At 35.2% G+C, this 56,088-nt stretch carries 68 protein-coding genes and 6 pseudogenes (1 of these 74 only partly in view); 9 read left to right on the top strand and 65 right to left on the bottom strand.

All coding sequences use genetic code 11. The annotated features are described in order from the left end of the window. Positions 1–458: the 3' portion of a hypothetical protein gene (locus tag DT250_RS24825; RefSeq protein WP_149213869.1), read on the top strand. The gene continues 190 nt to the left of window position 1, outside the view; only the last 458 of its 648 coding nucleotides appear in the window; the start codon falls outside the window, past its left edge; the stop codon is at positions 456–458. Between the two features lie 287 nt (positions 459–745). Here DT250_RS24825 and DT250_RS24820 read toward each other — a convergent pair whose 3' ends face one another. The 28 genes from DT250_RS24820 to DT250_RS24680 form a co-directional block, all read right to left on the bottom strand. Further along, positions 746–1,942, bottom strand: a complete 1,197-nt coding sequence (locus DT250_RS24820; RefSeq protein WP_255450437.1) for an abortive infection system toxin AbiGii family protein — start codon at positions 1,940–1,942, stop codon at positions 746–748. 5 nt (positions 1,943–1,947) lie between these two features. Beyond that, on the bottom strand, positions 1,948–2,808 hold the full coding sequence (locus DT250_RS24815) for an abortive infection system antitoxin AbiGi family protein (protein WP_149213867.1): 861 nt from the start codon (positions 2,806–2,808) through the stop codon (positions 1,948–1,950). 132 nt (positions 2,809–2,940) lie between these two features. Further along, positions 2,941–3,747: a GH25 family lysozyme gene (locus tag DT250_RS24810; protein WP_149213866.1), complete on the bottom strand. Its 807-nt coding sequence runs from the start codon at positions 3,745–3,747 to the stop codon at positions 2,941–2,943. Further along, positions 3,747–4,172 (bottom strand): phage holin family protein, encoded by a 426-nt coding sequence (locus tag DT250_RS24805; protein WP_149213865.1) that lies wholly within the window; start codon positions 4,170–4,172, stop codon positions 3,747–3,749. The genes DT250_RS24810 and DT250_RS24805 overlap by 1 nt, the downstream gene beginning before the upstream one ends. Before the next feature lie 38 nt (positions 4,173–4,210). Further along, the gene (locus DT250_RS24800; protein ID WP_149213864.1) at positions 4,211–8,278 is read right to left on the bottom strand and encodes a phage tail spike protein; all 4,068 of its coding nucleotides are present in this window, start codon (positions 8,276–8,278) and stop codon (positions 4,211–4,213) included. Further along, a complete protein-coding gene (locus DT250_RS24795; protein WP_149213863.1) occupies positions 8,275–9,777 on the bottom strand; it encodes a distal tail protein Dit in 1,503 nt (500 codons plus the stop codon). The genes DT250_RS24800 and DT250_RS24795 overlap by 4 nt, the downstream gene beginning before the upstream one ends. Before the next feature lie 12 nt (positions 9,778–9,789). Next, complete coding sequence (locus tag DT250_RS24790; RefSeq protein WP_370513130.1) at positions 9,790–9,954, bottom strand: hypothetical protein; 165 nt, start codon at positions 9,952–9,954, stop codon at positions 9,790–9,792. Positions 9,955–10,257: 303 nt separating this feature from the next. Next, a complete protein-coding gene (locus DT250_RS24785) occupies positions 10,258–12,657 on the bottom strand; it encodes a phage tail tape measure protein (protein WP_255450430.1) in 2,400 nt (799 codons plus the stop codon). Then, on the bottom strand, positions 12,658–12,915 hold the full coding sequence (locus DT250_RS24780; RefSeq protein ID WP_000338487.1) for a hypothetical protein: 258 nt from the start codon (positions 12,913–12,915) through the stop codon (positions 12,658–12,660). Positions 12,916–12,968: 53 nt separating this feature from the next. Then, on the bottom strand, positions 12,969–13,397 hold the full coding sequence (locus DT250_RS24775; protein WP_149213862.1) for a hypothetical protein: 429 nt from the start codon (positions 13,395–13,397) through the stop codon (positions 12,969–12,971). Between the two features lie 46 nt (positions 13,398–13,443). Beyond that, the gene (locus DT250_RS24770; RefSeq protein ID WP_000729986.1) at positions 13,444–14,037 is read right to left on the bottom strand and encodes a hypothetical protein; all 594 of its coding nucleotides are present in this window, start codon (positions 14,035–14,037) and stop codon (positions 13,444–13,446) included. A gap of 14 nt (positions 14,038–14,051) precedes the next feature. Continuing rightward, a complete protein-coding gene (locus tag DT250_RS24765; protein ID WP_149213861.1) occupies positions 14,052–14,414 on the bottom strand; it encodes a hypothetical protein in 363 nt (120 codons plus the stop codon). 5 nt (positions 14,415–14,419) lie between these two features. After that, positions 14,420–14,827: an HK97-gp10 family putative phage morphogenesis protein gene (locus DT250_RS24760; RefSeq protein WP_149213860.1), complete on the bottom strand. Its 408-nt coding sequence runs from the start codon at positions 14,825–14,827 to the stop codon at positions 14,420–14,422. Continuing rightward, complete coding sequence (locus DT250_RS24755) at positions 14,802–15,146, bottom strand: head-tail adaptor protein (RefSeq protein WP_149213859.1); 345 nt, start codon at positions 15,144–15,146, stop codon at positions 14,802–14,804. The genes DT250_RS24760 and DT250_RS24755 overlap by 26 nt, the downstream gene beginning before the upstream one ends. Next, positions 15,143–15,451: a head-tail connector protein gene (locus DT250_RS24750; RefSeq protein WP_149213858.1), complete on the bottom strand. Its 309-nt coding sequence runs from the start codon at positions 15,449–15,451 to the stop codon at positions 15,143–15,145. The genes DT250_RS24755 and DT250_RS24750 overlap by 4 nt, the downstream gene beginning before the upstream one ends. A gap of 43 nt (positions 15,452–15,494) precedes the next feature. Then, positions 15,495–16,340: a phage major capsid protein gene (locus DT250_RS24745; RefSeq protein WP_000116908.1), complete on the bottom strand. Its 846-nt coding sequence runs from the start codon at positions 16,338–16,340 to the stop codon at positions 15,495–15,497. A gap of 117 nt (positions 16,341–16,457) precedes the next feature. After that, positions 16,458–17,189 (bottom strand): DUF4355 domain-containing protein, encoded by a 732-nt coding sequence (locus tag DT250_RS24740; protein WP_149213857.1) that lies wholly within the window; start codon positions 17,187–17,189, stop codon positions 16,458–16,460. A gap of 74 nt (positions 17,190–17,263) precedes the next feature. After that, complete coding sequence (locus DT250_RS24735) at positions 17,264–18,031, bottom strand: phage head morphogenesis protein (protein WP_149213856.1); 768 nt, start codon at positions 18,029–18,031, stop codon at positions 17,264–17,266. A 73-nt stretch (positions 18,032–18,104) separates the two neighbouring features. Next, complete coding sequence (locus DT250_RS24730; protein ID WP_149213855.1) at positions 18,105–19,529, bottom strand: phage portal protein; 1,425 nt, start codon at positions 19,527–19,529, stop codon at positions 18,105–18,107. 12 nt (positions 19,530–19,541) lie between these two features. After that, positions 19,542–20,813 (bottom strand): PBSX family phage terminase large subunit, encoded by a 1,272-nt coding sequence (locus DT250_RS24725; RefSeq protein WP_149213854.1) that lies wholly within the window; start codon positions 20,811–20,813, stop codon positions 19,542–19,544. Continuing rightward, positions 20,800–21,738, bottom strand: coding sequence for a terminase small subunit (locus tag DT250_RS24720; protein ID WP_149213853.1), 939 nt, complete (start codon positions 21,736–21,738; stop codon positions 20,800–20,802). The genes DT250_RS24725 and DT250_RS24720 overlap by 14 nt, the downstream gene beginning before the upstream one ends. A gap of 148 nt (positions 21,739–21,886) precedes the next feature. Continuing rightward, positions 21,887–22,099, bottom strand: a complete 213-nt coding sequence (locus DT250_RS24715; protein ID WP_149213852.1) for a hypothetical protein — start codon at positions 22,097–22,099, stop codon at positions 21,887–21,889. A gap of 58 nt (positions 22,100–22,157) precedes the next feature. Further along, positions 22,158–22,328: a hypothetical protein gene (locus tag DT250_RS24710; protein ID WP_255450415.1), complete on the bottom strand. Its 171-nt coding sequence runs from the start codon at positions 22,326–22,328 to the stop codon at positions 22,158–22,160. Positions 22,329–22,634: 306 nt separating this feature from the next. Further along, entirely contained in the window at positions 22,635–22,838 is a 204-nt protein-coding gene (locus DT250_RS24705) for a hypothetical protein (RefSeq protein ID WP_098289260.1), read from the bottom strand. A 1,647-nt stretch (positions 22,839–24,485) separates the two neighbouring features. Continuing rightward, on the bottom strand, positions 24,486–25,247 hold the full coding sequence (locus DT250_RS24695) for a hypothetical protein (protein WP_149213850.1): 762 nt from the start codon (positions 25,245–25,247) through the stop codon (positions 24,486–24,488). Positions 25,248–25,431: 184 nt separating this feature from the next. Beyond that, positions 25,432–26,574: an SEC-C domain-containing protein gene (locus tag DT250_RS24690; protein ID WP_255450414.1), complete on the bottom strand. Its 1,143-nt coding sequence runs from the start codon at positions 26,572–26,574 to the stop codon at positions 25,432–25,434. A gap of 417 nt (positions 26,575–26,991) precedes the next feature. Next, positions 26,992–27,360 carry an ArpU family phage packaging/lysis transcriptional regulator gene (locus DT250_RS24685; RefSeq protein ID WP_149213849.1) on the bottom strand — a complete coding sequence of 123 codons (369 nt, stop codon included), beginning with the start codon at positions 27,358–27,360 and terminating at the stop codon, positions 26,992–26,994. 36 nt (positions 27,361–27,396) lie between these two features. Next, positions 27,397–28,107, bottom strand: coding sequence for a hypothetical protein (locus DT250_RS24680; protein WP_149213848.1), 711 nt, complete (start codon positions 28,105–28,107; stop codon positions 27,397–27,399). A gap of 437 nt (positions 28,108–28,544) precedes the next feature. On the opposite strand from DT250_RS24680, the gene DT250_RS24675 reads away from it, so the two are divergent. Then, positions 28,545–29,531: an S-layer homology domain-containing protein gene (locus DT250_RS24675; RefSeq protein ID WP_149213847.1), complete on the top strand. Its 987-nt coding sequence runs from the start codon at positions 28,545–28,547 to the stop codon at positions 29,529–29,531. Positions 29,532–29,585: 54 nt separating this feature from the next. Here DT250_RS24675 and DT250_RS31825 read toward each other — a convergent pair whose 3' ends face one another. Further along, positions 29,586–29,762, bottom strand: a complete 177-nt coding sequence (locus tag DT250_RS31825) for a hypothetical protein (RefSeq protein ID WP_179952862.1) — start codon at positions 29,760–29,762, stop codon at positions 29,586–29,588. Between the two features lie 145 nt (positions 29,763–29,907). On the opposite strand from DT250_RS31825, the gene DT250_RS24670 reads away from it, so the two are divergent. Continuing rightward, the gene (locus DT250_RS24670; protein WP_130777566.1) at positions 29,908–30,123 is read left to right on the top strand and encodes a spore germination protein; all 216 of its coding nucleotides are present in this window, start codon (positions 29,908–29,910) and stop codon (positions 30,121–30,123) included. 655 nt (positions 30,124–30,778) lie between these two features. Here DT250_RS24670 and DT250_RS24665 read toward each other — a convergent pair. Beyond that, on the bottom strand, positions 30,779–31,147 hold the full coding sequence (locus DT250_RS24665; protein WP_149213846.1) for a DUF3888 domain-containing protein: 369 nt from the start codon (positions 31,145–31,147) through the stop codon (positions 30,779–30,781). Positions 31,148–32,607: 1,460 nt separating this feature from the next. Between DT250_RS24665 and DT250_RS24660 the strand changes: the two genes are divergently transcribed. Further along, positions 32,608–33,072: a hypothetical protein gene (locus tag DT250_RS24660; protein ID WP_149213845.1), complete on the top strand. Its 465-nt coding sequence runs from the start codon at positions 32,608–32,610 to the stop codon at positions 33,070–33,072. 183 nt (positions 33,073–33,255) lie between these two features. Here the strand turns inward: DT250_RS24660 and DT250_RS24655 are convergent, their stop codons facing one another. The 22 genes and pseudogenes from DT250_RS24655 to DT250_RS24565 all read right to left on the bottom strand — a co-directional run bounded on the left by DT250_RS24655 (position 33,256) and on the right by DT250_RS24565 (position 45,225). Then, the gene (locus DT250_RS24655) at positions 33,256–33,441 is read right to left on the bottom strand and encodes a hypothetical protein (RefSeq protein WP_149213844.1); all 186 of its coding nucleotides are present in this window, start codon (positions 33,439–33,441) and stop codon (positions 33,256–33,258) included. Positions 33,442–33,480: 39 nt separating this feature from the next. Continuing rightward, complete coding sequence (locus DT250_RS24650; RefSeq protein ID WP_179952861.1) at positions 33,481–34,209, bottom strand: sigma-70 family RNA polymerase sigma factor; 729 nt, start codon at positions 34,207–34,209, stop codon at positions 33,481–33,483. Continuing rightward, a complete protein-coding gene (locus DT250_RS24645) occupies positions 34,202–34,603 on the bottom strand; it encodes a hypothetical protein (protein ID WP_149213843.1) in 402 nt (133 codons plus the stop codon). Before DT250_RS24645 ends, DT250_RS24650 begins: the two co-directional genes overlap by 8 nt. Before the next feature lie 9 nt (positions 34,604–34,612). Further along, positions 34,613–35,311, bottom strand: coding sequence for a hypothetical protein (locus DT250_RS24640; RefSeq protein WP_255450436.1), 699 nt, complete (start codon positions 35,309–35,311; stop codon positions 34,613–34,615). A 33-nt stretch (positions 35,312–35,344) separates the two neighbouring features. Next, positions 35,345–35,560: pseudogene (locus DT250_RS32390) on the bottom strand (hypothetical protein); the annotation flags it as partial. Positions 35,561–35,578: 18 nt separating this feature from the next. Further along, positions 35,579–36,310 carry a 2-methylcitrate dehydratase gene (locus DT250_RS24635; RefSeq protein WP_149213841.1) on the bottom strand — a complete coding sequence of 244 codons (732 nt, stop codon included), beginning with the start codon at positions 36,308–36,310 and terminating at the stop codon, positions 35,579–35,581. A gap of 14 nt (positions 36,311–36,324) precedes the next feature. After that, positions 36,325–36,741, bottom strand: a complete 417-nt coding sequence (locus DT250_RS24630) for a DUF1064 domain-containing protein (protein ID WP_149213840.1) — start codon at positions 36,739–36,741, stop codon at positions 36,325–36,327. Beyond that, on the bottom strand, positions 36,738–37,253 hold the full coding sequence (locus tag DT250_RS24625) for a dUTP diphosphatase (protein ID WP_149213839.1): 516 nt from the start codon (positions 37,251–37,253) through the stop codon (positions 36,738–36,740). The genes DT250_RS24630 and DT250_RS24625 overlap by 4 nt, the downstream gene beginning before the upstream one ends. Positions 37,254–37,815: 562 nt before the next feature. Beyond that, positions 37,816–38,265, bottom strand: a complete 450-nt coding sequence (locus tag DT250_RS24620) for an MFS transporter (protein WP_255450412.1) — start codon at positions 38,263–38,265, stop codon at positions 37,816–37,818. Next, complete coding sequence (locus tag DT250_RS24615) at positions 38,262–38,549, bottom strand: AbrB/MazE/SpoVT family DNA-binding domain-containing protein (RefSeq protein WP_149213838.1); 288 nt, start codon at positions 38,547–38,549, stop codon at positions 38,262–38,264. Before DT250_RS24615 ends, DT250_RS24620 begins: the two co-directional genes overlap by 4 nt. Before the next feature lie 15 nt (positions 38,550–38,564). Beyond that, positions 38,565–39,047, bottom strand: a complete 483-nt coding sequence (locus tag DT250_RS24610) for a YpiB family protein (RefSeq protein ID WP_149213837.1) — start codon at positions 39,045–39,047, stop codon at positions 38,565–38,567. Then, positions 39,028–39,216 carry a hypothetical protein gene (locus DT250_RS24605; protein WP_149213836.1) on the bottom strand — a complete coding sequence of 63 codons (189 nt, stop codon included), beginning with the start codon at positions 39,214–39,216 and terminating at the stop codon, positions 39,028–39,030. Before DT250_RS24605 ends, DT250_RS24610 begins: the two co-directional genes overlap by 20 nt. A 5-nt stretch (positions 39,217–39,221) precedes the next feature. Further along, complete coding sequence (locus DT250_RS24600) at positions 39,222–39,950, bottom strand: ATP-binding protein (protein WP_098116432.1); 729 nt, start codon at positions 39,948–39,950, stop codon at positions 39,222–39,224. A gap of 97 nt (positions 39,951–40,047) precedes the next feature. After that, on the bottom strand, positions 40,048–40,989 hold the full coding sequence (locus tag DT250_RS24595; protein WP_149213835.1) for a DnaD domain-containing protein: 942 nt from the start codon (positions 40,987–40,989) through the stop codon (positions 40,048–40,050). Positions 40,990–41,174: 185 nt separating this feature from the next. After that, positions 41,175–42,098 carry a RecT family recombinase gene (locus tag DT250_RS24590; RefSeq protein WP_149213834.1) on the bottom strand — a complete coding sequence of 308 codons (924 nt, stop codon included), beginning with the start codon at positions 42,096–42,098 and terminating at the stop codon, positions 41,175–41,177. After that, positions 42,091–43,626 carry an AAA family ATPase gene (locus DT250_RS24585; protein ID WP_149213833.1) on the bottom strand — a complete coding sequence of 512 codons (1,536 nt, stop codon included), beginning with the start codon at positions 43,624–43,626 and terminating at the stop codon, positions 42,091–42,093. The genes DT250_RS24590 and DT250_RS24585 overlap by 8 nt, the downstream gene beginning before the upstream one ends. A gap of 74 nt (positions 43,627–43,700) precedes the next feature. Further along, positions 43,701–43,916 carry a YqaI family protein gene (locus tag DT250_RS24580; RefSeq protein ID WP_149213832.1) on the bottom strand — a complete coding sequence of 72 codons (216 nt, stop codon included), beginning with the start codon at positions 43,914–43,916 and terminating at the stop codon, positions 43,701–43,703. A 61-nt stretch (positions 43,917–43,977) separates the two neighbouring features. Beyond that, positions 43,978–44,151 (bottom strand): hypothetical protein, encoded by a 174-nt coding sequence (locus tag DT250_RS31820; RefSeq protein WP_179952860.1) that lies wholly within the window; start codon positions 44,149–44,151, stop codon positions 43,978–43,980. Beyond that, complete coding sequence (locus DT250_RS24575; protein ID WP_149213831.1) at positions 44,152–44,472, bottom strand: hypothetical protein; 321 nt, start codon at positions 44,470–44,472, stop codon at positions 44,152–44,154. It abuts the gene before it with no gap. Beyond that, the gene (locus tag DT250_RS31815) at positions 44,469–44,624 is read right to left on the bottom strand and encodes a hypothetical protein (RefSeq protein WP_179952859.1); all 156 of its coding nucleotides are present in this window, start codon (positions 44,622–44,624) and stop codon (positions 44,469–44,471) included. Before DT250_RS31815 ends, DT250_RS24575 begins: the two co-directional genes overlap by 4 nt. Next, positions 44,617–44,892: a helix-turn-helix domain-containing protein gene (locus DT250_RS24570; protein ID WP_098116389.1), complete on the bottom strand. Its 276-nt coding sequence runs from the start codon at positions 44,890–44,892 to the stop codon at positions 44,617–44,619. The genes DT250_RS31815 and DT250_RS24570 overlap by 8 nt, the downstream gene beginning before the upstream one ends. A 123-nt stretch (positions 44,893–45,015) precedes the next feature. Continuing rightward, on the bottom strand, positions 45,016–45,225 hold the full coding sequence (locus tag DT250_RS24565; RefSeq protein WP_088046585.1) for a helix-turn-helix domain-containing protein: 210 nt from the start codon (positions 45,223–45,225) through the stop codon (positions 45,016–45,018). Between the two features lie 169 nt (positions 45,226–45,394). Between DT250_RS24565 and DT250_RS24560 the strand changes: the two genes are divergently transcribed. Further along, positions 45,395–45,733, top strand: coding sequence for a helix-turn-helix domain-containing protein (locus tag DT250_RS24560; RefSeq protein ID WP_098102670.1), 339 nt, complete (start codon positions 45,395–45,397; stop codon positions 45,731–45,733). 19 nt (positions 45,734–45,752) lie between these two features. Here the strand turns inward: DT250_RS24560 and DT250_RS31810 are convergent, their stop codons facing one another. The 6 genes from DT250_RS31810 to DT250_RS31800 form a co-directional block, all read right to left on the bottom strand. Continuing rightward, positions 45,753–45,893, bottom strand: a complete 141-nt coding sequence (locus DT250_RS31810; RefSeq protein WP_176373009.1) for a hypothetical protein — start codon at positions 45,891–45,893, stop codon at positions 45,753–45,755. Between the two features lie 121 nt (positions 45,894–46,014). Next, positions 46,015–46,164 (bottom strand): hypothetical protein, encoded by a 150-nt coding sequence (locus DT250_RS31805; protein WP_088046583.1) that lies wholly within the window; start codon positions 46,162–46,164, stop codon positions 46,015–46,017. Positions 46,165–46,176: 12 nt separating this feature from the next. Continuing rightward, positions 46,177–47,274 (bottom strand): AimR family lysis-lysogeny pheromone receptor, encoded by a 1,098-nt coding sequence (locus DT250_RS24555; RefSeq protein ID WP_149213830.1) that lies wholly within the window; start codon positions 47,272–47,274, stop codon positions 46,177–46,179. Positions 47,275–47,728: 454 nt separating this feature from the next. After that, positions 47,729–47,917, bottom strand: coding sequence for a hypothetical protein (locus DT250_RS24550; RefSeq protein WP_098115603.1), 189 nt, complete (start codon positions 47,915–47,917; stop codon positions 47,729–47,731). A 2-nt stretch (positions 47,918–47,919) separates the two neighbouring features. Then, positions 47,920–48,108 (bottom strand): hypothetical protein, encoded by a 189-nt coding sequence (locus DT250_RS24545; protein ID WP_106383200.1) that lies wholly within the window; start codon positions 48,106–48,108, stop codon positions 47,920–47,922. A gap of 21 nt (positions 48,109–48,129) precedes the next feature. Continuing rightward, the gene (locus DT250_RS31800) at positions 48,130–48,279 is read right to left on the bottom strand and encodes a hypothetical protein (RefSeq protein ID WP_179952858.1); all 150 of its coding nucleotides are present in this window, start codon (positions 48,277–48,279) and stop codon (positions 48,130–48,132) included. A 202-nt stretch (positions 48,280–48,481) separates the two neighbouring features. Between DT250_RS31800 and DT250_RS24540 the strand changes: the two genes are divergently transcribed. Next, positions 48,482–49,591 (top strand): tyrosine-type recombinase/integrase, encoded by a 1,110-nt coding sequence (locus tag DT250_RS24540; RefSeq protein WP_149213829.1) that lies wholly within the window; start codon positions 48,482–48,484, stop codon positions 49,589–49,591. A 38-nt stretch (positions 49,592–49,629) separates the two neighbouring features. On the opposite strand, the gene DT250_RS24535 is transcribed toward DT250_RS24540, so the two are convergent. Continuing rightward, positions 49,630–50,331 carry a pPIWI_RE module domain-containing protein gene (locus DT250_RS24535; RefSeq protein ID WP_149213828.1) on the bottom strand — a complete coding sequence of 234 codons (702 nt, stop codon included), beginning with the start codon at positions 50,329–50,331 and terminating at the stop codon, positions 49,630–49,632. Between the two features lie 297 nt (positions 50,332–50,628). After that, positions 50,629–50,883 (bottom strand): annotated as a pseudogene (locus tag DT250_RS24530) (thiaminase II/PqqC family protein); the annotation flags it as partial. A gap of 376 nt (positions 50,884–51,259) precedes the next feature. Here DT250_RS24530 and DT250_RS24520 point away from each other — a divergent pair. Beyond that, positions 51,260–51,760, top strand: coding sequence for a YxiF family protein (locus DT250_RS24520; RefSeq protein ID WP_088063582.1), 501 nt, complete (start codon positions 51,260–51,262; stop codon positions 51,758–51,760). A 366-nt stretch (positions 51,761–52,126) separates the two neighbouring features. On the opposite strand, the pseudogene DT250_RS24515 reads toward DT250_RS24520, so the two are convergent. From DT250_RS24515 to DT250_RS24500, 4 genes and pseudogenes are all read right to left on the bottom strand, one after another. Further along, positions 52,127–52,580: pseudogene (locus DT250_RS24515) on the bottom strand (replication-relaxation family protein). A gap of 109 nt (positions 52,581–52,689) precedes the next feature. Beyond that, positions 52,690–53,881, bottom strand: a pseudogene (locus DT250_RS32720) (FtsK/SpoIIIE domain-containing protein). Positions 53,882–53,999: 118 nt separating this feature from the next. After that, complete coding sequence (locus DT250_RS24505; protein ID WP_061674231.1) at positions 54,000–54,182, bottom strand: hypothetical protein; 183 nt, start codon at positions 54,180–54,182, stop codon at positions 54,000–54,002. Next, complete coding sequence (locus DT250_RS24500; protein WP_088122225.1) at positions 54,179–54,481, bottom strand: hypothetical protein; 303 nt, start codon at positions 54,479–54,481, stop codon at positions 54,179–54,181. The genes DT250_RS24505 and DT250_RS24500 overlap by 4 nt, the downstream gene beginning before the upstream one ends. Before the next feature lie 139 nt (positions 54,482–54,620). On the opposite strand from DT250_RS24500, the gene DT250_RS24495 reads away from it, so the two are divergent. Together DT250_RS24495 and DT250_RS24490 are read left to right on the top strand one after the other, a co-directional pair. After that, positions 54,621–54,821: a helix-turn-helix domain-containing protein gene (locus DT250_RS24495; RefSeq protein WP_000445877.1), complete on the top strand. Its 201-nt coding sequence runs from the start codon at positions 54,621–54,623 to the stop codon at positions 54,819–54,821. Positions 54,822–54,857: 36 nt separating this feature from the next. Next, a pseudogene (locus DT250_RS24490) lies at positions 54,858–55,322 on the top strand (restriction endonuclease). A gap of 297 nt (positions 55,323–55,619) precedes the next feature. Here DT250_RS24490 and DT250_RS24485 read toward each other — a convergent pair. Then, positions 55,620–56,088: pseudogene (locus DT250_RS24485) on the bottom strand (hypothetical protein); the annotation flags it as partial.

The following is a 56,088-nucleotide window of genomic DNA, read 5'->3' as shown; positions in this document are numbered from 1 at the left end:
CTGTAGCTATGGGGCAATCAGCAACTTTTGAAGACAAAATTTTTGATCAAGCAACTTCAAAAGCTTATAAGGCAAAAGTTGAGGTTTCTATTCAAGAGGTTCTCCGAGGGGAACAAGCATGGCAATTAATTCAACAGGAAAATCAATTCAATAAAGCTCCTGCTGATGATATGGAATATGTTCTAGTAAAAGTAAAAACTAAAGTAGTTGATGCGGATACAGCTGATTTCGCGTATAATTCTACTGATATTATGAATACAGAATATGTTTCTGCAGATGGAAAAGTATATCAAATGGATACAGAACATCATCCGGTTATTCCGACACCATTACAAAGTGAAGTATTTAAAGGTGCTGAAGCCGAAGGTTATTCTGTACAATACATAAAAAAGAATGATGATTTCAAATTTGTTTATAAAACATTAGGTATGCAAAAAGTTTATTTTAATACTAAATAGAAAAAAGCCGTCCTGATGGGCGGATTTTTTCTATTTACGTCTTATTTTCCTCTTTAACAACTATACTCTATTGTCCAATCCTTCTTCATACTCTTCTACTAAAAAGAGGTGCTTGATTTTTATAGGTAGCTTTTGTTAATCAAGAAGTATAATCCCCTAACTGTAATCACAAGCGTAGGATTTCTAAAGGAATCGATTATTTGGGTTGGGGGAATTATTAGAAACGTACTATAAGTAGAGTAGAAAATTAAATAAGTCGATACCTCACTTAGGTATCGACTTATTCCCTAAAGTTCTTCAGCTGTTGATAGCATTTTTATTACCTCTTCAGGTGAGTCCGTATTTTTTTCTAATTCTTCGTTACTTATAAAATGCATCGTAGATTGATAGAGCCCCTGATCACTCGCTGCCTCTACCTTAAATGCATACTTGTATTTTTCACCTTCTAATAATCTAAAATCTACAAATTTACAATTTATATACGCTTCTGCGCTATGAACTTCTATTTTAACGCCGTATATTTTTATAATTTCTTTTTGTGTATATTGGAAAACCATCGGTTGATCTGAAGGGAATTCTTTAGAATCAATCGGATTACTAAATTCAGTAAAAAACTCCCCTTCTCTCACTCGAATTTTATAAGGTTTTTTCTCAATTAACGTTCGGTATAACTTACTAATCCAAAATATTTCTTCATCATCAATCTCTTCTTTAGGATTAAACACAACATTTAACTCATTACTAATTGCTAATACCTTCCCCCAATATTCTAATGCTTTTGTAACCGCTGTTTGTTCAGCTTCATTTGAAATTGGTGGAATTAATGAATCTGAAAATTTTATATCACCTTCTAAAAAACCTTTGTATAACTTGGCCGCTTCTACTATCTCTAATATAGTCTGCGCTTTTGAAATACTAATTTTAATATTGAAAGTAAGAGACATGTCTGTTTCGTCAAGTATAAAGGAAATTTCTAAAGGCCCTGTTTCCTTAGATTTAAATAAAATTTTGCTCATATGTGCAAAAGGCTGCCTCTGCATGTTAAATACTTTCTGAATCAGTTCCCTTTCATGCGAGAAAGTTACAGGAAAAGGTGCTGGAAAAGGTGCTGGAACAATTACAAATTCAGACTGATCTGAGCTATTGAAAGGTGCTTTTAAAAGATCTGTTACTGGCCTTTTTTCCCCATTTATGTATATAATTTCATCAGTAACTTTTACTTCCTGCTGTGTTCGATACAAAAAGTCATGCAATTTGTCAACAGAATTTATTTTTATTCCTTCTGGTATATCGATATTCAAGTTTGAGAAACCTAGTTTAATCTCGCCATTCTCTTCTGGAACAAGTCTACATAAATGCTCATTGATTTGTTCATATTTTAACCCTTTTGGTAGATCGTCACTTAAAGCATCTAATATAGCTTGTGGTATTTTATAAACTTTACTTTCATCTTTTTCAAATGCTTTCTTAAAATTAGTAAACATTCTTTTCACCAATCCTTCTTAATATCGTTCCAAACAACTATCTTTGAAATTAACAACATTTTTTCATACATTTCTACATCTAACTTATCTGTTATAAACCGAATAAGTTGCTCTCTGAAACTTTCATCCATAACAAATAAATATTTTACGTTACAGTAATCAAAGTTCAACCAAAGCTCATTTCGTTTACTAATTGCAAGGGAATATGAACGCGGTGCTTCAGGTGACAATAAGTGTCCTCCTGGTATAATCAAAGGTAATTCATCTTGGTCTTGAGACTTAATATGCGGCACATATCTCCATTCTCTTTCATCATGAAAATTACGCTCAGCATATTCATCATCAGAAACCCTCATTGATCCTGCCAAAGGTTTTAAATATAATAGTTTATCTAATAAGAAATTTTGATACTCAGCTATCAAACTATTTTCTTCAGAAATGTTGTCTAATGCTTTTGTAAAAACCTTTGAAAAATCGTTAGCTAAACTTGAGTAGACGTTCAAATATTGAATAGGTTGTACTCCCGATTGTATCCCCCATTCCTTGTCCAAACCAATCCCGAATCCGCCATATTTATACATATGATCCCCTAATCTTTTTAAATGAATATCACAAAAACATGTCATCGGAAATACCACTTCAGTTATATCACCTAATTTTAAAATATCAACTTTTTCCTCGTTATATCTTGGTATAAATGCTTTATTTTCCAAAATATTAGTCAAATATTCAAATTTCCTTGTAAAATTGAAAAGTGCGTTAGCGCTTTGTTTAGATGACATATCATTTTCAGGTTCATCTTTAGCTGAATGATATAACATATTGCCAGCATCTATCTGTTTAATTTCGGTAATTTGCTCAGTCATTTCCAGTCCTCCTTTTTAAAAATAATCATACAATAAAAATTAAAGTTTATAAAATCAAAAGTGCACCGCCAATTGTAGTTAAACGTGAACAACAATTGGCGGTATACATCAAATAGGACGGCTTTTTTATTTTCATTTAACTTCATACCACCAACCTTTACGGTCAAGGTATTCTTTCATCGCCTTAAGTTGTACATCACTAGTTGGATCAGAGACAAAATACGTTAATCCATCAGGCTTTAAAATAAATTCAGCTGTCATTTTAACAGACGTTAATGCTTGCATAGCATCCTGAACCTCATACGGTGAAAAAGCACCTGATTGAATGATGTTTTGTTTAGGTACTTCCGCTTGTACTTGCTCCTGTTTCTGTTCTGCTCCAGTAAACCATGATAAAGACTTACTACCGATTAATTCATTTAAATCACATTTACCAATACCAGGTACATTTCCTGTTTCCGTGTACTGCCAAATATCACAAGGATATGCTGGCTTATTACCGCCATAACGAGGAATCCACACAAAATCACTTTTTACATTCGCCATGCCGAAAGGTGCATACATATGATGCCCGACATATAAACCGACTTTCTTAGCTCCTAATCGGTATAACTCATCGATAAACGCCTGTGTACCTGCTCTCATATCATTCATTGTTTTTACTTCTACATCAGCCACCCATACAGTAGCATTCTTGTCACCACGACTCCAGAAGTCTTGTGCTTCTTTCTTTGCATCAGCAATGGAAACAAAGCGGCAAAATGAATAGTTACCAAAAGGGATGTTATGCTGCTTCATCGCTTGTACATATCCTTTATATAATGGATCTACATAGTTTGAGCCATCTTGCACACGAGCAATTACAAAATCCAAATACTGTTTTGCGACTGGCCAGTTGATATTACCGTTCCATTTTGAAATATCTACGATTTGTCCCATTATTGATTCGCTCCTTTTTTCTCTTCCTGTTTTTTCTTACCACCTAAAATTTCCACCGCATTCGTTAAAGCTTGTGGGAGCGGAACTCCCATTCGTCCTGCATTTTCTAAAAGAGACAGCAACTCATTTCCGATAAAGAAAAAGATCGTTGCTTCACGAATTGCGCTATTTGTTCCCATAATTGCATCGGCTTGGGTAACAGCTACAACCAAAAGAAAAAGCACCACCTTTTTGGCGATACCTTTAAACCCAACTTTACTTTTCAACTCTCCGTTATAACCTGCCGCGAGTACTCCTGTGATATAATCGATAGCTGCCATGATAACTAGAACTTTCAATGTTGTATCCCATCCTCCCCAAAAATACCCACAGAAGCCACCAAACGTAGCTATAAATGCTTTCAGTAACACATCAATACGATCCATCTTTTCACTCCTTTTTTAGATAATAAAAAAAGACCAGCTTATGGCTGCTCTGGTTTCTCGTTTATTAATTTTTGAACTAAATCAGTTAATGTGGACACGTTAATTGTAAGTATATTAACCTGCTCTTTTAATTGTTTATTTTCTTCTTTAACTACATTTAACTCCTCGGTATTCTTTTTAACCTGTTCAGTTAGCTGTATAAATTCACCATACTGTTGTTGAAAAGCTACAATAAAAATAGAAACAGTATTATATAAATTAATGGCCCGTTTCTCTTTATCTGTAAATACATCGTCCGTATCGTCTGCAATCATACCGAAATACGTTTCAATTTCTTTTGTTGTATATGGTTCTGTTTGTTCCTCTGGTTTGTTGACACGCAATTGATATAAATCAAACATATCATCTTTAAAGTTGTATTGTTTGATGGCCAAATTCATGATTTTCTCCAGAGCTGAGAAAGAAATGTCTTTTATGTTCTCTTTCATATTTCTAGCTGATGTAGGATTAAAGGCTTTCGCCCACATTTGACCGTTAGCACCTATATTCTCTTGTGCTCTTAGCGATCTTAATTCTATATCTCGCCATGCATTTCCAAACGTATCTTTAATCTGTAATCCGTTATCATAATTTGATACAAGACTTGCTCTTATCATTACTCTTCCAATGACTAAATCATGATCATTGACGCCATTGGCAAAGTATATACTGTTACCAGTACTTTTTCTAGCGAAATGAAACTCACCATAGTTATTTTTAAAATAATGTGGTTCCGTTGTAGTCACCATAAATTTCCCGTATCCTGGTGCATATCCTACTGAGTTAAAAACAATGTCATTCAAATTATCAAAGTAAAACTTTCCGTCTGAATACATATACATATGTCCGCCATCGTTCATCATTTGAATATAATTTGCCCAAACATTATTTCCTTCAGCGTTATTCCCTTTAGATACCCCTAGGGTAGCCCAAGCTTTAGAAGGTTGTTCGGTACCATTTATTCGTGGCGTTGTCTGGAAAATATATAATGAACCAGCACCATTAAATTTTCTATTATCAGAACCAAGAACCAATGTAGGGTGAATGCTTCCGCTTCCGTCTGATGCTTCTGCAAACCCCATATAAGCACGCGGTTTGATTGTATCGCAAACTTTAAAGTCTTGATTGTTAATTTCAACGAATTTACTTCCAGTAGTTTTAAGTGTTACCCCTTCTAAAACTTGCCCTTTGATATGATCCGCTGTAATAAAACCTCTTAAGTTAATCCTGTTCGCATTCAAAGTAATGTTTTCTTTACTCATATTGAATGCTGCGATTACATCATTTTCTTTTACTGATATGCTAACACCCTTTTCGGTTAACTGAAGACGCGTTTCCATATCTCTTACGTAAGAGTCTTTTGCAAATTGTCCATCCGCTTGCATCCTCGTATACACTTCTGTCTTTTTCGCTGCTGCATTGATACCCTGTTCATTGATAGTGAAACGGTTATCGATTAAGGTCATCTTCTGATCAAATTGTTCAGTTGCAAGCTTGTTAGCTAATTCATCTAATAAATCTTGTTTATTCTGATTAACTGTTTGCTTCAACTCTGGAATCTTAAACTCCGCAACGTAATCCTCTACTTGTTTAAGCTCAACTTTTGCATTGATTGCTGTTGCCTGTTGTTCGAGTTTTGTATTTGCTTCAGTAAGTTTCTTGCCTTGATCTGATACTACATTATTTAAATCACTTACTGTGGAAGATAATCCATTTGCGGTTTGTTCTACTGTAGTCATGCGCTTTTCAAATCCAGCTTGGCTGTTTTGAACATTTGTTACAGTAGTTTTTACACCATCCACACTTTTTTCAATCTCATTTGTTTTCTTGGTAAAATCATCAGTTGTTACCTGCTCTTCAGGTGGTGGCGTCCAATCCTGCGGCTTATTTCCTTTATACAAGGCAACCCATTCCACAATAGATTTCGTACTACTACTCGGATAGTTATATAAGCTTAACTTTCGTTCATTTCCACTTGTAGCCGCAACAGCTTTGAAGGTTACGTAAGTTATTCCGTTAGCGTAAACACTTGTTGCATATCCAACATTGCTAGACCCACCATTCTGCCAAATTCCAAATTTCTGCCCTTGTGGAACACTCCCTTTAATTACAAAGGTATATTCCTCACCCGGAAAGAAATTTTCAGTTAGAGAATATTGATTGATTAGATAGTCTGTATTTTCATATTTAACATTTGATTTTAATAAAATGTTACGTCCACCAGCTTTATTACTATTAACCTTTGTTTCTACACTCTTTAACTTCTCACTGATTTTCCCAGCTTCTTCTTTAATTTCAGTTGTTGTTTTCTTAAGCTCACTTGTTGTTTGCTGCACATCAGAAATAGTCTTCTTTGTACCTTCTACAGTTAATTCAACTGTATTTAATTTATTGCTAATTTCACTATCTTTTTTCGTTAACGATTCAATTGAGGTTTTGAATCCATCTGAAGTTTGCTCTATTTGAGTTACTTTTTTATTAATATTACCTTGTTCGTTTTGTACATCAGAAATTGTACGGCTGACACCTTGTAAACCTTCCTGTACTTTATTGAATTGTCCTGTAGCTTGATTTTGCGCTTCTTGTACCTTTTGGTTTAATTCTGTTGTCGTGGACTCAATATCTTTATTAACCTGCTCAAGTGTTTCTTTCTTAACTAATTCAACATCTGGTACGACCGATTCCCAAGCTGTACCTGTCCATATTTTTAAAATGCCGGGCTTTCCGTTACTAATATCACGCCAAAGCGTTTTATTAGGTTTAAGCCCTGTTGTTGGTGGATTCTTAGCTTCTATAATTTCAACAGTATTGTTTTTAATATTATCTTGTACCTTTTCAGCAAGTGTTTTCGCTGCTTCTGATTCTTTCTTAGCGTTACTTGCTGTTTCATTAGCTTCTTTCACCAATTTATCTAGCTGATCCAGCATTTCTTGTTTCTCACCGAATTTACTAAGGATTCGATTGTAAATCTTTCGTAATTCCTCGTTTGGGTCTACTATCTCTCGATAATCCCCGAATTCATATTTATCCTGTGCAGGATCAGTGAAGGATTCGTCACCAGCAATCACACGCGCTTCAAGATATAGCTTAGGTGTGAAGCCTGTATCTTTGATTCGGATTGTATCTCCTTCATTGATTAGTTCATGTGCTAGCCCGAAAATGCGACCGATCGATTGTGCCTCTACTTCATACGAAACGGAAGAATTAATACGTTTTTTCAGTTCCATTTCCATTAACGTCATTAAACGTTGTGGCGTCATATTTAACTCTTCTGTTTCTGGTGTATAAAAACCAAACTTATGCTCGCCTCGTTCGTTCCAGCGTTGAAATGCATCATTATCAACAATATATGGAAGCCCATTGTTAATACTTTCAATAGTAATTACATTATCGCCTTCACCTTTTACAAATCCGACTAACGCTGTACAAATATCTCTTGAATGTTCAATACGTGTAACACCTATCAAATCTTTACCCAACTCTATTTCTTTCCCAGTGTCTCGGCCGCGCCTTTGAATCATATCAACATACCATCCAACTATTTGTGACCCTTGAACCTCAACGCGGTATTGAATTTCTAATTTGAATAAAGAAGCTATTTTCTTTAAAAAAGTTAGCGGATCCATAAATTCATCAATGGTCATAGTGTGAAAACTTGCATAATCTGTTTTTCCACGTTTCCATTTCATGCCTACAAGAGCCATATCAATAAATTCGTTTACTGTTTTACCTTCTATCCTTTGTGGTTTTATAATGCCTGATTTAGCGATTTGAACCCAAGCTCCTGAAGCATATGTGGTAATGGATCGTTTATCTGAATTCTTCTCTGTTTCTGTAATGACATATGGTACAATTCTTCCATCGCGAACTTCTTTTAGAACAAGATTTTGTTGTTGTAATGTAGCTGAATGAGTAGTTCCATCAAAAACAGTGAAATCAAACATATCAACATTGTTTTTAATTTCCCAATGCCTTTTATCGTTCCAATAGTCCTCTGGCTGGATAGCTGCGACGATTTGATCCGTTTTAAAATCCACAACATGCAAAATCCCGCTTGGTGTTCTCATCTATATCTCTCCCTATAACTGATTGTTGCATTTACATCAGGTGGCATTATATCGATACGATTTTCACCACGTATTACGATAGGAAAGTTACTAAATATTTCTTTTAAATTGATTGCATTTTTCCCGTTAATCGTGACAATGCTTTTCTCAGTATCAATTACAACTTTGTCGCCAGTATCTACTAAGTATGGCTTACTTTGGTCAGATACCTTATTAATCTTCCAAACCTTCAGATCATCAATCCTCATTAAGTTAGTAGGATCACTAGTCCCCCATCGTTGAATACCGATAGCTATTTGTGCAACCCTTCTACCTGTTACTGTCATTGGATTTTTTTCATCGTCTGTAAAGAATTCAACCGCCTTATAGTCGTCTATTTCTGTTCCGTCTCGGAATCGAGCAAAGTAAACAGACCACTTTTTACCACGACGAGCAATTGCCATACGACCGTAGAAATCATTAAACGCTGTATTACCACTACCTCCAGAGTCAAACAGCTTTCTTGTATTATTTGGTTGCGAAACGTCTCCGATGCGTGCAAATGCGTGTGTCTGTTTAGCTGTCCAATAAAGATCATTCATGTTAACATCGGCTACTATATCGCCTTGTTCATCCAACAAGAACATACTAACTCTTCCCATTTCCCAATAGTTCTTAGCTATCAGAGTGACATATATTTCAGCCTTGAAATCAGTAAGAGGGCCACCAGGTATCGAGCGTTTCCATATAGGGCCCGTAAATTCTGATTTATTCTGATCTCCCCATTCACCAACTTCAAATGCGAATTTACCCTCATTAACTTTAAATCTACCAGTACTTTTCATACTTCCAATTTGTCCGGCGTCAGTCCAACCAACGATATTGTTCATTTCACTCCATAGCACACGCTCATTTTCTTGCACAGGATTATCATTTATAGACAAGATTGATCCAATACGGAAATAATTACGATTATTAGGATACTCTCCAAACCATACATCTAAAAAGGTGCTTGGTTTTTTTACAGTCATTTCAATTAATGCTGGAGCTTCTACACTCCCCTTATTAGTAAAATAAGAAGTTGTCTCTGTAGACCATTCTTGTACAAATTGATAAGTTTGTACTATTCCCAATTTATAAGGCATCGGACAAATGAAAGTGAGTACTCCTTCTCCTAAATTTACTAATTGTTCTGGGTCAAATGCTTCATCAATAACAGCTAAGTACGTACGATCCTTTTCGTCATCAAAAACAAGTTCCTGAGGTTGGTCCGTAATAAGCCAATCAGCTATCTCTTCCTTTAATTTTTCTGCTTCTTCCATAGATTCATATAACAATGAAACCGGTACAATTATTTTTCTCATTTTCGTTTGCGTTCTTATCAAACGTCCACCTGGATAGTGAGGTACTTCAAGGAATGTACGCTCCAAAGGAGCCCATGCAGGGCGTTTTTTACCCTGCAATGGTATTACATTTGGATTTCTTTTACCATTAAAACTAAAGAAACTAATTCCGGTCATATCATCACCTACCTAAAATACTTTACGTCTTTCTTTTTCTTGTTCTTGAAACTCATTAACATCTGTGTATATTTCCCTTGCTATTTCTCTCCCGTTTAAATTAACTTGCAAAATAGTTTGACCTTGTGATGCATATTGTCGCGCTCCTAATTGTTGTGCTAATGGTAATGATCCCATTATTCCATTGGCAATCGCATCGAAGGTTTGTTTTCGAAGAGGTAAAACTGTTTCGTCATATCCTCTTGCGTCACCACAATTGTTATGTTAAGGCTCTTTATCCTTAACTCTCCGGTTTTCACTGGAGTATCGGACTATATCATCACCCATTCATCGGGTGTCGTGCGCTCTTGGATATTTCGCCATACTTTTAGCTTAGGCTACTTTACCTAGTCTCTACACCTTCCTGTCGTTTCCGTACAGGCTTGGCTCGGGATTGCCATAGACAATTGTCCTTAGGTTTCCCCGAATTCACACGATATTTTATGCTGCCGATTTCTCGACAACCGGGCTAGATTTAACCCCAATTAATGTTGGGTTACCAGGCTTAATTAAAGCGCCGTTTGCAGCCCACTTAACACTGAAAGATGGTAAACCTTCACTTGCCCAATTAACAGGGTTTAGTGATCCATTTACACTAATCTTCGGGACAGGAATGTGAATACCACTAAACATATTTGCTACACCATTTTTAATTTTATCAATCCACCCCATAATCCCACTCCAAGCATCTTTAATAGGATTAATCAGTTTGTCTTTGATTTTCATAGCAGCTTCACCTATATCGATTGCCATACGAACTACAGAAGCTATTGGTTCCTTGATAAATGTCTTGAAATATCCAACGACAGTAGACCACATGCTACTAATCGTAGAACCAAAAGAAGATGCAAGCCCTTTTACTGCACCGAAAATTTGTTTAACAAACGAAAACTGGATAAGCCCCCAGATTAATTGGATTGCGCCACTGAAAATTTGTTTTATCCCTGCCCACATTCCAGAAAAATCACCAGTTAAAACAGATGCAAAAAACTTGATAATTCCCATAATGAGATTAACGGCACCCTGGATAATATCTTTTATAGCGTCCCATGCACTTTTTACAATCATCATTACAGCTGGCATTACAAAAGCTATAATAGATTGAATGATTGAAAAGGCATTTTTTACAGCTTGTACAATTTGATCTCCGTTTTCTTTCCAAAATGCAGCAATTTGAGAAATTATTCCGTTCACAAAGTTAAGGACATCCGTCAGCAAAGGCATCAAGTAAGGAGCTATTGTATTGAATACACCTTTAATAAAATCCCAAGTAGCCCCGATTATTCCCATAATTACAGGAGCAGCAGCTGAGATTAAGTTTTGTACACTTTCTATAAAGTTACTTAATTGGGCATGCACATCCTGAACAAACATAATAATGTCAGCCTTTTTCTCAGGCGAAAAACCTAACTTATCTAAGAAATTACTAGCAGCTCCCCAATCGCCAGATACGAGGGCTTTCATAGTTTCTACACCATACTGCACTGCCGCAGTAGTTTCTTGTATAAACTGAATTGAATTAGCAGAGAAACCAAGTTTAGTAAGAATGTCATATCCCTCAACCATGGCATTTCTATCACCAGAAGCCGCGAGCCAAAAATCTTGAATTGCTTTGGTTATTAACTGGATATTACCTATATAATTGTTTAAATCTACAAATCTTTTAATTGTACCGTCAACCCACCGGACCACCTGAGTTAATCCAAGGACAATAGCAGCTAATGCAGGAGCGATAAGTGTAAAAATCGTTATAGCTAAACCTTCTAGCGCAGATGTGAATTCAATCCACTTTCCTTTTAGATTGTCATTCATAGTTTTAGCCATTTTCGCAGCTGCACCATCAGCTTTTTCTAATGCTTTTGTATTTTTCTCTAATTTCTCGCTACCTTCTTGCATTAAAGCTGCCCAGTTTTTATATGCTTCTGCACCAAATAACGTTGTTAATGTAGCTGATTTTTGTTGGTTTGTCATACTACCTGTTTTATCTTCTAATTCTTTTATAATCGTTGGTAAAGGTTTAATTTTACCTTGCTGATCAAAGAAAGATAAATTCAACTCATCCATAACTTTTCGCATTTCTTTTGTCGGTTTAGCTAAACGCCCTAAAGATGTAGCGAAAGCTTGTCCTGCAACTGATCCTTGCAAACCACTATTTGCCATCGCCATAATTGCCGCTGATGTTTCTTCCATACTGAAACCGACAGTATGGGCAGTTCCAGCAGCATATTTCATCGCCTCGCCCATTTGTGTTACATTTGTATTTGAGTTAGAAGCAGCCAACGCTAATACATCTGCTGTATGGGTCGCTTTATCAGCTGACAATCCAAAACCACTCATGATATTAGACGCTATATCTGCTGCTGTACCTAAATCAAGTGCACCTGCCGCGGCTAAATCTAACATGCCAGGCATTGCTTTCATAATATCGCCAGTTTTAAAACCAGCTTGCGCAAGGTACATCATCCCTTCCCCAGCTTGTGTAGCGGAGAATTGAGTTGTTGCACCTAATTCTTTAGCTTGAGCTTCCAATTGCTTCATTTCACTTCCGGAAGCACCGGAAACAGCTGCTACTTTTGACATGATTTGTTCAAAGTTAGCACCTGCGGAAACAATACCAACAAGTGCGGCTCCTGCCCCTAATGCCATACCTGCCATACCACCAATAGCTATAGCGGAAGTCCCGACAGCTGCCCCCATTGAACCAGCCATTCTACCGACGCTACTAAAACCTCTATTTAAAATCCCTGTAGTTCGTTGACCGTGCTGTTCTGCTCGGTTCAATCCACCTCGTAATTCATCATCACGCAAGAATATTGAACCAAACATACGAAATAGTTCCATTTATTCACCCGCCTTTCCGCGGATTTTCGCAACTCGAGCAAACACTTCTTCTTTTGTAAGTTTCTGCTTCGGTGTTTGTTCGATTGAATCGTTGTATTGTTTTACCTGTTCTTGCGTTGGATTTTCGCGCTTATGTTTAAATTGAGGAAATGTTTCATCGCAGTACGGTTGTAGGGCACACCATTCCTCCCATAACATGCGGTCCATTTCTTTCTTCTTTGCGGTGAGATACAAGTTAATAACTATCTCTGCATCCAAACTCCTTATATACTCCATATTTGGATAGCGAGAAGCTAACGTATCGATGAAGTCTATTTCATCAAGTTCACCGCATTGGAAAAAAGCTTAACCAGCCCAACTTCTGAATCTTTGATTGCAATAAATAATCGAACCAACTCTTCTAGATTTAAAGTTCGAATCGTTTCCCAACCTGGTGATGTTTTTTTGCCACCTTCCTCTTCATGAACCAAAAGTCCGGCTACAAACTCGAAAAATTCTTGTTCTGCTTCTTCTAATCCGAAGATGAACTTCATGATGATGTCGTAACCAAAAGTCTCTTGTGCAGCTAATACATCAGCTTGTGTTGCTCCTTCTTTATTTCGTACGCCCATCATTAAATCTTTAAGTAAATTAATATCAACTTTGAATTTCGATTTCTTCAAAATACGAACTACAGAAAATAAATCTCCGCCATGAATTTGTCTCACTTTGTATTCTTTTTCTTGAATTGCAATAGTCACATTTATTCCTCCTTAAAATAAAAAGAGCAGGGATTTTCCCTACTCTTTAACCTGCTGGTATTAATTTAGCTGCTTCTGTCGCTGTTAAAATACGTTTTTTCCATGGTACTTTTCGAATGTTTTCTGGATCACGATGTCCTGTGAATGTTACTTCTGGAACAACTTCACTTTCGTTTTCAAATCCTAGTTCTAATGAACCGTCAGATAATGCGTTATATACGATAATTTCGACGATATCCCCACCTAAGGTTTCACCAACCCATGCTACATTTTTAAGATAACTTTCTTTCGTAAGACGTTCTGTAGCTTCAATTACATCGTATTTGATAGTTTTTCCATCTTTCGTAACAGTCTCTTCTGATACTTTTAATCCAGCAATAAAGTTTTTAATTTTATCTTTATCAAGGAATTCAAGCGTTTTAAAACTGATTTGAGTTTTTGATTTTGTAATACGTTTCATCCCCATAGTGTCACCTGGAGAACCATCATATTCAATTTCTTTAAACTCTGGCTCATACTTAAACGAACCGCCACCTTGCGTAGCGCCTACAGGAAGTTCGTCTTTTTCTCCATAATTAAAGAAGAATGCACCCCAATCTCCGAAGAGGACATTCTCTGGTTTTGGTTGTGGAGCTGCCATATAATCCACCCTTTCTATTGTTTGAAATAAGTTCGTAAAATGAATCGTACTTCTTTGCGTCTGATATTCGGGTCTGGATCAGGTACTTTTTGACTCGAAAGATAAGAAATAGCAGCACCAAATTCAGCGCTGCTTAATCTCTTTCTATGAAGGCTGTTTTCTAAATCAGTAATTAACCGGTCAATCTTTGCTATATGAGCAGAAGTACCGTAAATATCAATTGTAAGCATGATATTCTTCCGTCCCCATGGTTCTTTATCATCGTTAACTGTATACACCAGATAAGGCATTTCAGTCGTTGCTTTCGCGATTTCATAGTATGTTTCTTTATGAATCTTTTTCAATTCACCGTGTAATATATTTATAAAGTCATTCATGCTATCTACCTCATTAATGACGAATAGGTTCGTGTGCCAACTTGCGTAATCATCGGTTTATTATTCTCTGCTGCAGGTCTAAGAAATGGTTGTGCGTGTTGTCCTTGCGTTTTAACCATCTTCCCTGTTTTGGGATCGCGATACATCCAAGGACTTTTACGGCCATCCCCATCAACTGCATAGATTCCTGTGCCTTTCTCAACGTAAATGCCGTAATCAGAAGATGTACCAATAACAACCTTTTCTTGTTCTGCTTTAGAACTAATACTTCTTCTTAGATTACCAGTGTCTACAGCAGCTAGTAATTTAGCTTTAGAACTAACAAAATGACCGACAGCGGTATGCGCTGCTTTCTTTGCGGCTAAGTGCCTTGCCATTACTGCAGCTCTATTTGATTGGAATTTCATGCTCATATGGCAACATCTCCAATTCTATTTGAAAGAATCTACCCGCATTCATTGGATCACCTGGATAAGTAACACTGTATACCTTCTTATCAATAACTAATCTATCTTGAATAGTTACATCGAATGGTAAGCAATAAAAGAAATGCGTGCTTTTCTCCTCTACTTTCTTATTACGGGCGTCCTTTGTTCCTTGCATGGTATCTAGTACACCTTTAACAGTGTTAATTTGTTCCCATTCTTCTGTGGGATATGGTCCATCATCGGAACCATCATTACGAAGTACTGAAGCATCTTTACCAAACTTACGAATCATTGATTGAATCATAAGACACGCAACCTCACTTTCAGCCCTTTCGTAATACTAGTAGGGTAATCTCCAATATCATCATAAGTAACAGAATAGTTACCTAACGATTCACTTTTCTTTCCTTCTCTCTCCTGCTCCATATACTGATGAACCACCATTTTAGCGATAATGCCTGGATAAGCAGGAGGAAATTCAGGAATCTTTCTATTCGTGTACTCAGCAACCATTAACATTGTATCTCCAATGCTTAATACGTTTTCATTACTTACATTAGGTACTTGCAGCTTTACACGTTTTAAAATTTCTGCTTCCATATCTTCCATCTGATCACCTACTTACTTAAAAGAAAAAAATGGAGAAGGCTTATTAAGCCCCTCCACCTGGTTTTTCCGGAGTAATTGATGTAACTGTAGCTGTAAGTACCGCTATTGACTCTTGACGAAGGATATCTCCACCATAAACCATAAGACCACGAATACCATCTGCAAAGGAATTTTGCAGACGTTGTGCCTCTGTTTCAGTTAACTGTGTCCCGTATCCAATGGCAGACTTATGAAGACCTAAAATTTTATACTTACCACCGGTACCGTGTATTTCTTCTGATACAACGATTTGTGATCCATTAATAATCTGTCCTTCAACAATACCATTTTCTAAAACAACCGGTTGCTTAGTAAAGCGATCATCTTTAGATAATAAACCTAAAACCTGAGAATTGATGATTGTGAATCGCTCAGTTTTAGGAACCTTTTTAATATTTAAAATCGTATTTAAGTCTACAATGTAATCATATGCATTTTTAGGCGATAACTCAATTGGACTAGAGTCACTCCCAATTGTATGAGTTTTATGAGCACCTTTATAAAGCCCTAATACGAATGTATCAACGGTTTCCTGGAGTACCGCTCCTGCCTCTTGTGTATGTGGGTCGATTAAATCTCCAGCAGCCTGAACTGCATCTACATCATCAACTTTGAAAGCAAAATATTTTTGTTGATCCATATTAATTTCTACTTTAGAAGGGTTGGTATCATCCCATTCGATTGTACCATTATAATCTTTTACATTTACTGCGCCTACACGATTAAAGATAATCTTATTACCTTCGATTTTCGTTGGCGTTGTTGTAATTAAATCCGCAATAGAACGCTTGTGGAAGTTCGCCATCAAGCGCGCTTCCCAAATTGTTGGAATAAAAGTTGATACTGACATATATTAATTCCTCCTTAATGTTTTTCCATAACAAAAGAGATTACTAAACTAGCAATCTCTTTTGTTCGTTTTATATTTTTTTGACTGTACCATTCAAATCACTTAACTTTCCTAGTGCTACTTACCCCAATTGCGCATATCCTTCTGAATTTGTGCCCAGTTCGCATTAATTTCAGCTTGACTCATTGAATTTACTTGTTCTCTCGTAAATCCCCCTCCAGTTCCGCCACTAACATGGATTTCTCGACCAGCAGCTTTAAACTTTTCAGCCACTTTGACTTCTAATGCAGTAGAGAATAAATCATTAAATTTTGACACCCTAACTTTTGTATCTTCTACATCTGAACCAATAACAAAATCTACAAATTTAAGATCCAATCCAACCGCTGATAAACCATCTGATGCAACACTCTGCATTTCTTTCTGATGAAGTACTCTTTCCCGCTCTTCTAGTTGTTCCTGAAGTTGCTTCATCTCATATTCAGCTTTCTCTTGGGCAGTCATAGACGCGGTTTTATAGTTCTCTAATTCCTTTTTTGTTGCATTCAGTTCTTTCGAATATTTAGAGCGCACTCTATCTTCTGCTGATTGTACCATCTTCTCAATAAATGTTTTTGTTGCATCATCTAATTTCGGTTCTTTTTGTTCACCAACTGGCGGTTCTTTTTGCTCTTCAACTAGTGAATCTTTTATATCATCTGCAGGTGATGTTTGTTCATTCTGTAGTGTCTCATCTGCAGGTATTGCAGGATCAGAAAAGAATTGCAGATTTGATAAACGTAACGGTAACCTTGTTAGTTTTCTTTCTTCTAAAAACTGTACTTCCGCTTGCTTTTGTAATTGTTTCATTATTATTCCTCCTCTGAGTCCCTATAATTACGCCCTATTAAGTTCGTAGTCTATAAGCCCTCAAGTGTTTTTTATTATTCAAGAGAGTCTTTCCATTCTTCATAACTAACTGCGGTAATAACCTTATTCTTACCTGTAGTTGGGTTTCTGGCCCTTCTCTCAATGAATGGGCTAACATCCGCTACCTCAGTAATGAAAGTACAGCGGCATCGTACAACTTCTTTAGCAGGTAAATTACTATCCTGTGGATATTCGCAGCTATATCCACCGACTTTAAATAATCCTTTAAACGGTACTTTTTGATGATCTGCTGCTTGGTGAGTAGGACGCGTACGTTTATCTAATGTAGAAATCCAAATCTTCTTCATTAATACACCTTCATCAAAAGCTTGAGAAGCACTGTCATAAGTACCTAAGTTTTGTACCCTAGCACTTTCTGTCCAAGCGACCATTTGTGCTTTCTTCGCATCACCATCAAGTATCGGCTTAATCCGATTTGCCATTGTTGCATATCCTTCGCCTTTTCTAAGACCAATAGATAATTCTCTGCGTATTCGGTTAACTATCTGTACTCGATGTGTACTTAACCTTTGATTGAGTGTCATATTATCTATTGGCATTTGTACCGCCCGTTTAATTACGTTTGGGTCAAGAAGACCATACGAAAGAGCCACGCCGACTTCTTTCTCGATTAGATAACTCGTATAATAAAAAGACTCTCCATACTGATTGGAGAGCGTTTCATTGAGAGTTTTCTTTTTCTCATATGTTATTTCATTAATAACTTGTTGCAGTTCACTTTGCATGTTCTTATATCGATTGAATCGACGCATTTCCTGCATACTCAACTGCTCATTTACCGCATATTTGGCATAATAAAAAGCCAGTATTCCTCTGACTTCTTCTAAAGCATCTTTATACAGGTAGAGAATCGCCTTTTCCAGTTCGTCCTCTATCTTTTGGAGGTGTTTCTGCTTCTTGTCCCATTCCATTAGGCACACCTACCTTGTCGAGATTCATGGAATCCGCTTCTTCTTCCTGCATCTTCTGTATTTCCGCTTTCGGATCAGAAACAACAGATAACATAGATAATCGTGTTTCTTCACTTACTAAACCTTGTAGTTTAGACTGCACATCAGCTTCATCAGCTAAGTTGGCTGGAAGGTTTCGCGTGAATTGGAACGTCATACAAAGGTAGTCTAGCTCTCTTTTATTTGAGCGTAAGTTCCAAGCGTCAAACAATAACTTAAATTGTTGTCGCAATGACTTAGTAAACTTCATTTCTAATGTTCCTGATTTAGTTTCTAAAGCTAATAACTTGTAACGAATAGCAACACCAGTAAGGTTACCACCAAATGATTCATCAGAAAGGTTCACATGCTTTGTGAAACGGCATATATTCTTTTCTAATCTGTCGAGATGGTGTTCAAGTATGTTGTCATTAAGGTCCTTAGTTAAAAAAGAAGCCTCACCATTCTCACCTACATCAAGAGCTCCTGTTTGTTTTAGCTTCTCGATAGTATCATCATCTATATCAACGCCTTTAAAGATCATATAAGCCAGACGAAACTGTTCAATTTCACTGTTTACATCGGAAAACGAACGGTCGTAACCCTCAATAAGTGATATAGCTTTATCTACATCTCCTTGTAATTCTTCATTGTTAGGAAACCCAATAAGTGGCACACCTTTAAATAAGTTAGGAATACGTTCAGTCTCTGTTAACTTATCTAAATCTTCACCAGTGTACTCAATAATATTTGTTTCATTGTAAAACTCTACTTTGTAACCATCCTTGAAATCATCACCATCAATTACTTTGATTGGATAGCAGCGTATAGCGTATTTAGGTTCTGCAATGCTTGAATTCGTAAGAAATATAGCTTCGTAAGGTTTGATATTCATAACCTTTTCGATGCCTTCTTTATCGTGATACAGTAGTCTCGCTCCGTATCCACAAATAGAAGCGAACTTCCCTGTTTCTGCGTCAGCATCCTCAGTATGATTCGCTTTTAAAAAGTCCTGAATACGTTTCAATACTTCATCATCTTCATGATCTAAGCTGTATGAGATGGGCAACCCAAACATATACCCTATCTTTGTATCAATAATTTCAGAAAAGAAGTCATTGTTTAGCTTATTGTTAACCTTATCTTTATTACCATCACCTTTAAACTCGCGAGTAAAGATAGGTACACCCTTTTCGCTTGCTTTATAGCGTTCGTACCTATTAATCATGCGTTGTTTCAATGGTTTGAACTCATCAATAATCTTTTTGAGCAGCTTTGGTGTAGGCTCACCATTTTGTTCATCCAGTAACGGAATATAATGTTCAAACATCGTCTCACCTCCTTAATAGATTGACTTAACTGCTCTAGCTTTGTTATTAGACATAATTACGGTATTTACAAAATAGCGATCAGCATCCATTTGATGGTCATTCTGCTTAATTGGTTTGTCTTCCCCCCGTTCCATTGCTTTTTCATCCCATACATAAGAAGAAAATTCACGGAACGTTTCTTTACAGTTGTCACAGAATTTCACCAAACCAGTAGTTAATGCTGTTGCTACGTTTCGTATACCTTCAAGTACATCATTCTTTGCTTTCTTTACTTTCCAACCTTTTTGTTTCAGTAAAATAATAAATGAGCTTGCCGATGGGTCTACGATAATACGCTTGGTTAGACCGTTTGCAAACTCAACTAAATCATCATAATATTGTTCATCTGACTTTTGTAAATTCTTCTTACGAGCGTCATGATGGTATTCTTTCACCTTATACCAAATGCCACCACATAAGCCCCATAAACCAAAAGCCATAGGGTTTTGTGTACCGTAATCGCAGGATATATAGTACTGTTCGTATTTTCTTGGATGCGACGGTACAACATGTTCACCTTCATTAAACATACTATATATTAACCCTTCCGCCATTACCCATAAACCTAATATATAGCGTTGATAGAACACACCACTAAACATACGTTTAAAGCGGTCTTTTACTTTCTCAGAAAGAGATAAATTATCGTCCATTGTGAATTTTAAATGACAAACTAACTTCTCTTTTTTCTTATCGATAAGCTCTGTTTTTACAAAGTGATATGGCGAACCAGGGTTACAGTTCATAAATATCTTTGCGCCATCAACAGAACAACGCCCAATCATTTGATCTATAAATGATTTAGGAAATAGAGCAGCTTCATCAGCTAATGAACCAGCAGCGGTTAAACCTTGTAACGTATCCTGCGAATTCTCCTTATTAGCTCCAAACAAATAGTACGTATTCCATCCAATTTGCAGATAGTTTTCAGAGCGGTTGTAATCATAACGCCATCCCCAAGCTGTAAGTATCTGTATCATCGGATTGATTACGTTACGTTTTAATGAGCCGATCGATTTACCAGCAATGATAAATGACTCACCCTTAAACTTTTCCTGTGACCATTGCAGGAAGCTACAGATCATCGAAATTGTTTTTCCAGAACGAATCGCTCCATCTGCAATAACAATGTCATGATTCTCATATGGCGAACCATCTCGCCACCACCACAACAATTGTAATTGTTTATTTGAAAACGGCTGGAACTTAAACGATTTGGTTTTTCGCTTTTTAATCCTCGCCATCTGCATCACCGAATACTTCTTTCATCTTTTCTGGATCAGGAGCAGTTGCTTGTAAAAAATCTTGAATTGCTTCTGCATTATCATCATCTTCAACACCAGTTAAATTTGCAATTTCAGCATTAGCTTTCTTTATGTTCGCTTTCTGTACTTCCATATGCATCTTGTGACGTTCTTCTTCAATTTTTCGCTTGAAGTTATCAGGCACTAAATCAAAGTACATCGCCAATTTATCAAGTGCTCTCATCTTGTCAGCAAGCTTGATAGAAACGCCTTCTTTTCCTTTTTTCACTTCCGCAATGATAGAGCCATCAACCATATCTGATTCATTAAAATCAACATAACTAATGGTTCTCATGACTGGCTTTCCATCTTCATCTTTTACAGGCCCAAACGGTCCCATCACTTCTACATCTTTTTGACCAAAGGTTACGTAATTTGTAATATCAGCAAAAGCAATTTTGATGTACTCATTCAATACATCCATCGCTTCTACAAATATATTCTCAACCATTTCACCTTTAATCTCTCGAATATACGATGCTACACGTTCTCTTCTCAGTAACCGGCTACTCGTAACATGCGCGCTACTCTTTGCATAGCCAGCTTTCAGTGCAGCTTGTGTACCATTAAAATACTTCATGTAATACAAACAAAAGAGCCGCTCTTGTTCTGTCAGCTCTTCATCATCTAGCATCTTTTTTAACTTGGCTTTTGTCTTGGGATTTTTAACATTGGTAACGCTCCTTTTCGCAATAGTAACGTTACCTTTTAATTGTTCGTCCCATTTATCTTGTGATTTCCACTTTCTAATTTGCGAAGGTTTGAGGTTTAACTCAGCCGCAATATCAATTAATGGCTTCTCTCCTTTACTTGCTTTATATATTTCAAATGCTTTGTCACGATCCGGGCTTCGTTGCCTAGCCATATTCACCACCTCACGGTAATTCCTAAATTATTTCGCGGAAAATTCAAAATATATATTCATAAATATGTCCAAGTTGCTATAATAAAATTAACATTGCCATCTGGAAAAGTGATTCGCCCCCATGCGAGTTGCTTTTCCTTTTTTATGGCTATTGTTTTAAGAATTCATCCATAGTTTTGTCTAACAAACTAACCATTGCTTCTCTCTTTTGCTTTGGTGTTGTATTGTCTTCCAACTCATTAAAGATTGGAATTGCACTTTCTAATTTCTGTTTATCGATATGTTCATTTACAAGGTCTTGTCCTAGCATTGAAATGAATGTACCAATTGCAACCGCTTGTTCTTGTTTAGTTAATTTCATTTGTTCTCTCTCCTTTCATCAAACCTTCTCGCTTCTTCTATCGCATATACGATAGCATCTAAAATATTTTCACCATCAACCTTTTCAAATCATCAACTTGAACCTTTAAGCCTTCCACAGTTTGCAATAACACATATACCGTTTCCTTTAACTCTTGATTTTCTTTAGCTAAATTAGATAAAAATTCAAGTTTCTTTTTCAATTTGATTTTTTGTAACATTGCATCCATTACTTACACCACCTATGTAATTTTTATATAATAAAAAGCACCCATTAATATAGGTACTTTAATTTAGTGAATATTAGTTTTATGGCCCAAAGTATTAATATCCCAGCCAAACAAAAAATAATCGGTTGCTTAAGTAATATCACCAATGCATTTAATAACATATCAATTTTAGACATGCAATCACCTCCTGTTTTTCATCATACAATAAGAGATGTTACAAATATCTTTAAATTAAATTATAAAAATATTAATATTCTATTACAATTCTTTACATATAAAAAGCACTCCCTAAGGAATGCTTTCACTTTACAGTTTAATTAAGTTCACAGTGATTGAATGTTCACCAGGAGAATTAAAAACATTTTGATGAATTACCGATTCAACTTTATATTTTTCTCCACCTGGAGCTGGATCTTCAATGATATCCCCAGTAGCTGGAACCGTTAATAAGTTATTAGGAATAAGGTTTCTCACTTCCTCATTCTCTTTATGAATAAATTGCACTCTCATATGTAGCACCTCCTTTTCTATCTCTATATATAAATTCAACAAAAAATAACATTTCCCTTTTAATATATTTCTAAAATACTTATTTTACATATAATAACAGAGCAACCGTGCACCAGTTGTCCTTTCATCAGTGCTTTCTATTTACTGTTATGAAACAGTAACGCCCACGATAATTGCTATTAGTTAAATTATCTTGTATCTATCTTTTTCTCCATTTTTACTCGATTAAATCTGAAGCTAAAAATTGCTAAAGCGTTACATATAACTCTTTATACAAAATTATTCCGTCCGAAAGTTTTTTGAGAACAGAGAACACTTTCAGATGTTTTTGTAAGCTTAATATCAAATCCAATTAAAAATATGCGTTATCTGGATTTATTTGCTATAATTCTTTTGGTTAGGAGGTGAATAATATGAACAAAACTTTATATTCTTTAAAAGATTATGTAAACGCTATTATCTGGCTTTTGTTACCTTGTGCAGTTATTTTTGCGAGTGCATATCCAACTTTCTTTTTATATTTTATTCTATTTCTCTCAATATTATTTTCTTATTATGGGTTTACTATGAAATCTCTAATTAATAGTTTGGGTTTGAAACTGATAATCCCAGTCTATCGATTATTGACTTTTTGTCTTTCAATAATTTCTTTTACAACATTTATGGTGATAGTGCTCAACAACAAGATTGCCTTTTTTTCTATTTTAGCAACAAAGTACACGGAAGAACTATCTTACTTCCTAATAATGTATATAATTTCTACATTCCTATTTTTTCTGTTCGAGATAATATTTTATATTTATAAGCATATTAAAGACCCAAAGAATATTAAAGAAAACAATGATCGGTTAAAATTCAGTTTACAGCTATTCATAGCCATCTTTACCACATTAATACTACCCGACATAGTTTTTGGAGCACTCTACATCTTCACATTTAGTTTTTATGATGCTACAATGTCTGAAAAAAGTCTTGAGGAGTTTTCATATTTTAGTTTCCTTATACATTTTGCATTACCTATAAATTCTAAAAGTATCCTAGACTACGTGCAATTTCTTAATGAGCACACCTTGACTAGAATTCTTCAAGTAGTACACATTATTACATGTAAATTTCTTGATTTAACATTTTTAGCTATTCTAATTCAATATTTTTTAGGTTTTATAAATACGTTTCATATTCAAAATAAAAACAATAAAGATTCATAGAATATTTTGCTCAGGTTATTATATTGATCTGAGCAAAATTTAATAAAAAGAGCAACCGTGCATCAGTTGCCCTTTCGTCAAAATCTTATGTTATTGCTATAAATACGGTAAATGAAGTTTTATCCTTCTCTCAGCTAACAACCACGGCAGACACTATCGGCAAACTTATCAGGTTCCCCCTCATTCCATATACCTAGGATGTTGTTAGCTCAAAGAAGAGCAAAAGCCCTCCTCATTAACGGTAACATCCAATCAGTTTCATCTGTTTGTTTCGGATTTTTGTGCCGCTATAATGAAGCCGTTTAGAAAGAATATTGTACAAAGGAATTTTATGAGTTGTATTTTACGCCACTTCTCACAATGCAAATATATTACGTTGATTCCAAAACAAAGGGCGCATTTACAGCCCAAAAGCGGTCATGACTCTGCCATTAACAGTTCATCTTTTTATTCTGGACACTCTTATACCATATTTACCATTTAATAAATCGGAAGTATCAATTATCCGAGTGTAGTCACTTAAATCTCCAATATTAATCTCAAAGTTCTTTTCTACCTTTTTGTTCAATATCACAAATCGATATTCACGTTGTGGTTCAAAGAATCGATCCTTTTGGAAGAATAATGAGATATCCCCCTCTAAATATGACTTTATTCGTTTTCCATGATTTATATCAAAATCTGAATACTGTACCTTGTTATCAGTGTATATTATTCCTTGTTCCTCAAATACTTCTTCAACCCTTTGCATAAATATACTCGGTGGCATTACTAATGCGCATTCACCAAAATACCTAACCATTTGCTCTTTTTGTTCTTCTGTAAACCTAACCTCAGTATCAATATATTCATCTGTTATTTCTATTATTTCTAACATATCTGATTCAATCGTAAACAAACAAAATACTGGATATTGTAAAAAGTCGTTATATCTATAATTCATTCTTTCTGCTTTAAACTTACCAATCTCTTCATTCGTTCCTTCTTTATAGATTGTAAAATCAGCATCTTTAATAATACCTGCTACCTCATCAATGTCTCCCATACCCTTTTCACCAGTACTTTTTTGGAGATCAATAAAGTATTGAAAGTTGTTCATATATAAGTTTCCTTTTTGCAAAGGTTCAAGAAATTTCCTTTGACTGAACTTAAAAAAGCCGAATAACATATTATCGTATTCTTTCATAGATGATAATCGCATAATTCCCCTCCTAATATTCTCTTAAAAAACATTTCAATTATAACCCTTTTCATTAATTACCCATATCTTATATTTTGTGTAACTAAATCAAACACTATATTCTGTTCCGTACTGCGCTGTTTCGCCATCTACATTTCCCCTGCCGCCTTACGTTCGAGTTTGTTTTGCGCAAAAGAAAAAGCACCTAAAAAGTGATTTTTCCATTGAATAAATTAAATTTATAATAATTTTCACTTAAAATCAGGTCCAATTTTCTATCGAAATCCATTGATGACTCGAAGCTTCCAAGTATTGATTTTTTTTGCTTAGCATCCATACTTTCAATCCAAGATGGCTTAAAAAAGATATTTTCTGTATACTCAATTAGTAAAAAATTTAAATATTTTAGCAAATCGTTTATCGACAGCGCTTCAAGTTGTTCAAAGTATTTACGATAGATCACATCATCATCTTTGTGATAAGACAATAAAATATTGGTACCATTTTCAATTGGGTATATTGTTACAAATACCAATGGCATTTTATCTGTTTTTTTATTTGTATAAACTTCATTTATTGTGTTCCCTTTTAAATCATCCCGAACTGCAAATGAGGCACTACTTGCGAAATCAACTTCAAAATCTAATTTTCTATAGATTGTTCTTATTTTCTCAAAATTAGATTCCATATAATTATTATTAAATATCTCATATTGTTTAGCGCAATCTGAAACACTCAGTACGGCTAGCCTATATCCATATACATCTTGTCCATTTAGCATTGAATCAGGGAACTCCTTAAAATGATTTTGCAGAAGATTCAATTCCCTATTTTTATTATGGTACTGTAGAGTAAGTGCTCTAAATGCAAAAAGAAAATTTTGAATAGGTTCTTGATTATATTCTTTTTGTTCAATAGGTTTAAAAAGTTCAGTGTCATGAAAATTACAAAAACCAAAAAAAGTACTAGCTTTATTTCTGCTTAACTTTTTAAACACAGGTTTTAATTCTGATTTTTCGACTTCTCCTCTAATATGATATACATGTCCATCATCACTCACTCTATTCAATATTCTATTATTTTGAATGGAGTGAGCTCCTTTTATTAATCCTTCACATCTTTCTTTATCAAAAGCAAAACATGTTTTAAAATCCGTGTATTCCCAACTTTTATTCATAATGTAATTCAATCTACTATCTGAATACTCTACCTTGTCATGCTTGGTGTATTTCGCTTCTCTTGCTTTTTGATAACAACAAAATTTAAATTTCTGGTCCGAACCACAAGGACAGGACTCATATGGTTCGAATTTCATCTTTTCAATTTCATACATATCATTTATATTCATCACAATAACATTCCTATCTACTTATAATTTATATATATCTATTATACATCAAATTATTAGTATGTTAGGGATTCAATTCGTATTCATGTCACCAATCAACCCAGCAACCCTACCAGGCTCAATAAGAAACACAAAAGCCACGACACTCACGCATCGTGGCTGAATATATACATGTAATTGGTCTTTTCGTCCTTATTGCGGATTCTTACCGCCCATGCCCGTTCTCCGGTAACGTTTTGATAAAGGGGCTATGATCATTGGTTATGAGCGCATAGATACGTTATCCCCACGTTATGCTCTTTTCAAAGAACAATTAACTGTAGGAATATCGTACCGCTGATTCCAATGTAAAAAGGTACCCAATTCACTGCCCAAAACACTGCCCTGAATGGTACCCTAAAACTTTCATATTCGGTTTCAAATCATGTTTAATGCTTTTGCGAAGTTGATAATACCTGACTTTCTTTTCCGATAAAACTTACCTTCTTTCATACCTAACATGGTTGCCAAATAATCATTATTCACTTCTTTACCACTCATGTATTTCGCTTGTAAAACCCGTTGCTCGTCTTCATCCAAAGCTTCTTCAAATGCACGTTTCAACTGTCTATACCTGATTTCATCATCTGTACTTTTCCGTAATTCCGGAAATAGTAACTCCGCTCCAAATTCCGTCCGCTCCTGTATGTTTTGGAATTTTACTTTTAGCACACGGTAATCACGTAACACCTCTATCACGAAAGGCCGTATTTCCTTTTCATTCACATGTCTAGAAAGTTGATTCATACGATACGGTTCCCCTCCGTTCGAATTTCTCTCTCTTTAATATCCTGGATAATTACACCCACAACCTCCACAATCACATGAAATCCACCTACAATTTGGACAGATAATGTCTGCATGAGAAGAGAGGGATTTATTGCACTTCCAACAATGTGTAACCCTATATTTCTCCACTTTCTTTTGGTGGCTTATAACTTGCATTTTGTATTTCAGATAATTTGCATATTCTATTCTTTTCTTCCCTTCTAGTTTTCTTTCGTCCGCATCACTTTCCAGTGCAAATTCAAATACCTTTTCTTTAGAAATAGTACCATAAACAACTCTTACAAAATATCTGTCATTCCCGTACCTATCTTTTTCTTGTTTAGAAACCAATGATATAAATCCAAATAACGGTACGTTAATCTGGCTTGCAAGTTGACATGTTCTTGCTAGATCTTCAGAGTATATAGAACCCAAATATCTACTGTTACAATAACAATCTGTAGATGAATAATTTTTCGGTCTAAACTCCACTTCAGACAATGGTGAAAACTCCTCTTCTACCCAGGCGCTAGTCTTTGCGATTTTATCCTTTATCTCTAAAATAATTTCATTTCTTCTATAACTGCTCCTTATTCTCATGCTTTTTTCTTCCTTCCATCTTATCTCTTCCTTTCTTTCATTTGAAGATGCAAGTACACATTCCTGGCATGTTGCATTGTGCGAAGGAATATTAATGAGTTTTCCACACTTTATACACTTATACATAAACAACCTCCTTATATCTTTATGTAAATATACATAAATTTTAACATATCAATTGTTTATATTTAAGTTTTAATAAGGCTTTACTTAGGTATTTAATATGAATTTTTCGCAATGTTCTTTAATTAAAAAACAAAATCTATTTTTATGATTGACTATTTTATTAGAGTTTCTGTTTCTCTCGCCCCCTGTTTCACACCAATCACAATACCATTCCTCTTTTCTACAAAATTTGATATAAGTACACATTGTACAACCAAGAATTTTCGTTAGATAAATTACTTTTTATCTACTAACTTTCACCTCCCTTAAATTCCCATAAAAGAATTGACTACAATCCGAAACAGTAATATTATTATATATTGATATTAAAAAAAATAAAATTATCACTAAGTAAAAATCTATATACTGTTATTCAGTTTTGTTTAGGAGGCATAACAATGAACTTTAAAAATGTACTTGCAACCAGCTTAATCACCGCCGCTTTATTCGGATCAGCAACTACAACAAACGCTCAAACAGCACTTTTTGACGATATCCCCAATGGACATTGGTCTGAAAAAGCTGTCAATTATTTAGCTGGAAAGGAATTTGTTTCTGGATACGGAAATAGAAAGTATGGATTTGGCGATAACGTCACTCGCGGACAAGTAGCATCAATTATATCTCGTTATTTTCATTTAGGTTATAGGGGAAAACCTATACAATTTACAGACATTAAAGGTCATATGTTTGAAGACAGTATTAAAGCTGTTGTTCAATCAGGATTGATGATTGGTGATGGAACTGATAAGTTCCGACCAGATGACACACTAACTCGTTATGAAATGGCAACTATTTTACAACAGGCATTCGATTTAAGTGTTAAAGGAAAATCTCCATTTATTGATATTCCGAATAACCATTGGGCTACAAAAGCGATTGAGGCTTTATACACAAATGGTGTTACTAGCGGTGTTGAACATAATCAATACGGCGGACAATACAATGTAACAAGAGAACAGTTTGCTACATTCATGTATAATACTATCCTTCAAGGTCAAAAACCTGAAGAAAAACAAAACGATACAGAAAAAATAAAGCGGATTCTTGAAGAAAACGGATTCTTAGCTAATGAATATGGATATACTTTCAATCCTTATGGACCAAAAGGAGATTCTATGTTTGATGTTATGAATTTTTACATACAAAGTAAAAATGATCGTGAATGGGAAGCGAAAATGTTTGTATATAGTGGAAATCCTGTTATCGATAAACCTATAAAACAAATATTAGATATCCTTCTTTCTACTAAAAGCGATGAATTATGGAAAATTATCAATAGTAAGCAGCTTCCCAGAAAACAAGAATTTGAAATGGATGGAAGAACTATAGTAGTTGAAAAGTATCCTCAATACCTTGACGTTTTAATTGGTTATAAAAAATAAGTTACCTACAAATTGAAAAAGAGATAAGCAGTTAGCTTTTGCTAGCTGCTCTTTTCAAATGGTCATTTCTTTCTGACATTCTTTTAAATAATCGATAGCCTCTTGAACCTGTTCTTTTGTTGAGAGTAATTCCATCAAATTACCATCTGTTCTATAAACACGAATCGTCCTTTCCTTAAACTCCATACCCAACATCCCATCATCACCTAAAAGCTTCATGTTATTCTCCATTCTCCTAACCTCACTTTCTATTCAAAGGATTATTTTATTGAGTTTTCAATCAAACTTCATTTCAAAATTCTCCGTTTCAAATGACCCCCTAGACACATACACCATATACTAATTTAAATACCTCCTGAGAAAGCAGGTGAAAACTATGCCATCTATTCTTGGAAACCTTGTCGTACAAAACAGTAACGGTTCTTTCAACTTAGGTGATTTTTATAACGTTTCTCCAAAGGAAAATACCAAATCTTATAATGGTTCAGGTTCATCAAATAATGCTTTTATTACCAATAACTTTAGCGGTGTTAGTGCAACAAACACATTCGATGCAGATGTTGCAGACCAAGATCAAGTAGTAGCAAACTAAAATTATTCATTTCCCTCTACCTCCCTGAATAAAACTCAATATTATGCCAATACTATAAATGGGCTGATACAGCTTGAATTCACAGTGATCTCTGTAATGTTCCTTTTCCCTTTCTCCGAGGGCTGAGCAGTTAGCTTTTGCTAGCTGCTATATTATTTAAATAATATAGCCACTTTAAACAACATCCCTATAGATTGTTATTCATAACATACTTAGGAGCTGGGCACTCTTATTAGTTTATTTTCACTTCAATAAACTTTTTGTTTTATTTCCCCTTCCTTCAACATACCTTTTTATCGAAGGGTGTTTATCTAGAAAAATTCACCTCCTTATCGATGAGCACTCATTTATGTAGTGCTCCTTTTCATGCTGTATAATTCTGTTTTACTTGTATAAACTATCGGTAGTTTCTTTTTTGAAACTCCCACATTCTTTTTACAAGTTGCAATGGAACGGTTAGATTTTTTCTAACTGTTCCTTTATTAGTTGTCACTTTTTAGGCAAACGTTCATATATTAACTGTGAACAATGGCCAATAGAAGATTGACCCTACCTCTCTAAGAGCACTTTTCACGGTGCTCTTTTCCATTCCCTACAAAATATTTATTAATTTAAATATCCTTCTCATCAATGTATGAAGAATATCACTCCTTCTTTAAGCATCTTTATGAACAAAATTTATAACCTTTACTCCGCTTGGATCTATATTAAAAGTAATAGTTTCTATGCCATTCGGAGGGTTATGAGCTCCTATATAAGTTTCATATTGAACTGTAACAATAAAATTAAAGTTTTCTTCTGGGAAACGTTCAATTTTTATAATTTTTGTGTCTGTTAAACTATACTGATGATCTGGCCCAAGCTTCCTTCTGATAACTTGACTTGCATATGGTGCTAATAAAGTATTATAAGAATCATAAAACTCTTGATCATCGATATTAACCGCTTCGGTATCTAACGGATTTAAAAATGAAACTGCCATTATAATTCCAAAAAACAAACTAATCACTTTACTTTTCAACATATACTCATCCTTAATTAATTAAGATATCCGTTAACCTCCCCAGCATAAGAGATGACTATTCTTCATCCTTATCTAACTTCTTTTTATTCAAATAACGATTTTATAAAACCTTTTCACCTTTTAACTGGACAAGCATATGTTATTGTATGGAGGCATCCACTCATAGGAATCTACCTTTCTTGTCCAAGGGCATACTTACATGTGTGCTCTTTTTCAATTGTTATGAAACAAAAAATTCACATTCATTCAACACATACATACAATAATCATGATCATTTCATTATTAATCATTTAGGATCCTTCTCGATACAATTCTTGGTCATAGAGCGCCTTTCCCTAAAGGCGCTCTATTTATACTTAAATAAGGATTTTGTTAAAGAACTGAATAAAATTAAATATTCTGCTAATAATATTCACAATACAATCTGCTTCTGACCCAGGTTGTATCGAATCGAGCAGTTATTTGCATTAACTGCTCGATTTTAATTTTTGTTACATAAATTTGATATTTTTGTCCTTAATATAATCAACCATGTAATTTTGTACTCCTAAATTCATGGGTGTAATTTCTCATTGCAGTTAGCTTTTGCTAGCTGCCTTTTTTGAGTTTGTCCGAATAAAATTCTAAATTATGTCCGATACTATAATTAGGCTGATACAGCTTGAATTCACAGTGACCTCTGTAATGTTCTTTTCCCTTTCTCTGAGGGCTGAGCAGTTAGCTTTTGCTAGCTGCTCTTTTGTATTGAGTTGATAATAAAATTTAGGTCTTATTTCTTTTCTACATCATATACTTTTAACCTAAACATCCAGCTCAAAGTGTTACCTCCTATCTTAAAGAGCACTTATGCATGGTGCTCTTTTTTATTTTCTTTCATTTCCGAATAACATTTTCAACCCTGTTCATACTATTTTTGTAACTTAAAGTTACAAACTATTTCTGTAAGCGCAGCGTTTCTTTTGTACAACAAGCAGTTAGTTTTATTAACTAGCTGCTTTGTTGTGCAAAAGAAAGATTTTTTTTTAAAACTGCACCTATCTAAAAAACATACATATAATATCTTGGGTATCCTTTTTCCATATTAGTTTTGGTCAGAGAGCACTGTCAAAAGTGCTCTTTTAATGTATTGCAATGTATCACGTTTTACATACAATAGACATAGAATGCAACGAGCATGCAAGACATTTTTTCAGATAATCGTGTACATTTTTTGTACGCGATTTTTTTATTAAATAACTATTTTATTGCACTTCCTAACTTACAGTAATGTTCTTGAAAAAACATTCATATATATTTATCGGATGCCTTTTGAAACCCCTAAGTATTAAATATTTTTAAGAATTGACTGACCAACACTTTTCAGCTAATTTTCACAAACTTGTTAAAAATAACATAGATACACAAAAAGTTACGTTTTATAGGATAAAAAATTATCTTACCTAAAGGAGTATGATTATTTGTGAATTACCAAAATGATAACAATTCTAAAATTCACAAACCTTGTTCTTGTCCATCCCCCACGGCTAACAGTTTAAATGTTGTTCAAACTATCCCAGCAATAGTTTCTGTAAATTCTGCGATTCCACTAGATACCGTGGTAAATTCTAATGGTACAGCAATCTCATTCGCACCACCAACAACTGTTTTACTCGAAGGTGGAAGAACCTATTTGGCAATCTATGAAGTGCAAGTTATTATTCAACCAGGAGGAAATGCGGCAGGTATCACTATGTATCTTAATAATAATTCAATCACTGGCTCAGGTACTTCTCTAGGATATACTGCAGGATTCACTTCTGTATCAGCACCCGCAATTTTCACTACACCTCCAGGTATAACAAGTTCTCTTACTGTTAATGTAGGACCATATTCTAATTCATTAAATACATTGGGCTTAACTCTTGCTGTTGTAGCATTAACATAGTAAAATCTAATACTTTTTAAAATAAATTTCTTTGTCCTTTAACTGCGGTTTGGGGTGTTAGCCTCTAAGAACTCACTATTACTACATATAGAAAAAGAATATTATCTGGATCGATAGTACTGGGTGACTCGGCTGGCACAATTGCTGAGTCACCTATTTTTCTATAATACAATAACGCTCTTATTACGAAATCCGTTTCATCCGCCCAGTAAAGTAATACTCTCTGTTTAAATAAGCTCTAGCTCCTGAATAGGATTTAAACCACATGTATTCTTTATCGCCTAACAAATCTATCGTTACATCAAACTTGTCGTCCTTCTCTTTAATTCTGTATGTGTAATGACCTTCAGTTCCTTCCCACACCTTCACACCAACACACCTCTTTTCTTATAAAATTCAAAATTGGTACTACTTTGCCACCCCCTGCGCTTTCCCGAAAGCTGTAGCTCTTCGATTGATTTGTTTTAGAATTCGACTAATTTGAGTCTGAGTAACCCCTACACGTTCACCAATACTTTCTTGTGACATATGATTTGAATACATATCCCAGATCATTAACTCTCTATCTGGTAACGTGTTTTTAAAAGAATGTATTACCATCTTTTCTTCAATCTCTTCTGTTTTACGTATTGAGCTTTCATCAACAAGTTTTGACTCAAGTGTAATTTCTGCGTCCTCTCCTCCTGAAGAATACATTATTTCACTTAAATAACTTGGAATTTGCTGATATTGCATAGCTTCTTCTACATCCTCGACAGATACGCCTAATTGCTGGCTAATATCCTCTGGTTTTTCTTCTGTCAATCCTTCCCTTTGGATTCTGCCTTTCAAATAAAATACGTCTCGTGTTACCTTAATCTTTTGATTATCTATAATTGCCCTTGTAGTTTCTCCATATATTTTAGGAATAGCTAAAGTTGAAAATTTGCACCCGTATGCAGGGTTAAAATCTCTTCTCGCTTTAAGTAAACCAATCATGCCACTTTGAATAAGATCCTCTACATCTAAACCAGTTGTAGTTTTTATTGATTCCAAAACCGCTCCGTACTTTCTCCACACAAACTTATAAACTAGCTTTTTATATTTTTTAAAAAACTCATCATCCGACATGGCTTTCACATCAACTATTTCAGGCATTCGCTCCACCCCTTTTGATTTCTCTCATATCTGTTGGACCTTTCCAAATACCCGCTTGTTTCCAATGTTTTTTCTTTTTCCCGACATACGAAGGGCTAAGATCATACATAATACCAATATCTTTATCCGGTATACCTTGCATGTTTAAATTCCTGACAACCTCAGGTGTTAAACCACTCGGTGTTTCCCTTCTAGGTCCACCATTCTTTTTAGGCTGTGTATCCAAATATCTGCCCAACCGACGTAATTCATCACCAGTCGGGCATGCTTTACATTCATTAACACTAAAACTTTCGTTGGATGAGCAATTATAATAACAACGTCTGCATTTCTGTTCGATAATGTCACCAATTTGGTATGTGATTTCTTTTCGTTCTTCTTTTGTCAGTTTCATATCATGTACCTACAAAACTACTTTGAGCGCCATACCAAGCGCTTGTGTTTTCCCTTGTAGCTCAATACGATGCTTTCTTTCCATTTCTGCTGTTTCATTTGCAGCGCCAACTTGGATATGCATTTTTCGCAGGTCATGCTCTAATTCGTGATTCTTCTCCGTAATCGCATTGAATTCGTTAAGTAATGTGTTGTAATCCTCGTCACGAGATTGTAGCTGCTCTTGTGATAGCTTTAGTGCATCTTCCGCTTCCAGTCGAGCTTGCGTTTCTGCGATGAAATCATTTGCTAGTTTTTCTTTTAGCTCTTTCAACCCCTCATATAACTTCGATACTTCACTTAACTCTTTTTGAAGTGCATCTTTTTCATCAAGAATGCCATTTAATCGACCTTTCCAAAAAGCATCTAACGTTTCTGCTTTCTCGATATGCTCAGCCGCGATAGATTTTAATTCTGGTGGTTCAGATTCCGTTTTCTCAACGTTTTGAGGTTGTGGTGATGGTTTTGTTTTCTGAGGATTCTTCGATGCGCCTACACGCTTATTAGACGTTCCGTTTGCTTCACGTCTTTTGGAAATGTGATAATAAAGGTTCTTTTCGCTTACCCCAAGATAACTAGCGATTTTTACCCAAGTCCACTTTACTGAATCTGATTCACGTAATCTATTTGCCGTTGCACATAATTGATCCCAGTTTTTTTGTTCAGCCATATGTTCCGTTCTCCCCTCGAGTAGGCTTTCACCTAAACTTTTTAGTTTTTCACCAATCTCACAATTCTCAGCGCACCAAGAAGTTTTCTGTTTTTTACAGATGTCACTATATTTCGGAACCTTCGTACAACCTTTGCATTTATCATCTTGTATATTTAAAATCCTGAGTCGGATTTGACGTTTCTCGGCTTTGCTCAATCCATCACCCCATATGAGATTGAAAGGCAGGTAGTACAACAAAATTGCCATACTACCAACCTGTATTTATTAGTCTTCTAATTTTTCATCGAAAGGCTTATCCTCATCAGTGACTTCAATTTCTTCAGAAGATTGCGATTCTTCCTCTTGCACTTGTTCTTCTTCCGTTACAACCGTTTCTTCTGTCTCTGTTTCTTCCTTCGGTTTCTCTTCTGCCTTTGGCTGCTCTGCTACATCAGGTTGGTTCTCTTTCCATTCGTGCCATTTAATCGCCATCGGTGCAATACGAGCGCGGTAATCATCAATCATTTCAATCATTTTCACATTAGAAATTTTCAGCTCATTCGCTAACTTCAGATAAGACTCTCCCTCGAGTTTTCGTTTTACGATGTAAGCAAAATCATGTGGTAAATCATCTAAACCCGGAGCAAGGCCACTAATGATAAACGCATCTACAATTTCACGATCTGCTTGCTCTTTCTCTTCACGAGTTGGAATCTTCTCTTCTGGAATATCGAAATCAGCTTCTAATTGTTCAAACGATGCCTTTACTTCTTTCACAACACCTTTATCATCAACTTCATACTGTGTTAGTGGTTCGTTCGTTTTCGCGTTTACAGTAACATTGAAATTAACCTGCATGGATTCCAGTGAGATAAATACCTTCGTATCAATCATTTCTGAAAGTACATCCAACTTACCGCGTAATGATGAATCCGTTACTTCCAACACAATTTCTTTCTTCCCATCCGGCTTAAGATTTACTTTCTTTAACGTTGGCTTGAATTCAATATATGACATATGATCCGCTCCCTTTATTTTGCTTGTTTTAGTTTTTTCTCTTCACGTTTTAATTTGTTGTACTCATCTAGTGTGATAAAGCCACCGTATTTCCTCACATGTTTTAGCAAGATGAGTTGTAAATGTGGGTACTTGTATTCAAACATCTTTTTCTTTACCGCGAATGTTTGTGTAACCATACCCTTTATGTCCACGACTTCTACATCACCATTCGGTAAATAAACCATGAAGTCTGCGATATATGTAATTGCCACAATTTTTTTACCGTTCTTTGTAAATGCCGGTTGTAATGTGAACCTTGGCTGTAATTCAAAGCTTGTAATTTCACCTGCAGCTTGACGTATTTTTAATCCGGAATAATAATCGGCTTCTGCTTTGCTATCGAAAATATGATTATCCAGTTTAACTTTCTTGTTATTGTACTTACTCAATATCCATCATCCTGACGTTGATGATTTACTTTGTTCTTTTCCAGGTATGCTTCTTCTATTTCTTCATAAGTAAATCCAAGATGTTTTGTTCCTAATTCCATAAACAAGTTAAAAATTATTTCAATGTCATCCGCTAATTGCAATTTACTGTCTGGATAATTATGTGCTGTATCCCACATTTCTCCTGCGTAATAAAATAGCTTGTTAAATGATCCAACGATTGTTTTTTCTGTTTTATCCTCGCAACGAAACTCTATTTTCACATCTAACTGATTGCTGATACTTAAAATAAAATGTAGTCCATCCGCAAACTCTGTCAGAATGGCTTTTCTTTCACTTGGGCCCTTATTACTCCAATGTTTAAAACAACGTGTTTCGTTTGCTAATTCAGCAATTTCAACCTGTAGCGCTAAGATTAAATTACTAACTAAGTTTTGACCTTCCAAACCATGTTGTTTAATAATCCGATTATCAAGTATCTTTTGTAATCCCCGTAATTTTGCGATGTTCATTATCGTTTTTCCCCTTTCGCTTCACTAATTAACCGAGTGATTTCATATACAGCATTTTGTGCACATTCCATGTTTCTTCACCCCTTGAATATTTTTCAAAAATCAATACATACTATTTTCAAGCCGCTTAATCCACGGCTGGTACTTCCTTCTTTTTTACAGTAAGAGGCAGATTGGTTCATCACTTTTCTAATTCTTACTGTATATTTTTAAAAATATCGAAAATAATACCAACAAGCTGTTTGAACTAGCAGCTTCACTCTTCTCGCAATGGGAATGCAATTTATCACAATGAGCTAACTCATTCGACTAACTGGCAGACAACCGAAAATGTTGTCTGCTTTTTGTATGGAATTTTTCATTTTACATATACTAGTTTTGAGCCTGTTACCAATGCAAGCCATTTGGTGTTTTGAATTCCGACTAAGCGTTTTTGTTGCATAGATTATTACATCTTTGACAACACTGTTTTAAAGCGCGTTTTCTGGTTATTCGTAGTTCTAATCCAGAATAATTTTTCTCCTATAAAGGACGGCAGGTACGACTGCTCGTCCTTTTTTACTTATACCGCATACTCTCCCTTCTGATAATTTCGAACCACATTGCCCTCATCATCGTAGTAAGCAATTTCCCAATAAGGATGGCAGTTGTGCTTTTCAATTTCTCTATCGAACAAAACGAACAAATGAGTTTTCCAGTTCCCAACGATCGTACCCCACATGCCAGCTACGTTTACACGCATCCCCATGTAAGCGAAATGTAGGTTGCGGTAATTCTGCATTTTCTTGAAAGCTTTTTCTGCGCTGTACATGCGCTTGATGTCAAAAACGCCTTCGTTCTCGCACTTTACAAACTTCATGAATTCTGCCATCGACATCGTTAGAAACTTTGTTCTGAACTGCTGCCAATACAGATAACTTGCTTTACTTTCTGTTTCTGCGACAATAATTTTTTCGTTCGGCCAATGTTCGAAAATGGTTGAGAGTTTATATTTGTAAAGGAGATAGCTCAACCTAACCACCCCCGTTTCTCACCTTCACGAAAGATGGAATCAATCAGTACCTTAACTCCCTTCTGACTGACAACGACTTGTCCATCGAACAGCTCAATATTTGCATCGGATGCTTCACCAGTTACTACACAAACCTTTTCATGCTTTGCAAGGACAACGTTTTTACCGTCTACATGAATTTCTAATTCTGTTCCTTCATGCAGCCCTAATGTTCTACGTAATTCTTTTGGAATCACTACACGACCAAGTTCATCTATTTTTCTTACGATACCAGTGTTTTTCATGGCTTTTTCTCCCCCTTAATTTGCAATCAACTTGCGGAACAGTTCTTCGTTTCTTGTGTCTAGTGCGTGGTCGATGAGTTGGTATTTTATCAACTCGTTAATCTCATCATGATCTTCCCCATCAATATGCGTTTCAATGGAGCACTCATCATCTTCAAGCACTTCCAGATATAACGGCTCTTTATATTTACCCTTGAAATTGATTTGAATATAAATTGGTACATCGTTCGTATTAAAATGGTTGTAGGCAGCAATCCCTTCCGTACCAATCAAATTTGGTTTATAGAACGCAAACATGTTACTATCTGAAAACACTGCTGAAATCTCAAGACCATACGGATATTTCTTTGCGTTTTCAACAAAGTGAATTCTGCTTGAAAACCTTAAATACTTTTTAAATGTGTAGAGAAGTGCAAATCCTTCTTCTCCTCTTTTCAAAATGCAATTTAGAAGAAAATCTATAAACTCGCGCTTTTTCTCAACCGACACGTTGCTCATGCAGTAACCCCCTTTTCCATCCTTCAAATTTTTGTATCCAAGCATCCCAATTTTCTTTTTGCGTTGCTTCTTGCTGCTTTGCTACCTCACAAGTACAACCCTCAATTGTTACCACTCCAGGATAAATTTCTGTATGAACTACGCCAGTGTTACTGCATGTCATGCACATTTTCTTCACTCCTTTTCGAATCTTCTTAATCGATAATTGTTACCGTTCATTTCAATAACGTCCGTTTCATCATCAAAGATGCGGCTGAAAATTCGTTCATCATATATCCCAAACAATGCTTGTACGGAATGATTTGTTGTATAAATCGTGTGCCTACCAATTCGGCTATCGATAATTTCAAACATTTTCTTCTTTGCCCATTTATGCTTTTTTAACTCTTCCTCATCATCTGGTTCCTTTTCAGCCCCAAGATCATCGATTACCAAGCACTCTATTCTAGAAAGCATGGTAAGCAATTCGTCTTCTGTCATGTCACTTTTACGGTTATACGTGGACTTTAGCTTGGTAAAGAGCTTTTCTTCTGTAATGAAACATGCACTTATACCACGCTTCATTAGCTCTTTTGTCATCGATACTGCTAAATGACTTTTACCTGTTCCGTAATCACCGACAAGCATGATATTTTTTCCGATTTTCTTATTAAACGTTAATACATACTGCTCACATACTTCTTTCGCGTTATGAAGTTGCTGACTTGGTGGCACGTAATTTTGAAATGTTGCCTTTTTTAATTTTTGATTGATTAAGCTGCCATCTTCAAACCCTCTAAATAACTTGAGGACTTTCTCTTTCACATGCGTTTCTTGTGCTTCTGTTGCTAGCTGCTGGTCTTCCTTCTCAACTGTTTTACATTGCGGACAAAATTCTTTTCCTGTTTCTTTATCGATAAGCATGCGCTTGTTGCACAAATCTTTTATGTTCTTTTTACCAACAACGAAAATGTTCTGGCATCGATTCGGTGACAATTGAAACATTTCCACCGCTTTCTTCCTAGCTGTTTGAGAAATCGTATTTGCTGAAGAACTCTTCACTTGATTTACTTGTTTTAACTGACCCATTCGATCCACCGCCCTTTACTTTTCCTGTCCGTTTATTTGCGTTACGACGAAATTCTTCTTCAGATGATTCAATATCAGCTAATGTGCGAATGTTGTTATTAGCCCAATCTTCTAAAATACCCACTGCGTAATTCCACCGCTTGTTTTTCCGTAATGCTCTTTGCATAGCAGCGATAACTACTTCTTCGCTTAAATCATCAATCCAGTGACCAATTTCTTCTGCGACAAACGGCTTTATCATACCGAAATTTTCTTCATAAAAATTGAAGCAATTAGGACTGCTACTACTACTTACATTCTCTGTAGTAATATTTGTAGTAATCTCTGTATTTGTCTTACGTTCTAACGTAGGAGGCTCCTCCGTTTTATCGTAAGAGGCTGGTACGCTTGAACGTAATAGGCTATCACTTTCTATCGTAGGAGGGCTATTACGTTTCAGCGTAGGAGGGGTACCATTTCCCCAATATAAGATTGATATTTTTTGTATCTCTTCCGGAACAGGTTCAATAAACATCACGTTATTGCACCTAGTACCATTTACAAATACCGTTCGAAATTCAATGCGAAGCAAGTTTCTATCTTTCAAATAATCACATGCATCTTTTACTTGTCTTTTAGTAAAGCCAAACGAATCTGCAAGCTGTTGATAATTCTTCTGAAGCATATCCGCCTTGAATTTCTGTTTGTACTTTACTTGATTTGATTCTTCATCCCTTATTTCTGTTGGTTTATACCAATAAACAACTTCCCCTAAGATGGTAATGGCAATTACATATGGCTTTCCGTTGTCTAATGTGATCGTTTTAAACCAACCATGATCTATCACATTTCCACGGAAGTTCATTTGTCCAATTTGTAGCACCTTGCTGTTCAAATGACTCACTTCCTCTCACAAATCGCAATGTAAGACCCGTTCTCCTTAATGACTTTTTTAATCTGACATTCTGGATAAGAAGTCCTAAAATACTGTTTTATCCGCTCTTTTATTTCATCTTTAGATTTTGCTTCTCTCCAGAATGCTCTGGGGAGAAGCACTTTGTACGGAACGTTTTGCATAGATTAAAGCACTTCATTTTCGAAGTTGAATTCTTCCTGCTCTTTTTGCTCTGAAACAATTACTACTTCTTTCTGACGATTTGCATGTTCTAAATCGATAAATTTAGAAAGGGCTGTAATTTGTTGTAGCGATAAATCGTTTGGTTTCATGTTGAATTTTTCTTTAATAATTGCTTTTAAATCATCTTTCGTCATGTCGTACCCCTGCAGTTTTTCATTAATAGAAGACCACTGATTTTTGATTTCCTCATCCGGATCAATAACTTCCCCTTCTTCAACTTGCAGCTGGTTTGGTGTAATATCTACTCGAGCACCCGGCTGATAAGAAGGGGTCTCTTCAACGGGTTTACTTGCAACTGGTTCGTCTTCGCCAATTTCAATTCCGTACTGCAGTTTAGCCGATCGTTTTAACAAATGCTTTTTGAACATATCGTTGAACCAATCTTTCCACATGTCTGCATTGCGCCCTTTAGTCATATGCTCAACTTCACTCGATTCCATTAGCACTACAACATCTTCAAATCCTTCACGCTTTGCTACTGAATACCCACCAATTACTCGACCTCTCGGAAAACCAACAGAATGAGTAATTTCTTTAGTTGTTGCGTTATATTTAAAATCATCATTTTCATGTACAAGTTGCGCGTCTACCCCTTTATACCCATCTGTTTTTCTTGCAAGAGCAAGCACTCCCTCAACTGCTATTTGAATACTCATTTGCGGACCGTTTTTAGTGTTGTAAACGATGCAATAAATATGGTTTAAGAAAGGATTTAAGCCTGAGTTAACACAAGTTTGAACAAATAACGCAAATTGTTCATCTGATGTTCCGAGTGCGATGGTTCCCTTGATTGTATCCAGTTCGTTTTGTGTAAAACTTCCTACCACCGCTTGTGTATTTGAAACCGCTACTTGATTTTTAGCCATTGATTACTTCCTCCTTGTTTTCAATTGTTTTTGCTTGAACTGTAAATTCTGTATCTTGAACCTGTGCCACAATCAGTTGGCCAACTGGTTTTTCAAAGTGTAAAATACTCTCTGCGTTATCGATGAACGTTGGAACGATTAGCTCTGATTGCTTGCTTAACACTTCAATTACTTCCAAACCTGCTTTGATTTTTTCAGCTGTACTTAATCGGCTATACGGTTTGCCATCCATCAAGATTTCGAATGTCGCACGTTCCTCGCCATTTTTCAGCGTTTCGTACAGTTGTACATCGATTGTTTTAAATAACGCTTGAATCTTTTTCACCATTAACTCACTTCGTTTTGTACGGAAATCTTTGATTGCATCCAGCAATACAATGGACTCATTTTTTTCTTTTCGAATTTGTTCTTTCGTTGCCGTTGCTTCATCAATTTCTTTTTGTAAAATCTCTAAGCTATGAACTTGTTTCAATGTCGCGTTTAATGAGAAGATTTGACTATCTAACTCGCTCGTTTGCGTTACATCCACTTCAACTGGCGATAATTGTTTGAACTGTTCCGCCAATTCTTTATGTTTGGCTACCATCCTTTTCCCGAGTTGTTTCGCTTGTTCAAAACGGTCAATTCGATTTTGCTTTACCTTATCTAGCGCTTCACCTTGTAACGCTTGACCGCATGTGTGGCAAGACTCTTGCGCCTGTTCCGCTTTGATTGCAAAAACCACTTCTTTTTGCTTTTCAATTTCTTGCTTAACACCTTCAATTTGATATTGCATTTGCGTATATGCAGATTGTTGTTTCTGTGATGTGCGAACTTTTTCATCGATTGCGGAACGTTCCGCCTGTAATTCCGCTAGCTTTTGTTTAACGACTTCTGTATCCGTTTCTGGCTGTTCTTCTTTTTGTTTATCCAGTTGTTCTTGTAAGGTAATAACGCGCTCACTTGCACGTTCGTATGATTTTTCATGTGTTCTTTTTCGTTCTGCATGCACTTTCTGTAAGTCTTCCAACGGATGCTTTTTCAATTTCTGTTCGAGTAATTCCACCTGTAATTTAGACAATTCCACAAACACTTCTGCTTTTAATGGTTCACTTACATATGTGAGAAGCTGTTCACGCTGCGTTTGCCAGTGTTGTGTACTGAAAAAATTAGGATTGAACAGTGATAAGAATGCTTGTTTATCAATTAACGCTTCTACCCACGATTCGAACTCTTTTGCCTTCTTTGGCACCTCGTTAATAAAGTACTTTGCTGTTTTCTTTTGTTTGCGACCGATTAAGATTTCTTTCCCGTCTACATCGATTAACAGCTCGACTACCGTTTCTGCATCTGAATCACCGATTGGTTTTGGATCAAGCTTTGTTCCGAATGGATCTGTTCCGAATAGTACCCAAGTGATTGTTTCAGCAATTGTTGACTTACCAGCGCCATTTCTACCTGCAATGGAAGTAATATCACCGAATAAAATTTGTAAATTTGAATGATTCTTAAAATTTAAGATAGACAAAGATTTAAACTGAACGTGCATTTTATATCCCCCTTGTGATAAAATATTGTTAACTAAGTTTTTCAAATGGACGCCTGCTGTAACAGGTGTCTTTTTTATTCCCCTGCGGTTTTCTTCTCAAATCCAAGCTGCGTAATCATGTAATTCATGATGTTATCTTTTAAGACCACTTCACCATCTGGTGCGATTAAAAACTCGTCACCTGGTAGAATTTCATTTCCTAACGCATCCTCAATTGGATGGTCAATCATTTGTTCTTGTGGATCAGCTTTGCCGTAGCCATTGTGCATCGACATCGAGTTTTCTAGCATCTAGCTCACCTCCTTCATTAGAAGAATGGAATATGGTATAATCATGCTGAGTCATACGTTTTCAAACCGTTCTAGGGGTAGGACGGTTTGTTTTGTTTTCTTTCAACTTCCGATGTTCAATGGCACATGTTGCATGTTGTGTTCTCCATCTACCTTGGAAACGTTCAAAGTGACCTTCCCTAACTCCGACCTTCTTGCCGCATCGATAACAATACCCTTCATACTTATTTCTCACTTAGCTCACCTCCTCGCAAAGAGTAATGTAATGAGCTCTTTCCACCGGGCTTGCATCAACACCCTGACTTTTTAACCGCTGAATAATTCCAAGAATCTTTTTACGATCTCTTTCACGTTCCTCATCTTGTTTTTCTTTCGCTCGATACAGTGCTGCAAGTTCTCTTCTTGCTAATCGCGCTTCCTTAACCCACTCACGCAATAACTTTTCATCATGTGTTCTTAATGCCTCAATTTGCTTTTGTTCACAATATTTTAAAAATGCATCTAACGTTTGTTTCTTTTGTAAGTCCTTTTCTAAAACTCGTGCTGTAATGCTCATATTCTCTTCACCTTCCTTAATTTTTGATTTTCCTGCTTCAGCTGTTCGTTCTCGTTGATAAGTTTTTCAAATGTATCAAATAGCGCTACACCACCCACGAATGACACGATAATTATTGCTGTAACCAAAAGGCTGAATGTACTTTCAACCAACGTTTGGTTCCTCCTTTTGGGCTTCTAGCCATGCTTCCAAATCTTTTTGTAAGAAGAGTAATTTGCGCCCTTCTCGGATTACCGGAAACTGCGGATGATTTGCCAACTCATACATTCTGCAAACTGCGATATTAAGGTAAGCTGCCGCTTCTTTCACTCTCATTACTTTGTTTGGTTGTGCTTGCAGTTGGAATGAAGCTAATGCTGCTTGAATTTCTTCACGAACAACTTCTCGGATTGACTCTTTTATGATTTGATCTAATCCCATTTTCTTTCGCTCCTTTATAACTGTGATTTACTTATGAAATTTTTATTTAAGGCAAAAATATCTCATAAAGTATACCTATTGAGTTTGCTTCAAGCAAACCTTTGGGTAAAAAATAAAGTCGTCTTAAACTGACTCCTTTAAAATTTCTTCAGTGTTTACATTTAACAATTTTGCTATTTTAACCAACTTTGTAATGCTTGGCTGTCTATTACCCAATTCCAAATTGCAGTAGATTGATTTGTTTCGATAACCAACATTTTCAGCAACATAACTCTGACTAAATCCAAGCTGTGTTCGTAAGGCTTTAACTTTTTCGGTATCAAGTACCATCATTTTTTATCACCTTCATCTTGTTTGTTAATTTGATTATATATTAAAGGTTTGCTTCAAGCAACCTTTTTATTCAAAAAAATTTAGTTGTCTTGTAGCAAACCTTTTTGTTACATTCTATATAGGGAATTCATTGACTGAACTCAATGAATTTTTAGGGGAGGATTTACTAATGAGCGAAAATATAATTGGTATTAGAATTAAAGAGATACGAGTAGAGCTTCTTAAAATGAGTCAACTTGAATTCGCAGAAGCTATAAATGCTAAAAAATCAATGATTTCTTTATATGAAAATGGTCATAGAAACCCATCTAGAGAGACCGTTGAAAAGATGTCTCGTATATCCGGAGTGTCAGCAGACTACATCATGGGGATTTCTGAATATAAAAATTTAAATTCAACAGATTCGAAATCAATAAAAGATGACCTCAAAGAAATAATGCAACAGATAAATGACCTGAGTCCGAAGAAACGTGAAGAAATAATTAATATGATCAAAAATGAGTTATAAGAAAAAAGCGATAGATAGCTTAATTGCTAACCATCGCTTTTTTTATTTTATTCAGCTTTTCTAAAGCTTCTTTATCACCTTGATAAACCTTTTTTAATAATGATTCCATTCTCTTTTCAACAATAATCATTTCTGATTTTCCTTTTGTTAGATGCCCCATATAACCCTTCCCCCATCACCCTTAATTATTCAAAAATGCCAAAATGAAGAAAATGAATAATCCCCTAAACGTACGAAATGCCATCGCATCTTTAGATGCAATGGCATTTTTAAATCATTTATTATCCTAAAGTGCCTGGGTCCATTCTCATCATTTGTACTTCTTTTACTTTTTCAGTGGCTTGATTATCTTTAATTGATACCGAACTAACAGATAACACTGATAATGTAAGCGTACATGCAATAACTAAACTAGCTACTATTTTTTTCATTCTCATTGTCCCTCACTTTAAGATATCAAAGATTTTTATGTAGAATAAATTGCCGTCTTTTAAGAATCGGTGATATGCTTTTCTGCGCAATACTTCATCCTTTGTTGCTATTGATAAATAAAAGTCTTGAATTGCAGTTCGATTATCAATTTGATGTAAAATTGCAGAAGCTTTACTATTCTTATTCTGACGAATATACTGTAACGCCCTTTCAGCGTTATGATGTATATATTCTGATTTTACGGAAAAATTATGAATAATACAACAAAAAGAGGTGGTATTTTCCACTAATTTTCTTTTAAGTAATGATTTGTTATTTTTTATTTTTTTCAATTCTACAAGTGAAAGCTCAAAATAATACAATGCTTTATCAGGGTCGCAGAAAATATAACTTTCCGCAAATATACTTAATGCTGTAGCTTTTAATAAACTTGGAACCCCTTCTTCTTCTAGCACTTTTTTTAATAACTCTCTAGCCATACCTACTTCATCCTGCATTAAATACGCATATGAGCATATTATGTTTAACTCTACCTCATTTAAGGTTCTTTCCAAACCTTTTGGCATATCATTTATTTTATCTTGTATCATCCCTTGTAACACTGTTAAAACATTGTATGCTCCTAAATCAAAATAACCATATATACTTAGGGTGTTCACAAGTATGCTCACCCCTGGTTTATTTAAATTGACTTTTGTGCGTAACTCTTCTATTTCTTTAAGAAATTCTCCTGACCTTAATAAACGAGTTTGTCTTTCTAAACAAACGCGAAAAATCTCTTTATAATTATTAGTAACTGATTGTTTATACTCTTTCCCAATAAGATCATGTAGTAATTCTGTATAACCTGATAAATATAAGTAATACATAGCAAGCCGTACATCAGCTTCTTTATCAGTACACTTTAAAAATTCCTGAACCACTTCCATTTTCTTCTCTTCAGAATCAAGTCCACCCAAGATTTTCATTAGTTTTGTGAAAGTCATAGGAACTTTCCCATTCAATGTTTTCCATAAATTTGACTGCGATAAATTTGTTATTTTTGATAATTTCGCTGAATTCAAATCATCACTTGAAACAATACCTCCAAAGCCGATTGCCTTATTCATACTAAAGCCTCCTTGAACACGAGACACCTACCCGAATTTTCTCAATAGAAAAACTGTACCATAGGGGATTTCTTTTGAAATATTATGTTATACTTGGGCTGACTCATGGCAAAAGTTTTCCCTATCCGTATTAGGGAACAGCGAAAGAGTGGCTGCACACTACTTTTGCTGCGCTATGGGTCTTTTTTGTTCTTATTTTTCATTTAAAATAAGTTTATCACAAGATTTAGAACATTCATTTCATTAACAGTAAATTCATGTTGAGAAAGTTTTTTTCGAAAAATCCATGTTCTTACTAAGAATATCTCACTATTACAAGAACATTTATTCTAATTGTTTTTAAATAATAAAAGAGTTGTTATAAGTCGATTATAGTGGAAATCTTTTTCCAATCAAAACGGTAAAAATCAACAAATTTTTACCAACAAAAAAAGAGAGCACTTAGCTCTCTTTTTTATATTCCTGTGCCCGGGTCTTTTATATATCCTCCACCTGCTCCTGGATCATACATACCCATTCCACCACCTGGATCAGTTGTATATCCCCCGCCCGGTCCTGGATCGAAAATACCCATTCCTGTACCCGGATCGCATAACTTCCACCCTGTACCAGGTTCCTGTGATTCTTTAGAGTGTAATAACATAATTACCATCCTCCTGGATCAGTATTATTTTTTAAACCTCCACCACCTGGCTCGTTCATTCTATGTCCACCTGGTTCTATTTTTAATCCTGCGCCCCCATTACCTGGATCAAGTACTAATGGACTTCCACCTGCGCCTCCTGGATCAGAAATTACCTTTGAACCTCCTGGGTCTTTTATGTAGCATTTCATAATCTCACTCTCCCCTTTCTTTTATACACCTGTCCCTGGACCAGAAATTGGTTTCCATCCTGTGCCCGGTTCTTGATTATATCTCCAGCCACCGCCGCCTGGTTCGTTGTGCCAACCTACACCAGGATCAGTAACCTTGTGACCACCAAGGTCCTTTGTGAATTCTCCCATATTCTCCCCTCCCTTTATCCGAATCTATTAATATTTTACTATTATTTAACATCGACTGACAATCATATCCTATAACTGAATTTGTTCATATATGGTAAAATGTATCCATCGCTGATATGTCCAACTATGTAATTTTCATAGCAGCAAAATTACAACTAGACTTATACAACTTGATTCAAAAATAATTGAAGGAGTGTTTTAAGTGAAAGGACATATTCGAAAAAGAGGTAATAAATATTGTATTGTAGTCGACATTGGACCTGATCTAGAGACAGGAAAAAGAAGACAAAAGTGGTTTTCTGGGTATAAGACAAAAAAAGAAGCACAGGCTGATGTTGCGAAGAAGATTACAGAATTAAATGAAGGAACTTTTATAGAACCTTCTAAAGTTACGTTAAAAGAGTATCTAAATCACTGGCTAGAAATTAAAAGTATGAGTATAGAAAGAAGTACTTTTGTTGGTTATAGGGCATTTATCAACCAACATGTTATACCTAGTGTAGGAATGGTTGCACTCCATAAATTAAATGTTATGCACATTCAAAAATGCTATAAAACTGCGATAAATAAAGGTATTGCAAACAATTCTATTCTGCTTATGCATAGAATATTAAAGAGCGCTTTAAATCTAGCTGTAAAACAAAATGTTATTTCTCGAAATCCAGCTGCTTTTGCTGAGATACCGAAAAAAGAAAGAACCTCTATCCAAACTTGGACAGAGGAAGAAGTAAAAAAGTTTCTTTTGTATTCACAAGAATCACGATATCACATTGGGTATCTACTTGCAATAACTACAGGTATGCGTATGGGAGAAGTTCTAGGCTTACGATGGCAGGACGTTGATTTTGAAAAACACACCGTTACGATAAACCAAACATCTGGCCATGACAATAAAATCAAAAAAACAGCAAAAACAAATTCATCAAAGCGTACTATTCCTGTACCTAAAGAAACTATAGAATCCTTAAAAAGACATAAGCTTTTAATTAATAAAGAGAAATTAAGGTTTGGCTCTGCTTATCAAGATCAAGATTTAATTAATTGTAATGAGTTTGGAAGAATAATAAAAAAAGCGCATTTCAGAAAAAGCTTCATTAGAGATACACACAAAGCGGGTATAAAAGAAATTAAATTCCATGATTTAAGACATACACACGCTACTATACTATTGAAACAAGGAGTTAACCCTAAAATTATCAGTGAGCGATTAGGTCATACAGACATTTCAATGACATTAAGTGTTTATTCGCATATTTTACCGAATATGCAAGAAGAAGCTGTTAAAAACTTCGGTAAAAGCATTTTTGGATAACTTATGTTTGCAAAATGTTTGCATTTCATAAAAATAAGTCAAACAAACGCTGTTATATCAAGGTTTGTTTGACTCAACATCTTATATTCTTGATAAAACCTCCGAATTCCTATTGAAACATTTAATAACGGAATATTTTCGCCTCCGCGCGTGATACATTCAAACCGATATACATAGGCGAAATAATCTTGAGTTTTTTCATCTTTAATAGGCTCTGACATTGCCTCACAAATATTTTGTGATCTAAGAGGAGAAAAATATATATCTTCTTCGTTGATATTCTCTAATCGTACAGGTTGTTCACAAAAAATATGTGAAATTAAAGCGGGCACCCACTTAGAATATATTTCATTATCATGTAGTACTGTTAAATTAGAAATTAAATCGTAATGCCATTCATATTTTGGCAATTCTATTAATTTATTAGGTTTCCAATCATGAATCACCTCATACCAACTTTGGAAAATATAATCAAGTTGTTCTTTTCTAATAGGTTCTTTGGATACAATCCATGGTGTATTTTCATTTAATACATATGGATTATGCTGAATAAACAATATATCAGAAAACATATCATATAATCTTTCATTCAATCGTTTCAACTTACTCGTTAATAAAAACGTCTTATAATGTATCTCTACAATATCGAGCCAATCAATAGGAAAATATATAAATGATACACTTTCGTTTAAAAGAGGTTCTACTATATTTTCAAATGTTAACAACTTTAATTTTTCCATAGAATGATTACTTCCTTTCTTCATTTTTCTTGATTACAAAAAAACTAAAGTATTATCACATAATCTAATTATTTAAAAGAATAACAAATACTACTTATCCGATTAACGTATTAATGAAATGACTCTTATAAAAGTTAAAAGAAATTATCATACATAGCCCTCCTTATATATACTAAATACATTACATTAGGATTATACAATATAAATTGCGTATTGCATTTAAGATTTACAATAATTTTACAAAAGAGTATAAAAAGAGGTATTGACCATACATATGTATAGCAATACCTCTTTTCTTTACCCTATTACATCTTTTACTTCTGTATCCACTGGCCATTTTTCTAAGGCATAAGCTATCTCCCAAAATGAATATTCATATTGACTACTAATAAGAAAATGCTGTTTCATTCGCTTGCGGTCAGACTCTGTCACTTTTTCAGCGATAATATCTAACCATGTAATTTGCTCTTCAACTAATGTACGGAATCAATCAGATCCGTAAATAGAAAGCCAATCATTTTAAATTGGCTCTTCTGGCTGACACTTTTTTAAACATTTATCAAATTAGTAAGTATACATTAGAAAATCCATCCATAGAATGGCTTTATTTTTCACTTCACAGCTAGAGCTACTGAAAATTATAAAGCTCATCTTGAGAGACAGGAAAAATTATTAACTAGTAATGGCTATCGTAAAGCTAGACGAAACGCTGGAATCCCAAACTCTACTTCATACCACAAACCTACACAAATCTTTGATGGAACTAGTGAACATAGGTGGGCTCTAATATTAAGAATGAAAAAGTATATATAATTGAGTATAGAGAAGATAAAATGGGAAGGGGTTCCCATTTCCATACTGCAGATGATGAAAAAGGAAGACCACTGGAAAAAAGGAAAACATTAAGAAACTAAAGGTGTGAAAAATTTTGAGTAATATGAATAAAAGCCGAATCGAAATTCTAAAAATGAAAGCAAAAAGAAAAGCTAGTAGAAAAGAACTGATAGACGAACTTACTAATATTGTTACGATTTCTATGGACTCATTTATGGATGCAGAATCTAATGATTTATTTTGTAAAGAATTATTTAATACGCTAGAACAAAATTCAAACATAAAAAATTTTGGTAGCACTGATTATGAAGAAAACAGAAGACTATCAATAGCGCTGTTAAAAGAAACAGCTAAAACTATTCAATTTCCAGTTAATCAAGGGAGACTCTTTTTCTCTAAGGGTGGTAAATTTGAAGCAGTTAAGCTAAACATTGCTGAAGTATTTGATAATTTAGAAGAATTATCAACCATATCAAGATTTCTAACTGGGTATGCTGATTTTATATTAGTTGGTGATGATTTAGAATACGGCGTATGTATCGAAAGAACGGAATATCATTATGAATTCAGTATGTGGGGAATCACAAAAATCTAAATTATAAAACAATCCACATTCAGACGATGTAAATCCAATCCTATTGGATGAAAACAATTGGCTTGTATCTAAAAATCATCATTTAGAAGGAATTGGTATACCTGCTGCTACTTTAATTCAAATGAAATAGAATAGCGTTGAAGATAGATAAAAAGTTTCAAATTTAATTAACCTAGTGTTATAATGCGAGAGATTGATAATCATATTTATCTATTAAAGAAGGATTCTCAAATTTCAGCCCCTTGACGCGCACCGTTAGGGACTGAACTCCTTTGTTTCGATAAGAATGATGTAATGTATTTAACTTTTACAATAAAACTAAAAAAGAACACCTTATGTCAGTGCCCTTCTTGCAAATAACAACCTTTATGTAATTGAACATACAGATAAAACTAATCCCCCTAATGTAATTGCACCTAGTAATCCAAATACAATCAGCAAGACAAATGGAAGACTGCGATAATGGAACAAATGACCTACTTGTACTTGATCCATATTGTTTTATTTTCTCATAATTCATATTTAACATTAATTGTAGACATGTTACACCATCATCATGCGAACGATCTAGCTCAACTGCATGAAGTATACTTTCTTCATCACGAAACTTCACATCAGGAACTATTTTCTTTTTCTTTTTGTTCTTTATATAACGTATATCCGTTTCAATCTGCCAATCGTCCGGACAAAATAAATGCAACCATGCTGCATTCCATAATAGTGCATGAGCTAGTTTTCCTCTCGACACAACTTTCCCATCATCACCGAACATGGCATGCCCTTCTTTGTTCAAATAATATACGTATTCCTTCCTTTGTATTGTTTTACTTACGTATGGTTTTAACTCTCACATAATACGGTTTGCATTTCGAATACCGCCCATATCATGCACACTCATCAAATGTCTCCTTGTTGCAAACTGAAGCTTTCTAATCGTCGCAAGTATTGCAAATCTGACGGTTGATTTTCATGTGACTCTGGATATTCATGTTTTTCCACCTCATATTCTTTTAGATGTTCCCACATGACCTTGTCATCGATATACGGCACTTGCAATACGGTGAAGTTTTCCTTCATATATATAGCTCTTCCTGGAATAGATGGTAGTTGTTCTAATCCGGGCTGATCAATAACAAATTCTGATGCAGTACGAGTCGGTAAACGGAAACCAAGTTTCGCATTCGCCATTTGTTTTACTACCCTTGGCAATGTATCTCCTGTCGGATATTGCGTACAGAAGACAATACGAAACCCTAGTGCTCCTCCAACACGCGCAATGTGACTAAGCATGTATTGACACTCTTCCAGCATTTTATTATGAGCCCTCGGTAATCCTTTTGCAGGCGCGAGTACCGCCCCTTCATCTACTACAATGAAATACCGGTCTTTTTCTATCGTATGAACAATATTCTTGATGCCACGTTCTTTCATGTACTTCCCACGCTCATGCATTTTCTCCATTACTTTTAGCAGCATACCATGTGCTTACTCTGATGTTTCTGCGATTTTTTCAACTTGTTTTAGCTTTTTATATTCGCTAAATTCGAGTCCTTCTTCTTTTAAATCAATTAAATAAAAATGAGCATGATTTGGATTCGCTAACGATAAGGAAGCAAACATGTTTTTAAGAAAGACAGTTTTCCCCATGCGAATTAATCCACCTATAGCCATATGCGGCCTCTCATCAAAATCGTGATAAACAATTGTTTCTAAACTCTGGCCAACTGGAATACGCCATTTTCCTTTCGTTACTAAATCCATTGACCATGACCAGTTCTTCGGTATTTCTCTGTGGAATACACGAATATTCAATTTATAATTATCGTACTGGATCCGTACTGGTTTATTTAGTCCCTCGCTTACCACATCCTCTACCTTCTGAATAATTTTACTGGGCATGCCAAGCGGTAAAGTGTAAACATAAGTCGTACTACGATCATCATCAATTTGTTTTTGGAACTTTGGATATTGCAATTTTTCTTCATTATTTCTTTTAATCGCAATACCAGCTACTTCAAAAAACACCTGTATTTTTCGCTTATCATCATTTTTACTTTTGAACTTTTCACCGAATAATGCCACTGTTATACCTGCAGCTGGAACGAGTAATAATTCAATCATTTTCTCCACTCCCCATATACCCTTTATTAGGGTATATATCCCTTATTTTCGGAATACTCCCGTACACGCTTTATGCCAACGACCAGTAAATGTCCTGAAATTCCACGTTGGTATTCCCCTATAGAAACGCGAAAAGAACATAACGTAGAAGATACAAGAACGAGCCTGTGAGCGTTGTGTACATGGTCATTCGTGGAAGCCAACGTGGAACACTCTGCCCCATTTTTTCTGCAACCTTCATCGTAATCACTGACAAGCCTGTTGCAGTCCATACTACTACCGCTTCACCAACGATTGTCATTTGAATCCCTCTTTTCGAATGAGTTGTAATCCCTTCGCTATCATAACCGGTTGATACTCATTAATGACGTCTCCCCAATCAAGCACTTCATCCTTATCTTCATATAAATCATCCATAATATCGTTCGATAAACGGTAATAGCCTTTATATTCACGATTGTTAAAAACCTCATGTCTTTCCATGTGATCCACAATTGCGTTTGTTTCTTTCTTGCCATTAGAACCCCAATACATATTTCTCAACTCTTTCGATGGATATAGGTAAGGCGTTTCGTTTAAATGTGAGAATTGCCAACGCATATGCGTCCTCTCCCTTCTTGATGTCCTTGATTCCACTTGGTATTCCTCATGGTCTTGATAAAGGTATATGACCTAGAAAGGAGGATTTTGCCTGTCCTTCGAGAAAAAATTCGTAGGACAACTAAAAAAGGGTGATGATATGGAAAGTCGTTTGAAAGAAATTTTGGATGCACGTGGAATTAAATACAGTTTTATTGCTAAAAAAGTTGGGATTGCAACATCCACAATGACTAATTTAATAAAAGGTGGACTTCCAACCTTACCTGTCGCCTATCGCATTGCACGTGTATTGGAAATGAAATTAGAAGAAATTTGGATTGAAGATGAAGAAATAGAATAATCATCATTTGGACATACTCATACTGAGGTGAATTGCATGATTTGGGCAATAGCATTGCTTGTAATTGTTTTTCTAATTGGTGCAATAACAAAAAGTCCGCACGTAACACCTGAAGAAATTAGAACCGAGCGAATCAAAAGAAGTGCAACTCGTAGCAATTTAGAAGTAATGGATCCGAGGGAATTTGAATATTTTGTAGCTGATGTCTTTCGTTCTCTTGGTTATAAAGTTCAAGTAACTTCTGGCTCTAACGATGGCGGCAAAGACATCATTCTTTATTAAGAGAATAAAATGAAATTCGTCGAGGTAAAACGCTATACGAAAAACTCCATTGGAAGACCCTTTATTCAGAAGCTTCATAGCGCAATTGTGGATGCTGATGCTGTTGGAGGATATTTCGTAACACTAAGTCATTTCAATAAGAACGCAAGACAATATGCAGCAAATAAGAACATTGAATTAATTGATGGCAACTCACTTATCGACATGCTAAATTCATAAAAATATAAAGTCCCATACTTTTGAACGGTGGTTTTTCGTTACTAACTCACGCTTTAAACAGAACTTATGTATACTTACCGTACACAACGTATGTCGGAATAGTTCGCAGGAATTTGTGAAATACTAAACGATTTAAATAAAAATCCGAAGCCAACAGTTACAGAAGATATACAAAAACAACTTAAATGAGAACTTATACATTCAATGCAAACTCAAGAAGAAGTATTAATTTCATATTACCACGATAGCTGTATATCAATATGGATACATAACTACTATCCATATTGATATACAAATTTATCTTAGCTTGAGAGGAGTTTCCGCATCACCAATCGCTTGAATCATTTCAATCTTTATGGTAATTCTGTTTGGTGATTCTATAATGTTATCAGCTGAATTACTTTCTACTTTTAAGTTGGGTCCAATAATAGTAACTAGCTCTTCGCTAATATGCAGTATAAAGCCTTTGATATGAATACCTTCTAAAAATAATACAATGTATAAATTAATTAATTGATAATCATATAGTAATTTTTTAATTTCAATTTTTATTTTTTCAATATTATTAGATGTATCTATTTGGTAATAAGATTCTTTTTGATTGAATAATAATTGCGAATTATCTTGCGATAGTATAAATTTTTTGGAGGTTAGTGAAGTATTAAAAGTATCACTTAATTTTAATAAAACCCGAGAAGATTTTTGGTTTTTTGATGATTTTGCAGAAATACCAGTGTTTTTTTTGGATCTGATTGTTTGTGTTGAG

The organism is Bacillus sp. AR2-1 (genome assembly GCF_008368755.1).
Classification (GTDB): Bacteria; Bacillota; Bacilli; order Bacillales; family Bacillaceae_G; genus Bacillus_A; species Bacillus_A wiedmannii.
This window is presented reverse-complemented; position numbering and strand designations above follow the sequence as displayed.

What these genes read in the sequence shown, in the direction of transcription:
- DT250_RS24760 (WP_149213860.1), bottom strand. Translation starts at nt 14,827, where the DNA reads ATGAGCATGAAATTCCAATCAAATAGAGCTGCAGTAATGGCAAGGCAC.
- DT250_RS24635 (WP_149213841.1), bottom strand. Translation starts at nt 36,310, where the DNA reads ATGTCATATATTGAATTCAAGCCAACGTTAAAGAAAGTAAATCTTAAG.
- DT250_RS24685 (WP_149213849.1), bottom strand. Translation starts at nt 27,360, where the DNA reads ATGAATCAACTTTCTAGACATGTGAATGAAAAGGAAATACGGCCTTTC.
- DT250_RS24705 (WP_098289260.1), bottom strand. Translation starts at nt 22,838, where the DNA reads ATGAGAGTGCAATTTATTCATAAAGAGAATGAGGAAGTGAGAAACCTT.
- DT250_RS24695 (WP_149213850.1), bottom strand. Translation starts at nt 25,247, where the DNA reads ATGCGATTATCATCTATGAAAGAATACGATAATATGTTATTCGGCTTT.
- DT250_RS24650 (WP_179952861.1), bottom strand. Translation starts at nt 34,209, where the DNA reads ATGCCTGAAATAGTTGATGTGAAAGCCATGTCGGATGATGAGTTTTTT.
- DT250_RS24805 (WP_149213865.1), bottom strand. Translation starts at nt 4,172, where the DNA reads ATGGATCGTATTGATGTGTTACTGAAAGCATTTATAGCTACGTTTGGT.
- DT250_RS24750 (WP_149213858.1), bottom strand. Translation starts at nt 15,451, where the DNA reads ATGGAAGATATGGAAGCAGAAATTTTAAAACGTGTAAAGCTGCAAGTA.
- DT250_RS31825 (WP_179952862.1), bottom strand. Translation starts at nt 29,762, where the DNA reads ATGGAGAATAACATGAAGCTTTTAGGTGATGATGGGATGTTGGGTATG.
- DT250_RS24725 (WP_149213854.1), bottom strand. Translation starts at nt 20,813, where the DNA reads ATGGCGAGGATTAAAAAGCGAAAAACCAAATCGTTTAAGTTCCAGCCG.
- DT250_RS24500 (WP_088122225.1), bottom strand. Translation starts at nt 54,481, where the DNA reads ATGCGTTGGCAATTCTCACATTTAAACGAAACGCCTTACCTATATCCA.
- DT250_RS24565 (WP_088046585.1), bottom strand. Translation starts at nt 45,225, where the DNA reads ATGATGGTACTTGATACCGAAAAAGTTAAAGCCTTACGAACACAGCTT.
- DT250_RS24785 (WP_255450430.1), bottom strand. Translation starts at nt 12,657, where the DNA reads ATGGAACTATTTCGTATGTTTGGTTCAATATTCTTGCGTGATGATGAA.
- DT250_RS24795 (WP_149213863.1), bottom strand. Translation starts at nt 9,777, where the DNA reads ATGACCGGAATTAGTTTCTTTAGTTTTAATGGTAAAAGAAATCCAAAT.
- DT250_RS24560 (WP_098102670.1), top strand. Translation starts at nt 45,395, where the DNA reads ATGAGCGAAAATATAATTGGTATTAGAATTAAAGAGATACGAGTAGAG.
- DT250_RS24815 (WP_149213867.1), bottom strand. Translation starts at nt 2,808, where the DNA reads ATGACTGAGCAAATTACCGAAATTAAACAGATAGATGCTGGCAATATG.
- DT250_RS24505 (WP_061674231.1), bottom strand. Translation starts at nt 54,182, where the DNA reads ATGACAATCGTTGGTGAAGCGGTAGTAGTATGGACTGCAACAGGCTTG.
- DT250_RS24730 (WP_149213855.1), bottom strand. Translation starts at nt 19,529, where the DNA reads ATGTTTGAACATTATATTCCGTTACTGGATGAACAAAATGGTGAGCCT.
- DT250_RS24645 (WP_149213843.1), bottom strand. Translation starts at nt 34,603, where the DNA reads ATGAAACTGACAAAAGAAGAACGAAAAGAAATCACATACCAAATTGGT.
- DT250_RS24640 (WP_255450436.1), bottom strand. Translation starts at nt 35,311, where the DNA reads ATGGCTGAACAAAAAAACTGGGATCAATTATGTGCAACGGCAAATAGA.
- DT250_RS24770 (WP_000729986.1), bottom strand. Translation starts at nt 14,037, where the DNA reads ATGGCAGCTCCACAACCAAAACCAGAGAATGTCCTCTTCGGAGATTGG.
- DT250_RS24625 (WP_149213839.1), bottom strand. Translation starts at nt 37,253, where the DNA reads ATGAACATCGCAAAATTACGGGGATTACAAAAGATACTTGATAATCGG.
- DT250_RS24575 (WP_149213831.1), bottom strand. Translation starts at nt 44,472, where the DNA reads ATGAGCATTACAGCACGAGTTTTAGAAAAGGACTTACAAAAGAAACAA.
- DT250_RS31800 (WP_179952858.1), bottom strand. Translation starts at nt 48,279, where the DNA reads ATGGGAGAATTCACAAAGGACCTTGGTGGTCACAAGGTTACTGATCCT.
- DT250_RS24600 (WP_098116432.1), bottom strand. Translation starts at nt 39,950, where the DNA reads ATGCTTATCGATAAAGAAACAGGAAAAGAATTTTGTCCGCAATGTAAA.
- DT250_RS24740 (WP_149213857.1), bottom strand. Translation starts at nt 17,189, where the DNA reads ATGAAACAATTACAAAAGCAAGCGGAAGTACAGTTTTTAGAAGAAAGA.
- DT250_RS24580 (WP_149213832.1), bottom strand. Translation starts at nt 43,916, where the DNA reads ATGCTAGAAAACTCGATGTCGATGCACAATGGCTACGGCAAAGCTGAT.
- DT250_RS31810 (WP_176373009.1), bottom strand. Translation starts at nt 45,893, where the DNA reads ATGGGGCATCTAACAAAAGGAAAATCAGAAATGATTATTGTTGAAAAG.
- DT250_RS24535 (WP_149213828.1), bottom strand. Translation starts at nt 50,331, where the DNA reads ATGGAAAAATTAAAGTTGTTAACATTTGAAAATATAGTAGAACCTCTT.
- DT250_RS24545 (WP_106383200.1), bottom strand. Translation starts at nt 48,108, where the DNA reads ATGAAATGCTACATAAAAGACCCAGGAGGTTCAAAGGTAATTTCTGAT.
- DT250_RS24670 (WP_130777566.1), top strand. Translation starts at nt 29,908, where the DNA reads ATGCCATCTATTCTTGGAAACCTTGTCGTACAAAACAGTAACGGTTCT.
- DT250_RS24755 (WP_149213859.1), bottom strand. Translation starts at nt 15,146, where the DNA reads ATGATTCAATCAATGATTCGTAAGTTTGGTAAAGATGCTTCAGTACTT.
- DT250_RS24735 (WP_149213856.1), bottom strand. Translation starts at nt 18,031, where the DNA reads ATGCAGGAAATGCGTCGATTCAATCGATATAAGAACATGCAAAGTGAA.
- DT250_RS24720 (WP_149213853.1), bottom strand. Translation starts at nt 21,738, where the DNA reads ATGGCTAGGCAACGAAGCCCGGATCGTGACAAAGCATTTGAAATATAT.
- DT250_RS24590 (WP_149213834.1), bottom strand. Translation starts at nt 42,098, where the DNA reads ATGGCTAAAAATCAAGTAGCGGTTTCAAATACACAAGCGGTGGTAGGA.
- DT250_RS24615 (WP_149213838.1), bottom strand. Translation starts at nt 38,549, where the DNA reads ATGAAAAACACTGGTATCGTAAGAAAAATAGATGAACTTGGTCGTGTA.
- DT250_RS24680 (WP_149213848.1), bottom strand. Translation starts at nt 28,107, where the DNA reads ATGTATAAGTGTATAAAGTGTGGAAAACTCATTAATATTCCTTCGCAC.
- DT250_RS24710 (WP_255450415.1), bottom strand. Translation starts at nt 22,328, where the DNA reads ATGGATGCAATGTTACAAAAAATCAAATTGAAAAAGAAACTTGAATTT.
- DT250_RS24690 (WP_255450414.1), bottom strand. Translation starts at nt 26,574, where the DNA reads ATGAATATAAATGATATGTATGAAATTGAAAAGATGAAATTCGAACCA.
- DT250_RS24820 (WP_255450437.1), bottom strand. Translation starts at nt 1,942, where the DNA reads ATGTTTACTAATTTTAAGAAAGCATTTGAAAAAGATGAAAGTAAAGTT.
- DT250_RS24790 (WP_370513130.1), bottom strand. Translation starts at nt 9,954, where the DNA reads ATGGGATCATTACCATTAGCACAACAATTAGGAGCGCGACAATATGCA.
- DT250_RS24585 (WP_149213833.1), bottom strand. Translation starts at nt 43,626, where the DNA reads ATGCACGTTCAGTTTAAATCTTTGTCTATCTTAAATTTTAAGAATCAT.
- DT250_RS24765 (WP_149213861.1), bottom strand. Translation starts at nt 14,414, where the DNA reads ATGAATGACTTTATAAATATATTACACGGTGAATTGAAAAAGATTCAT.
- DT250_RS24605 (WP_149213836.1), bottom strand. Translation starts at nt 39,216, where the DNA reads ATGTGCATGACATGCAGTAACACTGGCGTAGTTCATACAGAAATTTAT.
- DT250_RS24800 (WP_149213864.1), bottom strand. Translation starts at nt 8,278, where the DNA reads ATGAGAACACCAAGCGGGATTTTGCATGTTGTGGATTTTAAAACGGAT.
- DT250_RS24675 (WP_149213847.1), top strand. Translation starts at nt 28,545, where the DNA reads ATGAACTTTAAAAATGTACTTGCAACCAGCTTAATCACCGCCGCTTTA.
- DT250_RS24550 (WP_098115603.1), bottom strand. Translation starts at nt 47,917, where the DNA reads ATGTTATTACACTCTAAAGAATCACAGGAACCTGGTACAGGGTGGAAG.
- DT250_RS24495 (WP_000445877.1), top strand. Translation starts at nt 54,621, where the DNA reads ATGGAAAGTCGTTTGAAAGAAATTTTGGATGCACGTGGAATTAAATAC.
- DT250_RS24810 (WP_149213866.1), bottom strand. Translation starts at nt 3,747, where the DNA reads ATGGGACAAATCGTAGATATTTCAAAATGGAACGGTAATATCAACTGG.
- DT250_RS24570 (WP_098116389.1), bottom strand. Translation starts at nt 44,892, where the DNA reads ATGGGATTAGATCAAATCATAAAAGAGTCAATCCGAGAAGTTGTTCGT.
- DT250_RS24665 (WP_149213846.1), bottom strand. Translation starts at nt 31,147, where the DNA reads ATGTTGAAAAGTAAAGTGATTAGTTTGTTTTTTGGAATTATAATGGCA.
- DT250_RS24610 (WP_149213837.1), bottom strand. Translation starts at nt 39,047, where the DNA reads ATGAGCAACGTGTCGGTTGAGAAAAAGCGCGAGTTTATAGATTTTCTT.
- DT250_RS24715 (WP_149213852.1), bottom strand. Translation starts at nt 22,099, where the DNA reads ATGAAATTAACTAAACAAGAACAAGCGGTTGCAATTGGTACATTCATT.
- DT250_RS31805 (WP_088046583.1), bottom strand. Translation starts at nt 46,164, where the DNA reads ATGAAAAAAATAGTAGCTAGTTTAGTTATTGCATGTACGCTTACATTA.
- DT250_RS24745 (WP_000116908.1), bottom strand. Translation starts at nt 16,340, where the DNA reads ATGTCAGTATCAACTTTTATTCCAACAATTTGGGAAGCGCGCTTGATG.
- DT250_RS24555 (WP_149213830.1), bottom strand. Translation starts at nt 47,274, where the DNA reads ATGAATAAGGCAATCGGCTTTGGAGGTATTGTTTCAAGTGATGATTTG.